Source organism: uncultured Sphingobacterium sp. (assembly GCF_964277905.1).
Lineage (GTDB): Bacteria > Bacteroidota > Bacteroidia > Sphingobacteriales > Sphingobacteriaceae > Sphingobacterium > Sphingobacterium siyangense.
Map to the genome: position 1 here is coordinate 57,672 of NZ_CAXYKD010000048.1, position 57,671 is coordinate 115,342.

Annotated in this window: 32 protein-coding genes (2 of these 32 cut by a window edge); 20 read left to right on the top strand and 12 right to left on the bottom strand. The window is 41.0% G+C overall.

Annotation, left to right across the window (positions count from 1 at the left end):
* Positions 1-172 carry the 5' end (the start) of a DPP IV N-terminal domain-containing protein gene (locus ACHWSC_RS22045; protein ID WP_394678191.1) on the bottom strand. It extends 2,003 nt beyond the left edge of the window, so only the first 172 of its 2,175 coding nucleotides appear in the window; the start codon lies at positions 170-172; the stop codon falls past the left edge of the window.
* A 78-nt stretch (positions 173-250) separates the two neighbouring features.
* Complete coding sequence (locus tag ACHWSC_RS22050; protein ID WP_394678192.1) at positions 251-1,639, bottom strand: aminopeptidase P family protein; 1,389 nt, start codon at positions 1,637-1,639, stop codon at positions 251-253.
* A 505-nt stretch (positions 1,640-2,144) separates the two neighbouring features.
* Here ACHWSC_RS22050 and ACHWSC_RS22055 point away from each other — a divergent pair.
* From ACHWSC_RS22055 to ACHWSC_RS22065, 3 genes are all read left to right on the top strand, one after another.
* Positions 2,145-3,029, top strand: coding sequence for an AraC family transcriptional regulator (locus tag ACHWSC_RS22055; RefSeq protein ID WP_394678193.1), 885 nt, complete (start codon positions 2,145-2,147; stop codon positions 3,027-3,029).
* 575 nt (positions 3,030-3,604) lie between these two features.
* Positions 3,605-6,832, top strand: a complete 3,228-nt coding sequence (locus tag ACHWSC_RS22060) for a SusC/RagA family TonB-linked outer membrane protein (protein ID WP_394678194.1) — start codon at positions 3,605-3,607, stop codon at positions 6,830-6,832.
* 55 nt (positions 6,833-6,887) lie between these two features.
* On the top strand, positions 6,888-8,369 hold the full coding sequence (locus ACHWSC_RS22065; RefSeq protein WP_394678195.1) for a SusD/RagB family nutrient-binding outer membrane lipoprotein: 1,482 nt from the start codon (positions 6,888-6,890) through the stop codon (positions 8,367-8,369).
* A gap of 833 nt (positions 8,370-9,202) precedes the next feature.
* Here ACHWSC_RS22065 and fabF read toward each other — a convergent pair.
* From fabF to ACHWSC_RS22080, 3 genes are all read right to left on the bottom strand, one after another.
* Complete coding sequence (gene fabF / locus ACHWSC_RS22070) at positions 9,203-10,441, bottom strand: beta-ketoacyl-ACP synthase II (protein WP_394678196.1); 1,239 nt, start codon at positions 10,439-10,441, stop codon at positions 9,203-9,205.
* A gap of 62 nt (positions 10,442-10,503) precedes the next feature.
* Entirely contained in the window at positions 10,504-11,097 is a 594-nt protein-coding gene (locus tag ACHWSC_RS22075; RefSeq protein WP_394678197.1) for a TetR/AcrR family transcriptional regulator, read from the bottom strand.
* 84 nt (positions 11,098-11,181) lie between these two features.
* Complete coding sequence (locus tag ACHWSC_RS22080; protein ID WP_201670582.1) at positions 11,182-11,766, bottom strand: metalloregulator ArsR/SmtB family transcription factor; 585 nt, start codon at positions 11,764-11,766, stop codon at positions 11,182-11,184.
* A gap of 229 nt (positions 11,767-11,995) precedes the next feature.
* On the opposite strand from ACHWSC_RS22080, the gene ACHWSC_RS22085 reads away from it, so the two are divergent.
* From ACHWSC_RS22085 to ACHWSC_RS22105, 5 genes are all read left to right on the top strand, one after another.
* Positions 11,996-12,622 carry a superoxide dismutase gene (locus tag ACHWSC_RS22085; protein WP_201670583.1) on the top strand — a complete coding sequence of 209 codons (627 nt, stop codon included), beginning with the start codon at positions 11,996-11,998 and terminating at the stop codon, positions 12,620-12,622.
* Between the two features lies 1 nt (position 12,623).
* Positions 12,624-13,121 (top strand): DUF2480 family protein, encoded by a 498-nt coding sequence (locus ACHWSC_RS22090; RefSeq protein WP_394678198.1) that lies wholly within the window; start codon positions 12,624-12,626, stop codon positions 13,119-13,121.
* Positions 13,121-13,675 (top strand): NADPH-dependent FMN reductase, encoded by a 555-nt coding sequence (locus tag ACHWSC_RS22095; RefSeq protein ID WP_394678199.1) that lies wholly within the window; start codon positions 13,121-13,123, stop codon positions 13,673-13,675. The genes ACHWSC_RS22090 and ACHWSC_RS22095 overlap by 1 nt, the downstream gene beginning before the upstream one ends.
* Positions 13,676-14,029: 354 nt before the next feature.
* A complete protein-coding gene (locus ACHWSC_RS22100; RefSeq protein ID WP_394678200.1) occupies positions 14,030-15,997 on the top strand; it encodes a sensor histidine kinase in 1,968 nt (655 codons plus the stop codon).
* 12 nt (positions 15,998-16,009) lie between these two features.
* Complete coding sequence (locus tag ACHWSC_RS22105; RefSeq protein WP_394678201.1) at positions 16,010-16,636, top strand: response regulator transcription factor; 627 nt, start codon at positions 16,010-16,012, stop codon at positions 16,634-16,636.
* Positions 16,637-16,645: 9 nt separating this feature from the next.
* On the opposite strand, the gene cydB is transcribed toward ACHWSC_RS22105, so the two are convergent.
* Positions 16,646-17,722, bottom strand: a complete 1,077-nt coding sequence (gene cydB, locus ACHWSC_RS22110) for a cytochrome d ubiquinol oxidase subunit II (RefSeq protein WP_182980996.1) — start codon at positions 17,720-17,722, stop codon at positions 16,646-16,648.
* A 6-nt stretch (positions 17,723-17,728) separates the two neighbouring features.
* Entirely contained in the window at positions 17,729-19,066 is a 1,338-nt protein-coding gene (locus ACHWSC_RS22115) for a cytochrome ubiquinol oxidase subunit I (RefSeq protein WP_075991874.1), read from the bottom strand.
* Positions 19,067-19,292: 226 nt separating this feature from the next.
* Here ACHWSC_RS22115 and ACHWSC_RS22120 point away from each other — a divergent pair, with 226 nt between their 5' ends.
* The 4 genes from ACHWSC_RS22120 (at position 19,293) to ACHWSC_RS22135 (ending at position 26,867) form a co-directional block, all read left to right on the top strand.
* Positions 19,293-20,279, top strand: a complete 987-nt coding sequence (locus ACHWSC_RS22120) for a hypothetical protein (protein ID WP_394678202.1) — start codon at positions 19,293-19,295, stop codon at positions 20,277-20,279.
* Between the two features lie 439 nt (positions 20,280-20,718).
* Positions 20,719-23,814, top strand: coding sequence for a SusC/RagA family TonB-linked outer membrane protein (locus ACHWSC_RS22125; RefSeq protein ID WP_394678203.1), 3,096 nt, complete (start codon positions 20,719-20,721; stop codon positions 23,812-23,814).
* A 34-nt stretch (positions 23,815-23,848) separates the two neighbouring features.
* On the top strand, positions 23,849-25,459 hold the full coding sequence (locus ACHWSC_RS22130) for a RagB/SusD family nutrient uptake outer membrane protein (protein WP_394678204.1): 1,611 nt from the start codon (positions 23,849-23,851) through the stop codon (positions 25,457-25,459).
* A gap of 73 nt (positions 25,460-25,532) precedes the next feature.
* Positions 25,533-26,867, top strand: a complete 1,335-nt coding sequence (locus ACHWSC_RS22135) for a sulfatase-like hydrolase/transferase (protein WP_394678205.1) — start codon at positions 25,533-25,535, stop codon at positions 26,865-26,867.
* A gap of 85 nt (positions 26,868-26,952) precedes the next feature.
* Here the strand turns inward: ACHWSC_RS22135 and bglX are convergent, their stop codons facing one another.
* The 5 genes from bglX to ACHWSC_RS22160 all read right to left on the bottom strand — a co-directional run bounded on the left by bglX (position 26,953) and on the right by ACHWSC_RS22160 (position 38,559).
* On the bottom strand, positions 26,953-29,229 hold the full coding sequence (gene bglX, locus ACHWSC_RS22140) for a beta-glucosidase BglX (RefSeq protein ID WP_394678206.1): 2,277 nt from the start codon (positions 29,227-29,229) through the stop codon (positions 26,953-26,955).
* Between the two features lie 164 nt (positions 29,230-29,393).
* Positions 29,394-30,779, bottom strand: a complete 1,386-nt coding sequence (locus ACHWSC_RS22145) for a glucoamylase family protein (protein WP_394678207.1) — start codon at positions 30,777-30,779, stop codon at positions 29,394-29,396.
* Between the two features lie 76 nt (positions 30,780-30,855).
* Complete coding sequence (locus ACHWSC_RS22150; RefSeq protein WP_394678208.1) at positions 30,856-32,286, bottom strand: RagB/SusD family nutrient uptake outer membrane protein; 1,431 nt, start codon at positions 32,284-32,286, stop codon at positions 30,856-30,858.
* A gap of 20 nt (positions 32,287-32,306) precedes the next feature.
* Positions 32,307-35,408 carry a SusC/RagA family TonB-linked outer membrane protein gene (locus ACHWSC_RS22155; RefSeq protein WP_394678209.1) on the bottom strand — a complete coding sequence of 1,034 codons (3,102 nt, stop codon included), beginning with the start codon at positions 35,406-35,408 and terminating at the stop codon, positions 32,307-32,309.
* A gap of 265 nt (positions 35,409-35,673) precedes the next feature.
* A complete protein-coding gene (locus tag ACHWSC_RS22160) occupies positions 35,674-38,559 on the bottom strand; it encodes a triple tyrosine motif-containing protein (protein ID WP_201665010.1) in 2,886 nt (961 codons plus the stop codon).
* 271 nt (positions 38,560-38,830) lie between these two features.
* Here ACHWSC_RS22160 and ACHWSC_RS22165 point away from each other — a divergent pair, with 271 nt between their 5' ends.
* The 8 genes from ACHWSC_RS22165 to ACHWSC_RS22200 all read left to right on the top strand — a co-directional run.
* Positions 38,831-41,920, top strand: coding sequence for a SusC/RagA family TonB-linked outer membrane protein (locus ACHWSC_RS22165; RefSeq protein WP_394678210.1), 3,090 nt, complete (start codon positions 38,831-38,833; stop codon positions 41,918-41,920).
* Between the two features lie 27 nt (positions 41,921-41,947).
* Positions 41,948-43,516 (top strand): RagB/SusD family nutrient uptake outer membrane protein, encoded by a 1,569-nt coding sequence (locus ACHWSC_RS22170; RefSeq protein WP_120334779.1) that lies wholly within the window; start codon positions 41,948-41,950, stop codon positions 43,514-43,516.
* A gap of 25 nt (positions 43,517-43,541) precedes the next feature.
* Positions 43,542-44,987: an alpha-L-fucosidase gene (locus tag ACHWSC_RS22175; protein WP_394678211.1), complete on the top strand. Its 1,446-nt coding sequence runs from the start codon at positions 43,542-43,544 to the stop codon at positions 44,985-44,987.
* A gap of 37 nt (positions 44,988-45,024) precedes the next feature.
* A complete protein-coding gene (locus ACHWSC_RS22180) occupies positions 45,025-47,496 on the top strand; it encodes a glycoside hydrolase family 2 TIM barrel-domain containing protein (protein WP_394678212.1) in 2,472 nt (823 codons plus the stop codon).
* A gap of 6 nt (positions 47,497-47,502) precedes the next feature.
* The gene (locus ACHWSC_RS22185) at positions 47,503-50,073 is read left to right on the top strand and encodes a glycosyl hydrolase family 95 catalytic domain-containing protein (protein WP_394678213.1); all 2,571 of its coding nucleotides are present in this window, start codon (positions 47,503-47,505) and stop codon (positions 50,071-50,073) included.
* 17 nt (positions 50,074-50,090) lie between these two features.
* Positions 50,091-51,278: an alginate lyase family protein gene (locus ACHWSC_RS22190; RefSeq protein WP_394678214.1), complete on the top strand. Its 1,188-nt coding sequence runs from the start codon at positions 50,091-50,093 to the stop codon at positions 51,276-51,278.
* Positions 51,279-51,337: 59 nt separating this feature from the next.
* On the top strand, positions 51,338-54,037 hold the full coding sequence (locus ACHWSC_RS22195) for a glycoside hydrolase family 88 protein (RefSeq protein ID WP_394678215.1): 2,700 nt from the start codon (positions 51,338-51,340) through the stop codon (positions 54,035-54,037).
* A 62-nt stretch (positions 54,038-54,099) separates the two neighbouring features.
* Positions 54,100-57,671, top strand: partial view of a two-component regulator propeller domain-containing protein gene (locus ACHWSC_RS22200; RefSeq protein ID WP_394678216.1) — the 5' portion only. Its footprint extends 604 nt past the window's final position; 3,572 of the gene's 4,176 nt are visible here — the first part of the coding sequence; it begins with the start codon at positions 54,100-54,102; the stop codon falls past the right edge of the window.

Genomic DNA, 57,671 nt, shown 5'->3' on the forward strand with positions numbered 1-57,671 from the left:
AAAGGAAGATGGAGCGCACCCCATTTTTGGGGTTGACCATTTCTATTCCCTTGTCAGAAAATTCATAATATTGATCACCGTGATCAGTCCAGAGTCGCTGCGCAAAAAGGGAAGCTGGAACCTGAAAAATCAGTATTAGAATAATAAAGATCGACTGTTTAATGCTGTTCATTTGTTTATCTTTTTGAGTTGACCCCAAAAGAATTTAAGTTTACTTTTTGGGTTTATCATTATGTGAGTTATTCGTTAATTAATCAATTGGATTGTCTTTGAGTTGATAGATCTCCTGAATCTCGCGTTCAAGGTATTTTCCTAAACGACGGTATCCATCTGTTTCAATAAGATAATTATCTTCAATACGGACCCCGCCGAAATCGAGATGTTTTTTTAAGAAATCATAATTGATAAAGTCCTTGTGTAAATTTTGCTGTTCCCAAAGCTGCGTTAATTCAGGAATAATATAGATGCCGGGTTCAACGGTTAGTACATTGCCAGCCTCCAATTTCTTACCTAGCCGCAGCGATTTGATTCCAAAAGTCTTGGTATCTTTTGGTTCAGCTTCGGTATAGCCTACATATTGTTCACCAAGATCCTCCATATCATGCACATCAAGACCGAGCATATGGCCTAGTCCGCATTGAAAGAAAAGCGCATGCGCGTGATTCATGACCGCATCTTGTGCGTTGCCTTTCATGAAGCCGGTTTGTATAAGTCCGTCTACAAGCGCTTCACAGGCTTTTAAATGTATTTCTTTAAAACGTATTCCGGATGTCAGCAGCTGCTCTGCAGATTTAAACGCATGTAAGACAATCTGGTAGATTTCCTCTTGTAAAGCTGTAAAACGTTTTCCTACGGGAAAGGTTCTGGTCAGGTCCGAAGCATAGCCCATGGCCGTTTCTACGCCCGAATCATTGAGCAGGAGATCACCTTCATGAAGCTGGTGAAATTGCATATGATTGTGCAGAATTTCACCCCGTTTTGTGACTATCGGAGGATAGGAGAAGGACGTTCCCTGATCTTGCGCAAAATGTTGCATGGCATTGCTGATCTGATATTCGTAAAGATCAGGTTTCGTCATTCGCATAGCAATGCGGTGCATATCAACAGCAATATCTACGGCTTTCTCTAATTCGATAATTTCTTCTGCCGATTTGATACTTCTTTGGGCAACGACAGCTTTAATCAAAACCACAGAGGGCTGGAGCTGATTTGCGGAACGGCCGGTTAGCTGCTCAAGTAATAACTTATTATGCGACTGATAAGGAGGAAGGTAGTGAATATCTTCCTGTTTTCCTTTGTTAAGGTAGTCAAAGAGTTGATTGAAAGGTAGGATTTTGCTGATACCCGAAAGGTCAGCCTTTTCAGCTAAAGTCTGCTGTTGGCCCATCCACACAATATCGTCAATGGTCATTTCATCACCAAATAGTATGGTCTCGTTTTTCTCAGTGTCCATTACAGCCGCCAAACGTGGACTTTTGATACCGATATAATATAAAAAGCTGCTGTCTTGTCGAAATGGATAGGTATTGTGCTCAAAATTGATCGGATTTTCAATGCTGCCTAGCAAAAGAATTTTGCCAGTTGTGATCTTTGATAATAGAGTATTTCGGCGATTAAGATATATTTCTTTTTTAAACATAAGTTTGGAAATTAAAGGAAGTACTGTTTTTGTTGTGCTAGAATCATGAATTGTTTGTAATCTGCTTCGGCTTGAAGTAGAATTGTCTACCTAGCGGGTTATTGTCCAATACGAATATCGTAAAATTTATGCATGTCAAAATCATTTATTTAAAGGTCTATCTTTGATAGTGCGTGTTTGCTGTTGTTACAAATGAATATGCTCGCCATTTTGTCTCTAAAAAGGTCAAACAACGAAATTAAATAAAGTTCAGCCTTTCTGTTGAATAATAATTTGCACAATTTATCAAAGTCTAATTGTATTTTAACCCATTTTTTTTAATGCTGATGAATTTTTGATGTAAATTCTCTGTTTTGGTTTGCGTATTTCTTAGGGATTATTAAATATTGTCGGATTCTAAACATATTTTAGTATAGTATTTTTATGTTTTGTTTGCAAGAAGTAATCTTCCATTGTAGTTGTTATATTTATATTACTAAACAGTAAACATAAAACTAAATAAACTATGAAAACGCTTCAATTTAACGTGCCGACAACCCGAGGGCAAAGTTTAACTGTGCAAGAAGATGTTTTGGAAACTTTCTATCCCTATTTTCATCGTCATCAGGAGGCTCAGTTAATGTGGATAAAAAAGGGTAGTGGAATTTTGATTGTTGAAGATACGCTTCATCCCTTTAAGGAAAATGATATATTCTTTTTAGGTGCGAATCAACCGCATGTTTTTAAGTCTGCGTCCCAAGATGGTCTTTCCAATGAATCACGTTCTGTTTCTATCTTTTTTGATCCCAATGGTAAATTGAAATCACTATTTTCTTTGGATGAATTTGAATCGCTGAATCAATTTATCTATAATAACTCTAGAGGATTTAAGGTGCCGGAAACGTATTTTGAGCAGATATCGGAACGGGTTTGTCAATTGAAGTCAGCTGATCAGATGGATAAGTTAATGCACTTTTTCTATTTATTACGAGCATTGGCAAATATTTCACGGGAGGCGAAAGCACTTTGTAACGAACGGGTGGAGGTTGCCTTTGATACGATGCACGGATCAAATCGCATTAATTTCATCTGCAATTATATTAAGGAGCACTTTAAAGACGAAATTACGCTGGAAGATGTTGCTGACCATGCAAATCTTACTCCGCAGGCATTTTGTCGATATTTTAAAAAGCATTGTGGTGTTACTTTTGTGACGTATCTTAACCGGATAAGAGTCAAAGAAGTTTGTAATCAACTAAACGAAGAACACCTAGACAGTGTTTCGTTTATTGCATACAACAGCGGCTTTAATAGTATTACTAATTTTAATCGAGTTTTTAAGCAAATTGTGGGCTGCAATCCAAAGGAATATGTGCAGCAATATAAACAAACACTCTATTCTGTTATTTAGTACAAGAAATTCCAATGGAGAAGTCTAGATTTCTTAATTAATCTCGCTAGCGGCTCGGTTGGCTAGACTTTTAAATATATGAATTCGGAAGTAAAATTCTGCTAAGAATGGAATGCATATGGCTATTCTTGGCAGAATTTTATTCTTTTTTATTTAGAGGTCTTTTTTCTTTCCTATGTGACTAAACTTTTTTAAAAGCTATTTATCTTAAGTTTTTTTGAAATATCTTGTAAAAAATGCAGATAATTCTCTTTTTTTTGGTCTTTATTTTGGTTTTTTAAAGTTTTTTCCAATAAAATTTCCAAAAAATGTAGTAAAATAAATTAGATTAATATGTTTCTGTGATTTTACTTGTAAATCGGTGTATGGGAAGCGGATAGGTGGGTTATTGTTGTGGAAATGGGCTTATGTAAAATTTCTTTTTGTGGAGATTTGGATGTCGATTTCAATTATTTAACACTTAGGGTTAATAATTGGGCAATACTGGTCAAAATTCGGTTAACAATGAAAGGTCTGTACTTATAACTTAGTTGTTATTAAAAGCACTATAAACTAACACATCTGAAACTAAACTTATGAACAGAAAAAGCATTGCTATGCTAGCCGCTACTGTCTTGGTAAGCTCGGCAGTATATGCGCAAACAGTTTTAAAGGGGAAGGTGGTCGACCAAGACGGGAAACCTATCCCGGGAGTTACAATCACACTTAGAGACGGGACGGGTACACAGACCGGACAAAATGGCGAATTTACGATCAACTATAAACAAGCTGGGACCTTGAGTGCTTCAGCTGTTGGCTTTGATCGAAAAGAAGTAAATCTGACTAATCAATCAACCTTACAGATTACACTTTTATCCAATGAAAGAAATCTCGATGAAGTTATCGTTACTGCTATGGGTATTACCAGAGAGAAGAAATCATTAGGCTATGCAGTCCAGGAAGTGAAATCAAAAGAGTTGACGGATGCTGGGCAGCTAAGTGTTACTGGCGCTTTGTCAGGAAAAGTCGCTGGGGTACAGATTAACCAGTTTGGTGGAGCTGTAGGTTCCTCCGCTCGTATTTCAATTCGTGGTAATAGTTCACTGAATCCAGAGCAACAGCCATTAATTGTGGTTGACGGAATTCCTATTTCGAATGATGCGCAGCGTTCAGGCGATAATACATACAACGGGGTTGATTATGGCTCAGGAATCAATGATATTAATCCAGAAGATATTGAAAGTATAGTTACATTGAAAGGTGGATCGGCAGCTTTATACGGAATGAGAGCTGGTAAGGGAGTTATTATGATTACTACCAAGTCTGGTAAGCGGGCTAAGGAAGGGGTTTTACTCTCTTATGATGGAAACTTCTCCTTGGATAGGGCATCTACTGTTCCAAAATATCAAAATTTATATGGTCAAGGAAATAGGGGCGACGAGTATCACTTTAATACATTGGGAAATGGGTTAACTTACCAACAGTATGCTCAGCAAAAATCATTTAGTTATGTGGATGGTGCTGGTGGAGGGGTAAATGATGGTTTCGATGAATCTTGGGGACCTCGATTGGATATCGGTCTACAATTGCCTCAGTTCAATAGTCCAGTTGTGAATAACGTGCGCCAAGCTACTCCATGGATATCACATCCTAATAATGTGAAGGATTTTTTTCAAACAGGATATTCACAAAATCATAATCTTTCTTTAATGGCTAAGACGGACAGATCTTCGACTCGTGCGTCTCTGTCTTTCCGTGATCAAAAAGGAACTGTACCCAACACTGATCAAAAAAGATATACTGTCCAGCTAAATAATGATTACAAAATCAGTGATAAGTTTTCATACGATGTAATGTCTAATTATACCCGTACGCAAAGTGGTAATTTGATATCTCAAGGATATGATGGAGCCAACCCAATGAATGGTTTAATTTGGTTCGGTAGGCAAGTGGATATGAAAGATCTCAAAAATAATTGGGACCAAACAGACGATCAAGGAAATTACACGTTTTATAACTGGAATTCAAATTATCATATGAATCCGTTTTTCTCTATGAATAAAACGTTAAATTCTTTAAAAACAAATCGTTTTTTTGGGAAATCTTCCTTGTATTATCAACCTTATGACTTTTTAAAGTTTGAGGGGCGTGTGGGCTTAGATTATTATTATACAAATATCTTTGAGCGCAATTATTTTAACTTTGATCATCCGTTGGGAAGTTTTAACGAAATCAAAAAAAGCAATACGGAATTTAATGCGGACTTTTTGGTCAATTTCAATAAACAATATGGTGATTTTAATGTATTGGGAACCTTGGGAGCAAATTATCGAGATGCTATATATGATATGAATTCTCTAGGAGCCAATGGACTAACAGTATTAGGAGTTTATACAATAACAAATAAAATTGGGGATGCTGTCACGAGTATGGATCATTCCCATAATCGTTCAAATTCTATCTATGGCCAAGCTTCTATCGGTTGGAAAGAGCAACTTTATGTTGATGTAACTGCCCGTAATGACTGGTCTTCTACAGTCAAGGATGCATTTTTTTATCCTTCTGCAAGTCTAAGCTGGATTCCAACGACGTCATTTTCCGGATTACGTAGTGATGCACTTTCTTTTTGGAAGCTTCGCTTAAATATAGCCCAAGTTGGTAATGGAACTTCTCCCTATCGAATAGGTAATTACTATTATGCACAGTCAAACGCATATAATGGTATTGCTCAAATGTATAAGAGTATGACATATGCAAGTAGTGATTTAAAACCAGAAACAATCAATACTTGGGAAGTTGGAACTGAAATAGGTTTTTTAAAAGATCGTATTCATGCTGATTTTACCTATTATTACAAAAAGGCATTTAACCAAATCTTAGGAGTATCTACCTCTAACGTTGTTGGATTTAGTAATATGGTTTTAAATGCTGGAGAAATTCAAAGTAAAGGTGTCGAAGTTCAGCTTAGAGGAGACATCCTTAAAAGAGAGAATGGTCTTAATTGGACAACAACGATAAACTTTTCGAGAGATCGAAATAAGATTTTAGAATTATATCCTGACTTAAATCTTACGACTTATCAATTAGGGTGGACTTGGGGAGTCGCTAATACAGCAACCGCTGGAGAAGCTTGGGGCGCATTACGAAGTACTGGATATGATCGTGTTGAGGAGGGTGATATGAAAGGGGCAATTAAGGTTAATGAAAGTGGCTTGGTGATGTCTAAACCTAATCAAATTATTGGTAATGTAACACCAGATTATCTAGCAAGTATGCGCAATGATTTCAGATATAAAGACTTTAGTTTTGGTTTTATGCTAGATTTCCGTAAAGGAGGTGATATTTGGTCACAAACAATGAGTCATGCATATACTACAGGGGTAGCTGAAATTACAGCTGCAAATGGAGTTCGTGAGCGCGCTATTGTGGCAGGAAAGGATGTGATGAGTAATGAACGTTTTGCGATGTCGGATGGTAAAGGTGGTTGGATCGCAAATACGATAGAAACTAATGCACAAGACTGGTTTGAATCAGGGGGTATTGCCGAAAGCTATGTATTTGATGGGTCATTCCTCAAATTGCGCGAAGCCTATTTGACTTATACAATTCCTTCACATCTTTACAGCAAAATTAAAGGAATTAAACGGGCAAATGTTTCCTTGATTGGATCGAATTTGGCATTGTTATGGGTTCACAAATCAAATACAATGCGTTTAGATCCTGAAACTAGTGGTGTGTCAAGCGATAGCCGCGGTGTTGGTTTCGAACAGGCTACAGTGCCTTCTTCAAGAAGTATTGGGTTTAAACTAGGATTTTCATTTTAACATACATCACGAATAACCAACAAAAAATGGTTGTTCTGAATAAGATAAAGAAACTATGAAGAGTTTATTGATAAAATTAGGTATACCGGTATTTACATCCATGATTTTATTTTCCGGATGTACGAAAAATTTTGAAGAGATAAATACCGATCCAGATGCATTAGCTAGCGTGCCTCCAAATAATATGTTAATTAACGTTTTACGAAATACTGCTGAATCTTATGGAGGGGATGTGGATGGTTATGGAACGTTTGCGGGTTATATTGTAAAAATACAATATATGGATTTCATGGCGGGTTTGATCCCTACAAATAATACGTATGGCAATCGTTGGTATAATTGTTATTATAATAATACGCAAATTAAAGATATGCTAAAGAGCACGGAGAGCAAAGCAGAAGCCTTTAAAAACGTACGTACAATTGGTCGTATCTGGCAAAATTATATGTGGTTTTTATTGACTGAAGGATGGCGTGATGTTCCCTATTCTGAAGCTTTAAAAGGATTGCCTGAAGAGGGAAGTTTGCTTTTGGCTAAATATGATAAACAAGAAGATATTTATCCTGCGGTATTGGCGGATTTGAAGAAAATTGCAGATGAAATGGCTGCCGGTGTAGGTACAGATGAGGTTGGTGGAAGCGATATTATCTATAACGGTGATATGGACATGTGGAAAAAATTCTGTAATTCTTTGCGATTGAGAATGGCGTTACGTATTTCTGGCGTATCATCCAGTTTAGCAAAATCTACAATAGAAGAGATTGCAGGCAGTCCGACTAAATATCCATTAATCGAGAGTAACGATGAAAATTGTTATGTTAATTTTCCTGGATCTTTACCTTATTTTGAACCTTGGTACAATTCAGGTATCTACGGAAAAAGAATTGACAACTGGGGGCTTTCGGATATTTTTATCGACCATATGTTGTCAACAAAAGATCCGAGAATTGTCGCAATTGCACAAAAAACTAACGATGATACCTATAGAGGATATGAAAACGGTGCAAAATCGGGGCCATCAAATTTTAGATCTGTTTCTTGGATTGGAGAAAAATATATGGGCGATCCAGCAGGCTTTATTCCTTTCTATAAATCCTGTGAAACTTATTATAATTTAGCCGAAGCAGCAATGCTGGGATATAATGTGGGTATCACAGCAAAAGATGCGTATGAAAAAGCTGTAAATCTTTCTATGAAAGAGAATAATGTTTCTCAGACTGATATAGATGCCTACCTAGCCGGTGCTGGAAAATGGAATAATACGAAAGAACGTATTTGGTGGGATGAATGGGTAGCACTTTTTAAGGAGAATTCTGAAGCTTGGAGTTTGTATCGAAGAACTGGTGTGCCTACAACAAATTACCCTTCGTTGAATTCGGTATATGGTTCAGCGCATAATGACCAACCGTGGCGAGCTCCTTATCCTAATAGCGAATATCAAAATAATAAAGTTAATGTGGAAGCGGCAGCCACTAAAGTGAAAGATTTTGTGTGGGGTGAACAAATGTGGTGGGATAAACGGACAGGAAAATTTTAGTTTCATATGTTTATTTTTACGCAGCGAGGCAACTTCGGTTGTCTCGCTGTTTTTTTATAGCCCTTAAATCGCATCAGTAAATCGATATTTTGTTTACTACATTTTGAATTCAGATGTGCGTGTAAGACAGTTAGAATGTCTTCTCTTGTTACCGACCAATAGTGGATCCAGTTCTATACACTGCAGACCTTTTGCGGGTAGCTAACTGTGGGTCAACTCCACGACCAAGCTTAGGAATACCAAAGAGATCTCTAATATGCAAGAATGGGTAGGACTGAAGTAATACAATTTTTTCGAAGCAACTATGGATCAAGTAGGTGCTAACTTGTCTCTTTTAACAGTGCTTGTTCAGTGCTCGTTCAGTGCTTGCTCAGTGATGACTCAGTGTATACTGAATAATCAATGACCAATCACTGTCTAAACATTGATTAAAAATTGTGAATAGTTAAACGTTGGTATACGTAGAGATCTGCTTTAGTGTTTATCTTAATTATTTATAAGCACAGGACCGTGGCAATGGTTAAAAAGGCGTATCTCTTATTCCACAGAATATGCTCTCCAGCTTCTCAAGGCGAGCAAACTCAAATGAATAAATGTGGGATTGATAGTCAACATGGGCTAATTCTAAAATTGGGTTAAAGTAATTTGGGCATTAACAAGGGCGGTGATCAAAAAAAGCAGCTATACAAATAACAGTGAAAAAAAAATAGGCAAAAAAAAAGGTTTTCAAACGGGGAGAATGAAAACCTTAAATAACCAATTATAAACCTAAATTATGATACAACAAAGATAGTGTGTTTATTACACTTTGTCAAGAGTTATTTCAAAAAAAATTAAATCTTTTTGAAAACGATACTCGAATTGTGCCCACCGAAACCAAAAGCATTGCTCATTGCGGTTTGAACAGCTTTTTCTAATGGCTGATTGACGACAATGTGAATTCCCTCGGGAATTTCGGGATCGATATTTTCGATATTAATTGTTGCCGGAATTACATTATTGTTGATGGATTTTATGGCAATGATTGCTTCGATAGCACCGGCTGCCCCAAGTAAATGTCCTGTCATTGATTTTGTAGAACTGACCCATAGATTATTTAGATTTCCAAAAGCTCGTTGTACGGCTTTAAGTTCGGCGATATCTCCAACTGGCGTTGAAGTCGCGTGGAGATTTAAATAGTCGAGCTCATCGGTATTAATTTTAGCCTCCTCCAAAGCCAGAGACATGGCTTTTGCTGCCGCTATCCCTTCTGGATGGGGTGAGGTCATATGGTAAGCATCTGCGGTCATTGAAGCGCCGACAAGCTCTGCGTAAATTTTTGCACCTCTTTGCTTGGCATGTTCGTATTCTTCCAAGATGAGTGCTCCGGCCCCCTCACCCATAACAAAACCATCACGATCCCGGTCAAAGGGTCTGCTTGCAGTCTGGGGGCTATCATGCCGGCTCGACATGGCTTTCATGGCAGAAAAGCCGCCAACTGAAGCCGGGGTAATGGGGGCTTCGGAACCGCCGCTTATAAAGACTTTGGCTTTGCCGAGCCTAATGTAATTAAAAGCGTCCATAAAGGCCGTATTGGATGTGGCGCAAGCCGATACGGTGGTGTAATTGATTCCTTTTAAACCATACTTCATTGAAATCATGCCAGAAGCCATATTGACGATAAGTCTAGGAACAAAGAAGGGGCTGAATCTTGGTTTATAATCTCCTGTTACGTAGCCTTCTACCTCTTTTTCGAAAGTTTCCATACCGCCCTGGCCAACACCCCAGATGACACCGATATCAAATGGATCTATAGCATCGAGATCTAGTCCCGAATCTTCCATTGCTTGCGCTGCACTGTATAAAGCATATTGGGTAAAGAGATCACTCCGTTTAATCTCATTTCTATCTAAGTATTTTTCAGGTTGAAAGTGTTTAATTTCACTTGCAATCTGTGTTCGAAACAACGAAGCATCAAAACGGCTAATAAGCGTTGTGTGGTTTTCGCCCCGCAAAATGTTATCCCAGAATATGTCTATGTTTTCTCCCAGCGGGTTAATTGTTCCCATGCCAGTTATTACAACTCTTTTCATCTCTTTTTATTTTAATATAAACTTATAAATATACCAATTGGTATTTGTTTTTGTAAAAAAAATTAAGCGTTAATCTCCAGATCCACCATTTCCTTCATTTTATCCAATACAATGGCAAGATCTTTTCCTCGGCCGGAAATTTTGGAAAGCAAGATTCCGCCTTCGACCATCGCCATAAAGGTGATGGCATAATTTTCAGCAGAAATATGCTGTTTAAATTCACCGCTGGCAACTCCTTCTTCAAGAATTAGAATTAACCGCTGTCTCCAAAGGTCAAAGGAACGTCTGACTTTGGGGGTTAAAAAAGATAGCGAATCATCGGCCTCCACGGCCGCATTCATCATGGGACAGCCTCCTGAAGCTGCGATATTTTTGAAATTGTCCTTGTAGAAATCTAGAAAAGACAAAAGCTTCTTTAGCGATGTTTTTTGCTGTATAATCTGCTGATTAACAGCTTCTGATATTTTTCTGCTCTGATAGGTATAGACATGGGTAGCTAGGTCATCCTTGTCCTTGAAATTACCGTAGATACTTCCTTTTGTTAAACCTGTCGCTGTCGTGATGTCCGAGAGCGAAGTTGCAAAGTAGCCTTTTTTATTAAAGATGGGCGCAGTCTTTTCAATGATATATTGTCGTGTCTGTTCTGCTTTTGACATGTAATTCCTGTTCTTTTAATGCAAATATAAAAAATACTTTTTGGTATATTAATAATTTCTGCAGGAATGCTTTAGAAATTGGTTTTATTTCGCCTTTGAAATGCGATAGGTACAGCGGGGGGCATTTTCGATGATGTATTCTGTTCTGCAGATACGATATGCCGGACCGATGAGTTGCTGAAAATTATTCAGTTCTGAACGGCAAAATCCCTGACATTCGGTTGCTGCTGCACATATGGGGCAATGATTTTCAATGAGAAGATAATCGTCAGCCTCTTTTTTCCATTCTGCCATATAACCTTCCGCCGTTCTTTTTGCGGCTATAATTTCAAGTTTTTTTTCGATGGATTCAATATCCGATAGTGCGTCAGTATATTTTTGATATACTTTAGACTCCCGATCACTGATAAGTAGATCCAAAGCATTCTCACCAAGCACTTGTTTAATCGACTGCAACAATTGCACTGTAATGTCGGCGTGACTATCTGGAAATCGTGCCATGCCCTGTGGTGACAGACTGTAATAAGTCGAAGGGCGGCCTATACCTTCACTCCGGGCATTGGAGACAATCAGGTTTTGATTCGCGAGGTTCAATAAATGTTTACGGGCCCCTTCTTTTGTTATAGCCAACTCTGTTGCAATCAAAGCTGCAGTGGCTTCTCGGCGCATTTTTAATAACATTAATATTCGATCAGCTGGATTCTTCTGCATTTGACAATAAAAAAGTTGTTTTATATAACATCAGCAAAGGTAGTGTTTTTATTTTTTGTTCTAAAATGTGTTTCAAACACAGGTTTATCCTTTTTGATTTATTTTTATGACTTTAATAAAACAACTAATTAGTTGTTTTATTAAGTTTGATTCTCTAGTTTTGACTTATCATAAAAATAATAAAACTATGCACAAATTTCAATTACCCCAGTTAGGATATGCCTATGCGGCACTTGAACCATATTTTGATCGCGAGACCATGACGATTCATCATCAAAAGCATCATCAAGCTTATGTTGACAATCTAAATAAGGCATTGGAAGGAACAGCAGGCGAAGCTGACGATCTATTGGATATATTAACAAGCGTAAGTAAATATAGCCCAGCAGTCCGCAATAACGGTGGCGGTCACTTTAACCATACGCTATTTTGGGAAATTTTATCGCCGAATCCAAAAACGGTACCCACTGGGAAGTTAGCCGATGAGATAAACGCCGCCTTTGGTTCTTTGGAAGAGCTCAAAGCCAAGATCAAAAATGCGGGTCTTGGGCAATTTGGTTCGGGCTGGTCTTGGCTCTATGTAAAACATTCTGGCGCCTTAGCTATCGTAGCTACTCCCAATCAGGATAATCCGTTGATGGATACACAATCGATCGGCAGAGGTTTCCCTATTTTGGGGGTCGATGTTTGGGAGCATGCGTATTATTTGAAATATCAAAATAAAAGAGCCGATTATTTGGATGCATTTTGGTCGCTTTTGGATTGGTCTGTTGTTGAACAAAAATACGATGCTGTGATTGCAGGCTTGGTTTGATATGTTTATAAATAAAGTTGAGAACACGGGTATATTGGCTTTAGATCTAATTGATTTTAAAACCGATCTTGCTATCCTAAGTTTTGACATCAAAACATTGTTGTATCAGGAAGCAATCGTTAAAGAAAAAGAATTCAGAGAAGCTTTGGCGGCGGTAGACTGGTCTGCTTTTCGAAATAAGGCGGTTGCCATTAGCTGTTCTGTGGACGCAATTATCCCGCCTTGGGTCTATATGGCCCTGGCGGAAAAACTTCATCCTGTTGCAGCGTATTACGATTTTAAGGCGATGGAGGATTTGGAAATAGACTTATGGATGCAGGCTTTGCAAGCGATGGATTTGTCGCATTTTCGGCAGCAAAAAGTTGTCATAAGGGCCCGTCCTAATATTCCGGCGTCACTTTATATGTTAGCGACAGAACGTTTGATTCCTATTGTTCAGACGTTGATGTATGGTGAGGTTGGTATGCCAAAAGTTATTTTTAAAAAAGGGAAAGTATAATGAAAGCATTAATATTCAATGGTGCCTTGGAAAGAAGGCAAGAATCTACATCGGGAAAATTGTCACACTATTTTTCCGGCCAGCTGAACCAAAGGGGGGTTGAAAATACTATTTTTAATTTGGCTGATAGCGGAATACCCTTATTTGATTTGAGTCTCAATCGGGTACCCAATGCTGTTAAGATTATGAATAACTTATTTCTTGAGGCAGATATACATTTTTGGTTGTCTCCGCTTTATCATGGAAGTATTCCCGGTGTCATGAAAAACTGTTTGGATTGGCTTGAAGTCAGCGCTAAAAATAAACCGGCTTACCTGACGGATAAACATATCGGACTGGTTTGTTGGGCCGATGGTGTGCATGCACTACAGGGCATTAATGCAATGGATGCTATCGCGAAGTCGCTCCGCGCCTGGACATTGCCCTTTAGTGTGCCCATCATGAAATCTACGCTTTTTGAGTCCGACGATCCAAATGTGCTGTCTTCGGCTTACCAGTGTAAGCTGGACTTGCTGATCGATATTGCTACGAAAAAGAGTAGTGAATCTCGTTGATAAAAAAGCCTCTCGATAATTCGAGAGGCTTTTTTATCAACGAGAGACGTTTTAGCCTATATTTAAATAGCTTAGCTAAGCCCTATCTGGACAATTAATTTAAAAAAAGTAAAAGAATGTCTTTAGCAATTCATCGCGGAGATATATCTTTGTTTTTTGGACCCGCCATTTGATTACGCGGTTTTCCGACCTATATTTTCTATTGTCGACTTTGAAGAAGCCTAATCGACGGCAAATTTAGACGTAGAGAGAAGTCTTTAACCACCATAAGACTTTCTTGTTACATATTATGAAACCATTGGCTGAAAAGGCCCCATTTAGTTTAATTGTTTAAATGATTAAGATATTGGATTAATGATGTTTCAGTTGAAAGAGTTAACGAAGATAATTGCCTTTTTTATAGTATACTTTACTGTACATGCTGTAGCTGCTCAGAGTTTTTTGCCATTGGATGAAAATAAATATCGATCTGACGCGGAAAAGTTATTGCTATCGACCTCGGAGGACAGTGTGAAAGCAATGCAACATTTTTATTTGGCAGATTACTATAGATTTAGAGATACGACCAAATTTTGGGATCATATGCAACAGGGGGAGCGGCTAGCCAAACCGTTCCGGAGCTTACAGGCGATGGGGGCACTTTATAAAAGCTTTTATTATGGGCAATTTCTGGATAGTAAAAATGCAGGAGTTGAAGCCCAGCGATGTGTAGATCTCCTTGGAAAGGCACAAAAGCCTTTTCAACAGGGGCTTTTGGCCAAAGCTTGGTATAATCTGGGCTTAATTCGATTTCCTAAAAAAGGATTTGCTGATTTTCTGGATATCCTTAACGGGAAATGTTTACCTTATGCGAAAGCACATGATCCCATCATGGAAGGTAGTATAAATACGATGATCGGCATGACGTTTATGTCGTCCAATCAGCTTGCAAAAGCTGATGAATACCATCAATTGGCCATAAAACAGCTCGAGCAGCAACCGCCGAGTGCTGCACTTGTGGTGGCTTATCTCAATACAGTCAGTAATTATTGCTATCAGGTGAAATCCAAAGAAGCAAGAGTACTGTTGGACAAGGTCAAACAGCTCCTGAACGATTATCCGAATTCTTCTCAATTACCCAACTACTATTACAATGAAGCGCTTTATTTTACCACAAAGCAACAGACTGATGAAGCCCTTCGCCTGTTGGATATCGGTTTGGATTGGTCGGTGAAAATGAACAATTGGAAATTATTTCAGATGATGCGGTTCAGAAAGTTTAATGTGTATCTCTTGCAGAAAAAATATGCTGATGCTAAACTGCAGTTGGAGGAAATCGTGAAAAATGGATTATTAACGCGAGATCTTTACAACAGTAAAATTGTGTACAGTCAACTGGCGGGTGTGAATGAGCTAATGGGTAATTATCAGGATGCGCTGAAGATGTCCAATATGGCAAATAAACTATCCGATAGCATTCAGAAGGTCCAATTGCTGGAAAAAATGAATGAGATGGAGACGAAATATAAGACCGTTGAAAAAGAAAAAGAAATTTTGAATCTACGCGCAGAAAAGGACCGTAACCAATTTCGGATTTTTCTCGTTTTGGGTATTGCCGTTTTGCTTTTTTGTATTGTGCTTTTTGTTGCTTTTTTCTATCGAAAACAACGGAAGCTCAATACACAGATTCAGCTCAACCACGAAATTGTGTTGGACAAATTGGCAAAGGAAAAACAGCTGCAAATTTCGGAATCTATGCTCAAGGGGGAGCAGCAGGAGCGTCAGCGTATAGCCCAAGATCTGCATGATAGCATAGGTGGTATGTTGACAGGTTTGAAATTTAAGATTGCTGGCGATGTAGCAAAGGGTACACTCTTGACTGATGAAGTGCCGCAGAAGTTGAACGACATCTTAGGCGAAGTAAGGCGGATATCCCATAATCTAATGCCTGAATCGTTGCGTCAGTTTGGATTGATAGCAGCATTGGAGCAATTGTGTCTGGCAATGAAAAATAGTCATGTTTCGATCCAATTTGAAAACTATGAACCTGAATTGAATGTGGATTTTCAAAAAGGATTGGCCATATATCGAATTGTTCAAGAGGCTATTTCAAATGCATTAAAGTATGCAAACGCAGATGCGATTATCGTTCAGGTAAGTAAATCGGACGAAATACTGCATATTCTCGTTGAAGATAATGGCAAAGGTTTTGATTCCGCTGTGTTAAATTATGGATTGGGTTTAAATAATATGGTCAATAGGGTTAAATGGATCAATGGATCAATTGATATTCAGAGTAAGCTTGGATCCGGAACTCAAATCGAAATTGGTGTAACTGTTTAAATAGGCTGAGTCATGAAGATAATTGCAGTGTTAGACGATCATCCTTTATTGTTGGAAGGTGTCGCCTCTTTTCTCAATAATCAGGATGGGTATCTCGTATATCCCTTTTTGGAAGAGATTGCGTTAATTGAATTTTTAAAGCTCACGAAAACGGATCTCATACTTATGGATATGCAACTGTTGAAGACAAATGGAGTGGATGTCTGTACACAGGTGAGAAAACTGTTTCCTATGATTCCTATTGTTGCATTGAGTAATTTGGCCGATGGCAACCTTATTGTTCAGTTTATGCAGGCAGGTGGAAATGGCTATATATTAAAGGATGTTAGCAACGAAGAATTCCTGGGCTGTGTACAGCTCGGACTGGACGGTAAAGAAGCAATTTGTGATCGGGCAAAAGAACTTTATCGCGGTGCAATTTCTACGATCAGCAGTCTACCCAGGCTTACACAGCGTGAAAAAGAGATTTTGACGTTGATCTCCAATGGACTTACTACAAACCAGATTGCCGAGCGTTTATTTTTAAGTCCAGTTACCGTGGAGACGCATCGGCGCAATCTCCTAACTAAATTTAAAGTTAAAAATATGATTGAACTTGTACAGCTTGCGATGAAACATAAGTTGTTGGGACTCGAATAGAGACCGCTCTTAGTGTTCACCGTAACCGACGTCATCAAGCTTACCTTTGAAGACCCTAAACTGGATAATAAAATATGCAACCACCAGAATTGCTGCAAACATAAACCAGCCTAAACCTACTGAAAGACCATATTCATGTGCAGCAGCATTTTGAATCGTCAAGGAAGGATTTACGTCATTCGTTGAAGGCAATAATATAGGGAACATGGAAGCAACGGTCGTGGCAAAGCTCCCCAGTATAAACAGAGATGAAAATAGGAAGCCAATACCATCTTTCTTAAAGGTTTTGATCCAAAATTGTCCAAGTAATCCAACGGCAGCAATCAAAGGAAATATCCACAGCCAATAATGATTTTGAAGATTGTTTAAGGAGATGGGTTTCACATAATGCCATACATAGGCCGATAGTAGGACGAGAATAAGCAAGACAAAGTTGAGTTTAAAAACAATATTCTTTAATCTAGTATTTAGTGTGCTGGATGTTTTCAGAATGACCCAGCCTGCACCGTGGATTGTTAATGTAACGACGGCAACTAAACCTAATATGATGGTGAACCAGTCTATAATGCCTTGATGTTGGGCTAATGGGTCAAATGTCGGATTCCAAAGCGCTAAAAAGAAATAATGTGGCTCTTGGGTCGATACACCATTTTCTACCATACCTAGGTTTACTCCGCGAACGACATTGCCTAGGGCAGCGCCAAAGAAAAGTGCCAGCAACAGGCTTGCTAGACCAAAAGCTTTATCCCATAAAGCTTCCCAAAGACGATGGTGAACCTGACCTCTGAGTTCAAGACTTATCGCTCTAAAAATAAGCAGCCATAATACAAGCATGAGCGGCAAGTAAAATCCACTGAAAGAGGAGGCATAAAGTGTTGGGAAAGCAAAGAATAGGACACCGCCGGAAGCGATGAGCCAGACTTCATTGGCATCCCAAAACGGTCCAATCGCGTTAGTAACAGCTTTTTTCTCCTGTTCGGTTTTAGCAAAGAATAGATGGACGATTCCCGCCCCAAAATCGTACCCATCGAGTACGATATAAATTCCCAGCATGAAAGTTAATACGATAAACCAGAATATTTCCATAGCTAATTAGGTTAATGCAACTGTCGTTTCAGGACCTTTTCTAATGATCTTCAAGACTAGCATCAGAAATAACAAACCCAAAAGAATGTATAAACCGACGAAGCCGAGAAAGGTAAATAATGTATTTCCAGAAGATACGGTAGGGGATACACCGTCTACCATACGCATGAGATTATAAACTAGCCAAGGTTGTCGTCCCAGTTCCGCCGTATACCAGCCTGCAGTATTCGCGATGTAGGGGAAAGGAATCATAAACATAATGATCCATAACAACCATTTCGTTTGATACAACCTGTTCCGCCAAAGCAGTAGCGCTCCAAGGACCATAATGCCAATGAATATGGTACCCAGACCTACCATGATGTGGTAACTATAATACAGTCCGGGCACGTTGGTTGGATGTAAGGACTGGTCAAATTCATTTAATCCTTTAATTTCTGCATCCCAACGCTGGTAGGTCAGGAAGCTCAATACATTCGGTACGGCTATCTTATTGTCCAATTTTTTGTTTTCCATGTCCGGTTGACCGATCAGAATAATCTCTGATCCGCCTTTCTCAGTTTTGAAAATTCCCTCCATGCCAGCAAAGGCTGCGGGCTGATATTTGACTACGTTTTTGGCTGCAAGGTCTCCTGTAGGAAACGCCAGCATAACGGAGGAAATAGCGCCAAAAATAACGCCGCTTTTAACGAATATCTTTCCAAACTTACTATGCCTGTCACTTAACAGATAGAAGGCTCCAATAGAAGCAACGAAAAACGAGCTGGTCACCAATGAAGCGGCTTGATTATGTAGATAAGATGGCCATAACCATGGATTACTGAATAATGCACTAAAATTGTTCAGTACAAATTTGCCATTTTCAAGAATCTCATACCCAACAGGATGCTGCATCCAGGAATGCGTGGCGATAATCAGGAAACCACTGGCCCAAGATCCAATAAAGACCATGAGTCCGGATAAAAAATGGAGCTTATGCCCCAGCAACTTTTCTCCAAAAAGAAACATCCCCAGAAAGGAAGATTCCAGGAAAAAGGAAAACATACCTTCCATGGCTAAGGTCTGTCCGATAATACCCCCCGTAAGTTCAGAAAATTTGGCCCAGTTGGTACCAAACTGAAATTCCATGGGAATGCCTGTTACAACGCCCATGGTGAAATTAAGCGCAAAGATTTTCATCCAAAACTTGGAAGCATGGTTGTAGTCTTCATTTTTTGTTTGCAGAAATTTCCATTTGAAATAGACGATCATTAAGGATAAACCCATGGTCAATTGAGGGAATAAATAATGGAATGTAATTGTAAATGCGAACTGAAGTCGATTATAGAGAATCATATCTTCCATGTAGCCGAAGTTTTGGTTAAAAGACAGTTAAATATAGCCATTTTATTTGCGTATATATCCATGAAACTGTTTTATTTTTTGATAAAATAGCTGGTTTTTTATTGTTTTCTGTCCTAAGTGTAAAATCTGAAAATCAACACAAGGCATCCACCGCTGTAATCTCTTTTTTATCTTATCTTCGTCCGAATTTAAGATAACGGCGGAAGGGTAGAAGAGCATTAGGGAAATGAAGAAAGTGCTAATTTTGATGGGTGTTTTATTGATACCCATACTTTTTATTATACTGAATAATACGGGCCGGGGAACAGTCGCTAAAGATAATATTGTGTTTCGGGATAAATTATCTGATTACAATTTATTCAAGGGCAAAATTGCTGATCTTGTTCCAAATGACCAGGGGGTCTCTTATGAATTAGCTTCGGCCCTATTTACAGACTATACCGATAAAAAGCGTGTCATCTTTCTTCCTAAGGGACGAAAAATGATCGCCGCAGACGATGGTTTGCCCAGCTTCCCCGATGGTACCATCATTGCCAAAACTTTTTTTTATCCTCCGAGAGATGCGGTAGGGGACTCGAGACAGCGGCTGCTTGAAACGCGGCTTTTGATTCATAAAGACGGACAGTGGAACGCAGCTACCTATCAATGGAATGCGGCCCAAGAGGAAGCTTTTCTGTTGATGGACAGTGCTTCCGTGCATGTCTCCTTTTTGGACAACAAAGGTGTTGAGCGACAAACAAATTATATTATTCCTTCCCGAAAGGATTGTATGGCATGCCATCGACAAGGAAATCATTTGCTCCCGATAGGTCCGAAGATCAGAAATCTAAACCGGATAATCGTTCACGATGGTGACAGTATCCAGCAATTGGTCCGGTTGACTCAGATGGAGGCACTCGATCTGAAATCGTTCAAAGTTTCCAATAGTTTGCCCGGTTATGAGGATATTGGTCAATCGACTGCAAATCGTGCCCGAGCTTATCTCGAGATCAATTGCGCCCATTGTCACAACCCTAAAGGAACGGCTTATATGACCATGCTGGATCTGAGGTATGAAAGCCCGTTGAATGAAACTGGGATTTGGTTAAAACAAGCTAAGATTATTGGACGGATGTCTACATTGGGAGAGATGCATATGCCTCAAAAGGGGACTACTGTACTTCATGATGAAGGAATACTGCTGATTAAAACCTATTTAGAAACACTACAATAGAATCTTCTTGCTTATCCCTAATCGACAATCTTTTAAGCCTGCCAGCTCGCTTTTATAGCCCCGCTGCATATCCTATTTATTTCTTTTAATAAAATCTATAGAATTAGTAGATTATGTTAAAATTACTTCTATATTTGTGAGAAGATAACAGGTCGCGAATGAAAACATGTATTACTTTTCAGCGTGGCGAATTAACACATTATTATGGAACATATCAATATTAGTAAAAGCACATTTTTCGTAAGTATTACTGCAAAGTCTTTGAAGGCTAAATCCCCTGATGTAAGAAAGATGCGAATGTGCCATATAGGATAATTTCCCTTATCTTTTCTCAAACTGACAGCAGGGGAGGCGCTCGCTTCCCCCCATGTCTTCAAAATAAAAACAAGTTTTCGATTGGCGTTGGCACTTGTTCGTATTCACCATTAACACTTTATCTATGAAAAATCTTAGGGTACTCCGGTATTCTACCTTGTCGCTATGTTTACTATTATCTGGCGTTGGGCATCAGGTATATGCGCAAACAGATGTCAGACCGATTATCAATGCATCCTTATCGGGATATGTATATGATAGCCAGCTTAAACAACCTCTTGAAGGCGTAACCATTCAACTCGAAGCCGTAACTCACGTTGTTACAACAGATCAAAAAGGTTTTTTTCAAATTGTAACGGGACAGAAATTACCCTTTTCGATTACACTCTCGCGCATTGGTTACAAAAAAAAGACCGTGTTAGTTTCCGAATCTCCCACGAAAATTGAATTGGATCCAGTTACACAGGACCTTGATGAGGTGGTCGTTGTTGGCTATGGAACGCAGAAAAAAATCTCGTTGACCAATTCAATTGCCAGTATTGATGGTGATAAACTGACGAAAAGACCGATTTCTAATACCCAGCAAGCTTTACAGGGCCTATTGCCGGGGGTAACTGTGCAAGACCTTGGTGGAAAACCAGGACAATCAGCTGCCAATATTCGAATCAGAGGACTGACTACATTTAATACCAATTCGAGCAGCACCAGTGGATATGATCTCAGCAAGAATAATGCTTTGGTCATCGTGGATGGAATTGAACAACCCTGGTCCAAGTTAAACCCCAATGATATTGCCTCAATTTCAGTCCTGAAGGATGCTGCTTCCACGGCGATATATGGATCACGCGCGACCAACGGCGTAATTATTGTAACCACCAAAAGTGCAAAATCTGGACATGTTGTGATTGATTATAATGGCTATTACGCTTTACAGAAATCAATTAATAAGCCCAAGCAGATGGATGCCGTATCCTACCTCCAATTGCAACAGGATGCCTACCGTAATGCGGGACTGGCGGTACCAGCGCGATTTAGTGACGAATCAATTACGGCTTACCAAACGGCAACTGATCGTGAAAAATATCCTTTACCGAATACATGGTTTGACACGCTGTTGAAAACAGCTCCTCAACAAGATCATGCCTTGTCATTCGCTGGTGGAAATGAGATCCTGCGTTCTAGATTGGCCGTTCGTTATAACAAGCAGGATGGTATTATTGAGCATTATGGTGCTGAATTGGCGGATATCCGGCTAAACAACGATTACAAAGCAACCTCTTGGCTTAATTTTACGGGAAGTATAAACTATCGATATAGCAAAGCCGCCGAGCCCGGACGTGATCCGATCAATAACTTTCTCCATGGCTCGATGTGGGTGGTGCCTAAATATGATGATGGTACCTACGGATTAAGTACGCAAGGAAATAATCCTTTAATGTTGATTGAAAAAAGTGGTTTTAAAAAGGTAAATGAAAACTACCTAAGCTCCATCGTTAAAACAGACGTTCAATTAGTGAAAAATTTGTTGTTTACTTCCCAATTTGGTGTTAGGGTAAACTTCAACAACAGCAAAACCTTTTTGAACGCTTTTGACAATAAAGACCGAAATACAGGGATAGTAAAGAGCTTTCCGATCAATTCGTTAACCGAAATTCGTGATAATAGCAGCGAGTATACATGGAACAACCTGTTGACCTATCAGTTGACGACTGGGCCAAATCATATCAAGGCATTAGCTGGGTATTCACAGATTCACAATTACCAAAATTATCTTACGGCCTATCGCGAACGATTCTACAACAATGACATTACCTCTATTGGACAGGGGGCTGACGACGCTACAAAAAATAATAGCGGCTATGATGTGCAGTATGGCTTGCGTTCTTTTTTTGGTCGGGTAAACTACGATTGGAAGGGCAAGTACCTGCTTGAAGTGAATGGCCGCTATGATGGTTCATCCCGTTTTACGGGAGACAAACAATACGGTTTTTTCCCTTCTGCATCAGCAGGATGGCTACTATCCAAGGAAGAGTTTTGGAAACCCATAGGCAATTGGTTGAACGAATTCAAGTTGCGTGCTTCCTGGGGAAAGACGGGAAACCAATCTGTCGACTTGTATAGTTATTATTCGGCCTTAGTTGCAGCAGGATATGATTTTGGGGGTAAATCTGTACAGGGTTATCGGCTGGACAGTTATGCCAATCAGCAATTGGGTTGGGAGTCTACGACACAGTATGACTTGGGTTTGGATGCTGCTTTCCTAAACAATCGCTTGACGTTTACCTTGGATTATTATAACAAGGTTACCGACGATATTTTACTGAATCTGGATATTCCTGCCGTTTTGGGATTAAAACCTTCGCCCCAAAATGCTGGTACGGTACTGAATCGTGGCTGGGAATTCAGTGCAAATTATCAGCAAAGACCAAGCGCTCCTGGGGCTTTTGCGTACCAATTAAATGCAAACTTTAGTATCAACCATAATGAAGTAACAGATCTAAAAGGTACAGGACCCTATATCGCAGGGTCGGATATTGACCCAAGGTATATCATTGCCAAAGGGCTCCCGATCAATACCCTTTGGGGATATAAGACCGACGGTATCTTTCAGTCTGCGGAGGAAATTAAAGCTTATGGTGCTACGTATGCCACCAATACGAAGCCCGGAGATGTGAAATATGTGGATTTGAATGGCGACGGTATTATCAATGCAAATGACATGGCCGCCATCGGGAATTCCTTTCCCAAATATACGTTCGGAATTAATGGGAGTTTCAGTTTTAAAAATTTTGATCTTGATCTCCTTTTTCAAGGAGCAGCGAAAGTTGATACGCGATTGTCCGGTGCATTGGCGGAGATGGGAAATCAGGAAGGATTTACACATGAAATATTTACAGGCAATTATTGGACACCAACACATACCGATGCACGCTTTCCGCGTGTGGTTAAATATGATTTGCGCAATGTCGCAACGTCGGACCGTTTAGTGGTCGATGGTTCTTATCTGCGTTTGAAAAATATACAGGTTGGGTATACAATACCCCTAAATGCAGTTGGAAAGACAGCAATCAACAAACTACGGGTATACCTATCCGCGACAAATTTATGGACAATTTCAAAATTGAACGAATGGAATTTGGATCCCGAAGCGGAATCTGGACGGGCAGTATATTATCCGCAAACTGGACTTTATACACTGGGTGTAAATTTGACCCTGTAGTGTGATTGTTACTATACTATTTAATTGAGGACTCATGAATTTTTACAAATATCTATATCAAAAAGGAAACTGGATTTTCAGTTTCGGACTGTTTTCGCTTATGCTGATGGGCTGTGATAAGAATCTGCTGGATGCCGTACCAACTGATCGTCTGTCGGAGAATATATTTTGGAAGAGCCAAGCCGATGCGGAGCTTGCTGTAAATGCGCTCTACAATGATCTTGATGGAGCAGAAATCTTCTATTCGGATGCATTGACGGACATAGCGCATGTCAATCAGCCTTTCGCTGTGGATGCGTATATCGAGCTTGGTACTTATGACGCTTCAAGCTCCCGATTGTACAATACCTGGAGTAACGCCTATAAAGGAATCGGGGCGGCCAATTATTTTTTGGCGAATGTTGGTAAGATCGAGGGCAGCCGGGATGAAACCCTAATCGCCAGATTTATCGGCGAAGCTCGTGTGTTAAGAGCCTATCAATATATCAAATTGGCCTATTTATTTGGTGGGGTACCTTTGGTAAAAGCGCCGCTGACTTTGGAAGAAGGAAGGGCTGTGCAACGCGCTGACCTTAAAGAAATTTACGATTTTATTGACACCGAATTGGAACTGGCTGCGGCAAGTTTGCCTGAAAGCTACTCCAGTAACGATGTGGGGCGCATAACCCGTTGGGCCGCATTGGGCCTGAAAGCACGGTCAGATTTATATGCAGGGCGATTTGAAGCAGCAGCAAAAGCCGCAAAAACGATTATCGATAGCAAACGATTCGAGCTTTACCCCTTGTATGCAAATCTGTTTACGTATGCGGCTGAAAATAACAAAGAGGTGCTGTTGGATAAGCAATTTCTGGAAAATATATACACACAAAGTGTTTTTAACCTCTTAGCCCCCTATAGCCAGCAAAATGGGCAGAGTACCTATGTGCCTACCAAAGCCTTGATAGATAGTTACGAGACTTCCAGTGGGTTGATAATTACGGATGCCCATAGTGGTTATGATCCCAAAAATCCCTATAAAAATCGCGACCCGCGGCTTGCTTTATCAATTTTTTTGGATGGCGATCCGCTTCCAAATGGAGCTATTTTTCATCCGGCACCCAATAGTGGGACTGCTGATGCTGTGGGGAGTACCTATATTGCTTCCACAACAGGTTTCAATATAAAGAAGTATATCGATAAAAAAGATTTGGCAAACCCCTCAAAAAGTGGGTTGAATATCATGCTATTGCGTTATGCCGAGATATTATTGACCTATGCGGAGGCAAAGATTGAGCTCGGCGAAATTGATGGTAGTGTTTACGATGCCATCAACCAAATTAGAAATTCACGAACTGACGTAAAACTTCCAATAATAAGTAATCAAGTAAATCAGGAACAACTTCGCCAGTTGGTTCGTCGCGAGCGTACGGTTGAACTGGCATTTGAGGGATTGCATCTCGCGGATATAAGACGATGGAAAACTGCTGAAAAGGTTGTTCCTGGTAAAGTGTATGGCATCACCTATCAAAATAACAACGGAGAGGCAGTTGTCGTTGAAGCGGCCTCCGAAAGCCGTGTTTTTGATGCGAAAAAGCATTATCTCTGGCCTATTCCACAACGGGAAATTAACCTCAATCCGAATCTAAAACAGAATCCAAATTGGTAAAAATTGTTATCTTGTGGCACGATTCCAATTAACTCATACAAATATGATGCGATACACTAAACTTATGACCTTTATGGCTTTATTTTTACTGGTGGCTTTTGCCAAAGCCCAGCAAAAAAAGCCTAATATTATCTTGATTCTGACCGATGATCTTGGTTATAGCGACATTGGTTGTTATGGAAGTCCGAATATCTCAACCCCTTTTTTGGACTCGATTGCCAGTAAGGGCGTGAGAGCAACAAACTTTATGGTTTCTACGCCCTCCTGTACACCGTCAAGAGCGTCTTTATTAACCGGAAGATATGCTTCCCGTTATAATCTTCCCGCACCGATTGGTCCTGGATCCAATTTAGGCTTACCTGACGATGAGGAAACGATTGCCGAATTATTAAAAAAGGTAGGCTATAGAACTGCGTTAATCGGGAAGTGGCATTTAGGGGATAAACAGACTTACCATCATCCTAATCAGCAAGGCTTCGATTCTTTCTATGGCATGCTGTATAGCCACGACTACCGCGATCCCTATGTAAAGACAGACTCTATCATTAAGATCTTCAGGAATCGGAAACCCGAAGTCGTTGCGCCCGATGATTCGGACCTGAGCTCACTTTATCACAAAGAAACAGTGAAGTTTATAGAAGACCAAGATAAAGATCATCCGTTCTTTTTATACTATGCGCACAATTTTCCGCATCTTCCTTTGGCATTTGCCAATAAAAAGAACCGATTTGCAGATCAGCAAAATGCAGGCCCACTTGGTGCGGTGATGCAGGAGTTGGATCATAATTTTTCGGAGCTCTGGAAAGCGGTTGAGCGAAAAGGCCTCGCTGATAATACCATTTTGATTTTTTCAAGTGATAATGGCCCTTGGATATCTTATCCATCGCGGATGTCTGACGATCATGCCACAAAAAATTGGCATGTGGGTACCGCAGGTGTCTTCAAAGGTTCGAAAGCCGAAACAACAGAAGGTGGTGTCCGCGTACCTTTCATTGTATATGGCAAAGGCTATGCCCAAGAAGGAAAAGTTATTCGGCAGGCAATAAGCAACTTGGATGTGTTGCCTACTATCGCCAAATGGACTGGTGCATCATTACCGAAGAAATCCATTGATGGCCAAGCTATCGATTCTTTGTTGAATGGGAAATCGGAAGATTTAAAAACAGCACACAGACCAATATTTTTGGTGAATTATGGACATGTTGAGGCTGTTCGGTCAGGCGACTGGAAGTATCGACGGATAGCAGGTGGTGTCAATCAGATTTCGGGCAAACCTTATGATGCTATTGAAGAATTACATAACATTGCCTGGGATCCGAGTGAAAGAACCAATATTTTAAAGGATTATCCAGAAAAAGCGGCGGAATTGCGCATATTGTTTGAAAGCTTTGATGGGAATATGAAATAGGTACACATAACGACAGTTTAACATAAACAAGGCGGCCCTTAAGAAATAAGGGCCGCCTTGTTTATGTTATACAGATGCAATAGATTTAAAGCAATTCAAATTCTTTTTCTTTTACATCGCGACTGTTCGAACCAATATAGACTTTGAAATTCCCTGGTTCGGCAAGATAATTGAGGTTGTTGTCGAAAAATTTAAGATCGTCTACTTTGATGTTAAAGTTGACGGTTTTTTGTTCTCCTTTTTTGAGGAATATTTTTTGAAACCCTTTTAATTCTTTTACGGGACGAGTGACAGAGCCAACTAAGTCCTGGATATAGAGTTGCACCGTTTCTTCCGCATCATAATTTCCGGTATTACTGATGTCGATACTTGCTTGAAGAGTGCCTTTTTCATCGATTGTGTTGCGGTTAAGACGGATGTCGCTATAGGTAAAAGATGTATAACTTAATCCATAACCAAAAGGGTAGAGCGGGGAATTGCTTACATCCAGGTAATTTGATTTGAATTTTTCAAAATCACCCGAGTTTCCATAAGGTCTGCCGGTATTTTTGTGCGCATAATAGATCGGAATCTGACCAACATTGCGTGGGAAGGTGGCTGTAATCTTTCCTGAAGGAACGACATCCCCAAATAAAACATCGGCTACTGCTTTTCCTGTTTCCGTTCCACCAAACCAAACGTTTAATATTGCTGGCACGTGAGCATCTTCCCAGGTGAGCGTTAGCGGCCTACCTGTAAACAATACCAGTACAACTGGTTTTCCTGTTGCTAATAGTGCTTTTAACAGATTTTGTTGATTTTTTGGAATATCCAGTTCTGAGCGACTGGAGCTTTCACCTGACATTTCAGACGCTTCACCAAGTGCGGCCACAACGACGTCGGATTGTTGGGCAACTTTCAGGGCATCAGCAATGATCTCTTCTTCTTTTCGGGAATCGCGTGCTATGGTACGGCCGAACATGGTTGCGTGGTTTTGGTAAATAGGATCCTCCAACAGATTACTTCCGAGATGGGTGAGTATATTTACTTTATTGCCTAACACGGCCTTCATTCCCTCAACTAAAGAGGCCGTTTTGTCCAATTCGGCACTGACACTCCAGGTTCCGGGCATATTTGGACCTGAATTGGCCAATGGGCCAATGACAGCAACTGTTCCTGTTTTTTTTAATGGAAGCACTTGGTTTTCGTTTTTCAACAAAACAAATGACTTTGCTGCAATTTCTCTGGCTTTGGCATGATTGGCAGCCGATCCGATCACAGTTTTTGCACGTTTTTCGTCACAATAACGGTAGGGATCGTCAAATAAGCCTAATTTATACTTGGCTTCCAAAACAAAACGGCAAGCCCTGTCAATATCGGCAATCTTGACTTTTCCAGCATCCAAAGATTTTTTTAGCGTCGTCAGAAATCCTTCACCGACCATATCCATATCAACGCCAGCATTCAGGCTTAATGCAGAAACCTGCTGGAGGTTACCGAGGCCGTGTGCCGCTAATTCGTTTACCGCAGTGTAATCGGTTACGACCAATCCTTTAAAGCCCCATTGCTTCCGTAAGACATCAGTCATTAACCATTTGTTTGCCGAGGCAGGGACTCCATTGATATCATTAAAAGACGTCATAATACTTCCCGCTCCAGCATCTAATGCCGCTTTGTAAGGCGGTAAATATTCATTGTACATGCGGTGGAGGCTCATATCTGTGCTATTGTAGTCACGGCCACCTTCAGCGGCACCATATAAGGCAAAATGTTTAACACAGGCCATCATGGTGTTGTGTGCTGCCAGGTTATCACCTTGGAAGCCATGGACGATGGCTTCGGCAACCCGAGAGCTAAGATAGGTATCTTCACCTGCACCTTCGGAAATACGGCCCCAGCGTGGATCGCGCGAGATATCTACCATGGGCGAAAATGCCCAATTAATTCCATCGGCGGTCGCTTCTTCGGCTGCTATACGTGCAGATTGTTGAATCAGGTTCATGTCCCAGGTAGCGGCAAGACCTAAAGGAATTGGGAACACCGTACGATACCCGTGAATAACATCCATCCCAAAGATGATGGGTATTTTTAACCGGGATTGCTTGATCGCTATTTCCTGTGTTTTGCGGATTTTCGCTGGTGTACTCATGCTGAAAATCCCACCGATTTGACCATTTTTAATTTTCGCTTCTACACCGGTGGATACTGTGGTTCCGGTCGTCGCTTCACCACCGGTTACCAAATTAAGTTGTCCAATCTTTTCCTCGACAGTCATTTTAGCCATAAGCTGATCAATGAACGTGTCCATTTTCTGATTGGATTGAGCCGGACTTGTATGCCAGGCGATCAATGCAAGAAGGAAAGTACCTACTACTTTTTTCATCGTATTATTTTTTTGTGCGCATGGATTTTGCTTCCCTCGCTACATGGTAAGTTTATGTAAAGCGCTCAAGATGATTCTTGAAGCACTTTTATGGGATGTCCTGTTGTTTTCGTGGAAGGAACCATTCTCAACGTGTGACGGATTGAAAATGATTCCACAGACCACTATTTTAAATAAGGACTTGTAAAACCGAGTTTCTTTAGTCCTTGTTGAATTTCTGGGGCCTGCATAAATAGCTCCCAGATTTTACCTGTTCTATAGTTTTCGATCATGACAATAATAGGCCCCTGATCGATGGCTAGATAACGTTGTGGATACCAATTTGCCGTTTCACTGTAGGCGTCATAGTAACCATATTTACCCCAGACTTTATTGCCGAGTTGTTTATCTAGGTATTGCGCAAACTGGATGCTTTCATGTGGGGTGTAGGGCATGGAAGATAAAGCTGCTGTAGGCGAGATCACCCCAGGGTCGTTGTCTGGATGATGTGCATCGTAACCGTTGATGGAATAGCTGGCGGTCCAGCCCCAGCCTTTATCCGAACCGTAACCTTTATAGCCTTTTGGATTTAGGTCTGCATAAGCCAAATTTATCTTGGCATGGTTGCTTGTCGCTTCCCAATAATCTGCATATTGGTCTTTTAATCCTTTGGGACTCAATCCTAAATAGGAGTAATGTTCCCAGAATAACGGGCCCACTTCACCTTCTTTGGCATTGTGCTTCAGCACGAGCGGAATATCGTATTTTTTAGCGGGGCTTTTAATGGCTCCAGATCTTGCCCAACCCTCATGATACACTTGGGGTGCAATAGGGTAGGTCGGTGAGGATGCTGCTAAAATATAGGTAATCAGACATTCGTCGTATCCTCTGACGGGATGATTTTGCTGGAAGTTAAATTTAGGACTCCAATGCCAATAAATAACATTTTGCCCATTTGTGTAATGATTCCAATTGATTTCTTTCCATAATTTATCTGCTTTTTGGGCAACCTGTTGAGCAGAATCACCTTTATCTTTTAGATATTCCCGAATGGCGATTAGGCCTTGGGCTAAGAATGCAGTTTCAACGATGTCGCCGCCATTATCTTTTTCACTGAAGGGTTTCGCTGTACCCAGTTCTCCATCGTACCAGTGCGCCCAGGCTCCTTTAAACCGTTCTATTTTGCCTAGATAATCCATGATGTGATCCAGCTTTTGAACGCCTTGTTCCTGACTGATAAACCCGCGTTCCATGGCGACAATCATACCCATGAGTCCGAAGCCACTACCACCTATGGTCACGATATTACGATCATTTTGGGTATAAACACCATCCATATGGATGCGTTCTCTGGCGAGACCAGAAGTAGGTTCGGCACCCTCCCAAAAATATTGAAATGTATGTTGCTGAATATTGGTCAATAGCGAATCTTCATTGATCTTGCTTCCGCTGGTTGAATCAATCTTAGAGGGACTCTCTGGACTGCTATTAGTAGCATTTTGGCACGAACTGCTGAGAATAAGCGCCAAAGCGATACCGCTAAGTGCTGGATATGCTATTCGTTTTCTCATGGATATGTTGTTTAATTCTTGAAAAAATGTTCAAACGACCATAGGTCGTTTGAACGGAGTTATTTTGTATAAATGATTACCAACCGGTATTTTGAGGCATTTCTGGCGTTTGGATACGTTGATTCTCCGGAATTGGAAAAAGCATCATTTTATCCTGGAACGTTTTTCCATTGGCTGCCATGGCAGTTTTTCCCTGTTTTGTACGAATTAAATCAAACCAGCGGTCGTGCTCAAAAGCTAATTCGAGGCGTCTTTCTTTCCAGATCAACTGGCGGAGCTGTGCTTGGTCGGTTGTCGTTACATTGGCCAATTTTACACGTGTCCGTACCATATTCAATGCGTTTAGCGCTTCGCTGCTATTGCCAGCCTCATTAGCTGCTTCGGCCAGGATAAGATAAATTTCACCCAGACGGAGGTAACGTACGTTTTTATCGCCATCAGCGGCACCTCCATTTGCAGAGGAATACGCTTTTTCATTGTACATTGGATTTTCTACACCATTGTCAATAAGACGGCCATCATACAGGGTTTCGCCTCTGAAAATAATCGTGGCATCGCGACGGATATTGTCTTTTTCGGCATTGAAGGCATCCAATAAGTTTTGACTTGGGATATTAAAACCCCAGCCTAAGTTGACCGCTCCTCCACGAGGTGCCTGTACTTGACTATATTGTTGGATACCATGTGCGATAGAGGTACCCCTTGCTTGAAATTCAAATAATGATTCGGGGCCATTTTCCCCCGCTAAACGCCAAATTGTTGCGTAATCCGGTTCGAGACTGTATCCTCCAGATGTGATGACAGTTTTCGCCATATCAGCAGCTTGTTGCCATTTGCTTTGATACAAATAAACTTTTGACATTAATCCTTGTGCAGCACCTTTGGTTGCTCTACCTAAGTCTTTTGCAGCATAAGCAGATTTGACTGGAAGATTGTCGATAGCAAATTGTAAATCAGCTTCAATATAAGCGTAAACCTCAGCTGCGGGTTCTCTTTTTATTAAATCACGTTCTTGAATAGGAACATCGCCCCATCCACGCACAAGATAGAAGTAGTTCAATGCACGTAGAAAACGGGCTTCGGCAATCAATCTGTTTTTATAAGCTTCGTCTGTCAAACCAAATTTTTCTGTGTATGCAATAGCTTGCGTAGCCCGCCCAATGGATTTATACCAACGTGTCCACATGGAAAGAAAGGAACCTGTTGTTGAAGTGTAAGTCAACTCGTCTAAACTTAGTTTATCACCACCGGCATCTGTAGCTGAACTACCTTTATCCGCATTATCGGAAAGCATGTCCGTGATACCAATGTAAGAGAAAGAATAATCCCAGTCAGTAAACATTCCATATACACCATTAACAAATTGCTCGGGTGTGTAGATTTCTTCACTGTCTTCGGCTTCAACATATTCTTTAGAAGGTACATCTAAGAAGTTGTTGTCTTTGCAGCCTTGCAATGCAATGCCCCCACTAAGAAGAATTGCTATATAAAGTTTGTTAATTTTCATTGTCTTCAAAACTAAGGTGATTAAAATTGCATGTTAAGTCCAAATAAGAAATTACGTGTCGTTGGATAAGCCGAAAGCTCAATACCAGAAGTTAAATTTGGACTACCGTCGCCTGCAAGTTCAGGTGAGAAACCACTATAATTCGTAAATATAAATGGATTCTGAGCAGTAACATATAATCTTAGTTTAGATCTCGAGCTATATAAGTTGTTGAAAGTGTATCCTACGGTGATATTATTGATACGGAAATAAGCGCCCGATTCAAGGAAATAACTCGAAGCCCAATATGCTCTTTCTGCACCAGGATGCTCATTGGTTGAACCTGCGCCAGTCCAGCGATTTTCAAAAGTTGACAACGCGATATTCTCACCGGCATTGGAACGAACACTATTTAAACCATTGTAAACCTTATTGCCTGCAACACCATATCCGGAGACATTAAAATCAATAGCTTTGTAATTAACACCAACATTGATACCATATGTTGAAGTCGGTAAAAATGATCCAAAGAAAACCTTGTCGCGGGAATCGATGACACCATCTTCATTTTGATCCTTGTACTTCAGGTAGCCAGGTTTTGCAGCGCCAAACGATGGGTAATTTTTTACATCTTCGGCGTCTTGGAAGACACCATTTGCTTCAAACATCCACCAGCCATAGATCGGTTGTCCGACACGGAGTTGTTTGGTAATCTCACCATTATTTAAACTACCTCCAGTAGCACGGTCATAGGCAGGAACCACTTCTGTTACTTTGTTTTTGTTGTAGGCATAATTGACGCCGACGGTATAACTGAATTCAGGATTAATACTTTTGTTCCAATTTAAAGCTACTTCAACTCCTTGATTTAGCACTTTAGCGCCATGCGCATAGAAATTTTTCTCTGAAGGAGAAGTGTAAGTTGGCGTTACATCAAGAATAGTATTGGTATTCAGCTTATGATAGTAGTCAATGGATCCTGAAAGCTGATTGTTTAGAAACGCAAAGTCTACGCCAGCGCCTGTTTCTCTGGTTACTTCCCAGGTTAGATTCACGGCAGGAGTGCCATAAGCACTACCATACACCATATTCTGTTCAGGACCGAAAACGTAGTTGTAATTTGAACTTTCTGGACTTGTTAAAATTGTGGATACATTTAACGGGATATCTTGGTTACCTAATTTACCCCAGTTTCCGCGCACTTTCAATAAATTAATCCAGCTGGCATCTTTCATAAAGCTTTCATTGGTTACCGTCCAGCCTAATCCCACCGATGGGAATGTACCCCAGTATTTTCCTGTATTACGGAAAACACTTGATCCATCTCTACGCAATGTTGCCGTTAAATAATATTTGCTATCGTAATTGTACTGTAATCGTCCGAAATAAGAAGCTAAGGCCCTCGGAGTATAAGACGTTTGCAGCGCAACAATACCATAATTGGTTGTTCCTTTTGCAAGATTAATATTCCAGTATTGCTCTTGTTCAGGCACATTATAACCCGTTTGGCTGTTCATGCTGTTAATGTCGTATTTCTCACGTGACATCCCCACAACCGCCTCAAAATGATGCTTGTCAAAATTCTTGTTGAAGGTCAAGAAATTCTCGATAGACCAGCGGAATTGTTCCAGATTTTCATATTTCAGACTATTGTCTACATAGTCAAGGGCTTTTGGATTGTTTTCCTTTAATTTGATGAAATCAGATTCATTCAATAACGTATTTGCATTTAACCATTGATCTTTTACATTATTAAAAATCCGTTGTTTCGAATAAAATTTATTCCCGCCAATACGCGAATTGATTTTCAGATAATCGGTTATTTTGAATTCTCCTTCAAAACTTCCCTGTAGGCGGAGCGTATTTGTTCTTTCATTTTGACGTAAAACCTCATACACTGGATTTCCAATGGAATTTAAGTTTCCGATAGCTTGCCCAGGAGCTGCCTCAATACCGGCAACACCAGTTGTTGTATTTACACGACCTAAACCGTAACGGCCATTATCAAACATCACGGGAGCCAGCGGTGACTGACGATAAGCCGTGGTGAAAGCACTATAGGGCTTGGGCGTTGCGTTTGTTAATGTAAGATTTAAATTTTGACTGAACTTTAGGCGATTGTTTAAAAATTTATATACGTTGTTATTGCGTATGGTATTTCTTACAAATTTGGAGCCATCAAGAATACCATTTTCGGTATAATTGTTTGCGGATACGAAGTAATCAACTTTCTCAGTTCCGCCAGAAATATTAACGGAATTATTAAATACAGAACCTGTACGTAATAATTCGTCATACCAATCTGTATTATATTTTTGATTCTCTGCTAAACGGTACGATCCATTGGTCGAGGTTAGGTATTCATTGGCAAATGTTCTAAACTGGTCAGCGTTTGCCATTTTCACACGATTGAGGACATTTTTTATGCCTGCAAAGCTTTCATAATTGATGTTTGTCGTCCCCGTTTTACCTTTCTTCGTGGTCACGATAATAACACCATTTGCAGCCCGAAGACCGTAAATAGATGCAGAGGATGCATCCTTCAAAACATCCATAGATTCAATATCTGATGGGTTGATATTATTAATATCTGTTTGTGCAATTCCGTCGACAATATAGAGCGGATTCCGTCCTGATAATGCCGTTCCTAAGCCCCGGATAATTACATTGGGTGAGGAACCGGGTGCTTCATTTGCAATAATATTGATACCTGCAGCTTTACCTTGGATGGATTGCATCGCCGACATGGCAGGTTGCTTTGTGATATCGGATGATTTCAAGGAGCTGATCGATCCTGTCAGATCGGCTTTCTTTTGCGTACCGTAACCGATCACCACAACCTCTTCCAGTGCTTGGTTTTGATTTTCTAAGAATACATTGAGTTGCGTTTGATTGCCAATGTAGACGGTTTGCGTGCGATAACCTAAAAAGTTAAAGACCAATGAGTCGGTAGGAGAGGCGTTGATTTGAAATTTCCCCGTTGCGTCGGTTTTTGTAGCTACTGCTTTCCCTTTGATACTGATGGTGACGCCTGGCATGGAGATCATGCTTGAGCCATCTTTGACCACTCCTTGTATGGAAGTTTGTCCATAGGCAACAGATACGACCATGGATGTCAAAAATAATGCGGATAGATTCCTCATATCGTTAATTTTTGGTGTTTGTTTAAAATACGTTGGTTATTTCCCTGGAGCAAATATGTTGATGTAGTACAACTTTGCCAAAATTTAACATTTTCACATCACTACTACATGAAATTTCAGCTTGCTCAGCTTACCTTTTTTTGTATTTTATGTTTTTGATAGTCAGTTTTTTAGACTGTATTTTTAAACGAAATAACACGAGCTTTAGTGTGTTTTATACACTAAAGCTCGTGTGTGGTAATGATGTAGTGTTTGTGATGGGAATTTAACGTTCCATCAGGAATTCAGAGAGGTTTTTGTCTGTGGGAATGCCCAACTTTTTACGTAATCGATAGCGTCTAATCTCGACACCGCGTGTACTAATGTTAAGCAATGAGGCGATTTCCTTACTCGACATATTGAGCCTTAAGTAGGCGCATAGTTTAAGATCATTGGGGACAAGATCAGGAAACTCTTGTTTCAATTTCTTGAAAAAATTCTCATGTGATTCGTTAAAGCTTCTTTCAAAAATATGCCAGTCACGATCGTCATTATGGGCATCATCAATGAGCTTGTTTATTTTTTTCAATTCATCCGAACTCAGTTTGTTGCCATCAGCATCTTTAAGCTGTTTAAGCTCGTCGTGTAAATTGTTCAACATTTCATTTTTGTAAACGATATTGAGTGCTGCATTGGCCAGTTCTTTATTTTTTAATTGAAGCTGATCTTCTAATTGCTGGTTTTTAAGTTTGATCCAGTCCTTTTCTTTTTGCTCGGTTTCGCGTTCCAAAGCAATCTTTTTCTCTTCCAACCATTTTCGCCGTATTTGAAACTGACGCTTGCGCTCCTGCTGAAGGCTAAATATATAAGCTAAATAGATGAGCGTTATCAGCACCAGTGTATAAAATACCTTTGCCCACCAGGAGAGGTACCATGGATACCGAATAGTAAAGGAAAAAGTTTGAATTTCCGAAACCAAGCCCATATTGTCCTTCGCCCTAATTTTAATTTGAAATTTTCCATAAGGTAGATTCGTGAAATCTTGATAGGCAGTTTCACTCCATTCGGACCAATTGTCCGAGTAACCTTCGAGATAATATTGGTATTGAATCGGTGATGACGAATAATATGGACTTGAAAAGCTAATTCTCAGATTGTTGTCAGATGATGATAGTTTGAACGCTGAATCTGGAATAATAACCTGTCCTGTTGTCAAGTTGATGAGTTGTGCTATTTGTGGAAGTGGCAACCTATATTTTTGTGATTTATCGGAATGACGATAGATCGCAAATCCATCATCTAAACCGATGAGATAGTATTGGTTTTCAATAGGGAGGATGTTTTCATAGTTATTCATCATTCGATCCTGTAAGGGACTGAGCAGATTGGAGTCAATATGAAGTTTGCCCTTACTGTCAAAATCTACTTTAGCAATTTTTGTCTTCTGAATAAACCAGTAGCTGTTTGTATTGATCGGTATGACCTTATTTGAATTTTTATAGGTGCCTAATGCTGTGTTTAATTCATCGGCATAGCTGAATCTTTTTACAATATTGTCGAATTGGAGAAATCCGCTGTCCGTCGCAAATACAAGATTATTTTCTAATGTGTAAATCCCCGTAAATTGCCTCTTTGAAGCGATACTGTCCTGTTTGGAGGAAAATAAAATATTTGCCTGTTGGAAATTCGCATCAAATCCGAGTAGTTGTATCTGTCCCCAATCGCCAATCCAAAAGGTATGGTTATCTTTTTGCGCCAAAAATCGAACGGGTTCTTTAACGCCCGCGAATTGCTGGACGAACTGAAGGTGTATACCATCGAAGCTAAATTTCGATAGGCCCGTATAGTTTCCTTGAAGAATATTTTTTGTTCCAAAAATAGGCTTGAATATCCATCCGCCAGTGATCTGTGAAATCTTCTCAAGTCGCCCATTAACCAATTTGAAGGTTCCGTCATTATGTCCACAGATAAGTTCATCGCCAAATATGGCTAAGGTCCATACCTGACCGTTTGAATTGGGAATCTGAGAAAAATTTAACGAATTATAATTGTTTAATCCTTTCCATTCGCTTGAGAATAATCCCTTATTGGTTCCAAGATAGATTTTTCCCTGATAGATAATCGATGTATAAACCGTACCAATTTTTCCAACAAAATCAGTATAAAATGATAACGGGGAGTTGATTTCAATGCGGTCTATACCATTATCAAGTCCCACCCAGATATTCTTCTGATTGTCCTTCACAATACTGAGTACGGTATTGTTTTGGAGACCATTGTTTTTATTGATATGCTGAATGACCTGACCATTTTTATTGATGACAATAACACCGTTTTGGATGGTGCCAAAAGCGTATTGTCCGTCATAGAGGTATAAGCCATTGTTGATTTGTGATTGGCTCAAGAGCTGGTTTGCCGGAACAGGCCAGGGTAGGATGGAACCATCGGCTTTCATCAGGTAAAGGCCGTTTCGCGAAGTGGCAATAAGCGAGGTCGTTGCGTCGAAAGGTAAGATGGCAAGTACATTTTTATCTTTCAAGACATCTTTTCCTTTTACAGGGATAAGTTTATCCTGTTTAAATTCATGCAGACCACTTGGCAGCTGTTCGAAAAATAACTTGTTATCGAGCTGATGCGGAAATAAAAAGGGTTCACCTTTGGCGGTTAGCTGCCGTATACGATTGTTTTCCCAAATATAAGATTTGGAAAATGTATGAAAAAATACCCGTTGGTCCTCAACAATGATTTTCCAGATTTCTTCGTTTGGAAAATAGGTCTTGTCCTGCACAAGTTTAGAGAGACTATGATAGGTCAAGTTTCCGAAAGGTTTGGAAGTCCAATAGCCAAATTCACCTCTTCCGCCTGTATAAATTTTTCCGTCTTTACCAATCGCAACACTTCGGACTGTTGAATGATTTGGCAGCGGAAAGATACGCCAGTATTGTCCGTCAAATTGTAACAGCCCCTCGGTATTTGCACTATAAATGCGACCATCTTTATCGACTGCCAAAGACCAGTTCTGATTTCCAGCCTTGTATTGGTCTTTTTTATATTGTTTTACAAAAGGTGTTCCTGTAGGTATGATTGTCTGGCAATAGCCAGGGTGCATTAAAAAAAATAAAATGCTGCAAAACCAAAAGATATAGATGTTACTATATTTTTTTGTTATCATCGACTCCCTCACTTTAAACTGATTTTGGGGACAATATATCGATTTTATCGCAGAATTGATAATCTCCCTCGGCGTACGGAGTTCTGGGAGCTCCGACAGATCGCCTTCTTATTTTGGAGCTGAACCGATGGAACCATTTAATCGTGTTGAAAATCAGGAATGAAGCTATTTATTCCACCTATTTGAACAAAAAATACTCCTTTTGCTGTGAACGATTTTTGATATTTGAGTTCATTTACTTCGTTAAATAACCAAATAAACCAAAACAACTATGATAACACCGATAACCAAAACGGTAGGGAAGGGGTTACTTTTATTTTCGTTGATGAGCATGTCTGCACCAGTGGTGCTTGCCCAATCGCAAATAAAGATCTCCGGAAAAGTAAGCTCCTCAACAGGCGAGCCTCTTGCGGGGGTTACAGTACAGATAAAGGGGGTGAAAAACGGCACTGTAACCGATGGGGCCGGCAATTATCAGATTCTTGCGCGAGATATTGATGTCCTGATATTTTCGCTGGTAGGCAAAGAGAAGGCTGAAGTCCAGGTCAATAAGAAAGATCACATTAATCTCGTTCTCCAGGAGTCCAGTAGCCTGATTGATGAAGTGGTTGTCGTAGGCTATGGTACCCAGAAAAAAAGTAATTTAACCGGTGCTGTTGCTGCTGTCGATGGAAAGGTGCTTAACAAACGTATCGCTACAAATCCAACGCAGTTACTTCAAGGTCGCATGCCCGGCCTTCGTGTTACCCAAGGATCAGGAGAAGCGGGGAATGAAAATGTGAATCTCCAGGTACGTGGATTGGGTTCCTATGGTGCCTCTTCCGCTCCACTGGTTATCGTAGATGGTATCCCCGGGAGTTTGGAAAATTTAAATCCTCAAGCAATCGAGAATATCACTGTATTAAAAGATGCTGCATCGGCTGCTATCTATGGGGCAAGAGCAGCAAATGGAGTTATTCTCGTAACGACAAAACAGGGTAAAGCTGGAAAAACACAACTGAGCTACGATTATAATGTTGGAGTTACCAAAGCCTCAGCTCTTCCAGACCTCGTGTATAATTCCGTTGATTATATGACCCTGTATAATCAGGCAAATAAAAACTCTGGTGTCACAAATCCAAATGCTTCTTTTAGCCAGGAGATGATTGATGCCTACAAAAATGCAACAGATAAAAAATTATATCCCGATTTTAACTGGTTGGATGCTGTCTTTAGAACAGTCCCGGTGCAGACGCACAATTTAAGCTTAAGTGGTGGTGCCGGAGGAACAAATTACAACGTCATACTGGGCTACGTCAATCAGCCTGATATTATGATCGGGACTTCTTTTAAAAAGTATAATCTACAGCTTAACCTAGGCTCTAAAATCAATGATCGGATAAGTTTTGGTTCAAGCATCACCTTGAATTATGGCGATCGGAAATACCCTAGAAACGGTAGTGAAGATCAGTTTTTGTCTACCATTAGTCAATCACCACTTTATGGACCTGTATTACCAGATGGTAGTGGTCGTTATACGTCCAGGGCATATCCTTTTCAGTCCCCAAATAAAAACCCTGTTGCAGTTGCTGAAAATGCATTTACAAGACTGAACAATTATTTTATGCAAGGCAATATTTTTTTAAATGTGAAAATATTGGATGGGCTGGATTGGAAGACTAGCGGCGGATTGACGTATGGCTTTACAAAAAACTATACAAACAAACCTGTGATTAATCAATACATGTGGTTCGCCAAACCTGATGACCTACCCGCCAGACAGCTTGATGTGGGTGGTCAAGGGCTAGAAGTAACGGACGACAACAATGTGTACCCGGTGGGCTATACACAATTGACTTACGATAAGTCTTTTGGAAATCATAACATGAAAGTACTGGCAGGAACCCAGGCAGAATATAATAAAACACAAAAATTGTTCGGAAGTAGGTTGCAATTTCCCAACAATGATTTGCTTGAGCTTGATGGTGGCGGAGCTGGCCAACAGTCTAATAGCGGTGTAACCAATGAGTGGTCATTGAGGTCTTACTATGGTCGATTAAACTACGACTACAAAGGTAAGTATCTACTGGAAGGTAATGCGCGTTACGACGCCTCTTCACGTTTTCCTGAAAATAGAAAATGGGCATTTTTCCCTTCATTATCCGGAGGTTGGAAAGTTTCAGACGAGACGTTTTATGGTCCTAAATTGAAAGAAGTTGTTAATGAACTAAAATTAAGAGCCTCTATTGGAACACTGGGTAATCAGAATATTGGTAACTATCCTTATCAGATTGTTTATAATTCTTCTTTTGCTTATCCTTTTGATGAAACACTCCAACAGGGGGCTCGCCAGGTAGCCATGGCTAATGACAGGATCAAATGGGAGAGTACCAAAGTCCTGGATTTCGGTGTGGACTTCGGGCTATGGAACAACAAATTGACCGCTTCTTTCGATTGGTATAACAAAGTAACATCAGATATTTTATCCGCATCTACGGCTTTCCCTTCTTATATTGGGCTGACTGCACCGACCGTAAACTATGGTGAATTGCGTAACAGAGGTATAGAACTCGGTCTTCAGTACCGAGATAAAATTGGAGAGGTATCGCTGACACTCAATGGAAATATTCAGGCTAATCGCAATAAGGTGATGAAATATGGAGCCGAACGTATCTCGGGCAATACCATTATCCGGGAAGGTTTACCTTATGGTAGTTTTTATCTTTTGGAGAACACGGGTATATTCCGTTCGAAGGAAGAGGTGGAAGCCTCTCCGGTGCAACAGATTCCGGCGCAACCGGGTTATCTGAAATTTGCCGATGTAAATGGCGATAAAGTTGTGGACAATAATGATCGTATTGTCGTGCCGGGCGCTTATCCAGATTTCGATTACTCCTTTAATGCGACGGCTGTTTGGAAGAATTTTGATTTTACAGCCTTTTTCTTCGGTTCTCAGGGACAAAAAATATTTGTAAGTGAGTGGGGAATAGTTCCTTTCAGGCAAGGTGGTACGTTCACCCGCGACTGGATGGACGCTTGGACTCCAGAAAACCCCAATGCATCGCTTCCAATAGTTGGTGCTGAAAATACCCCTGCCGCAAATAACGTACGGACTGCATCGACTTTCTTTTTAAAAGATGGATCGTTCCTGCGTCTTAAAAATATTCAGATAGGCTATTCTATTCCACAGAGCACCTTGTCCAAAGCTGGTATTTCTGGCCTTCGCATCTATTTTGCGGCGGATAACCTGGTCACATTCTCCAAGTTCCCCGGTTTAGATCCCGAACGTGGCGTTTCATCAAGCGGTGGTGCAACATCAGGGCGTTATGTGACTCATCCTCAGAATAAAGTATTCGCATTTGGAGCGAGCATCACATTCTAATCTAGTGGTAACTAAAAAAAATTAAAGATGAAAAATAGCATAAAAAAAACATATCTATACCTAAGCTTAGCTGCCCTAGCTTCACTAGGTAGTTGTACAAAAGATTTTTTAAATAAAAACCCAACGGATAAAATTTCGGAATCAACCTTTTGGAAAACGCAGACTGATGCTGATTTGGCACTATCGGGCTGTTATGAATTTCTTTGCCGGGGATACAATTCGACCTCTTCATCCAATGCACGCGGTGGTTGGGGTGGAGCAAGTATGTTTTGGGATGGGCTTTCAGACGATGCCTTTGTGTCCAGTACCTCCAATAACTTCAATATTATTTCGCGATCCGGAATCTCCTCGACAACCGGCGGAATGCAATCTGAGGGGTATGAGATTTCGTATCAGGCCATTGCTGCATGTAATAAATTGATTGCCAATATTGACCGCATTACAAGCATGAGCCAGCAGGATCGTGACCGATATAAAGCAGAGGCTCGTTTTATCCGCGCCCATTACTACTTTTTGTTGACCAATCTGTACGGTGATGTGCCATTGACTTTAGAACCCCTAGGTATGGACGATGCGAGTATTCGGCTGGGTAGAACACCTAAAACCAACGTTATCGAAGCGATTTTAGCAGATTTAGATTACGCGAGTGAAAAACTGCCAAATACAGGATATAAGGGACATGCGGTGAGAGGAGCTGCATTAGGCTACAAAACAAAGGTGTTATTGACTTCAAAAAAATGGGCCGAGGCAGCTGCAACAGCGAAGATTGTTATGGATGAAAACAAGTTTTCGATCTATCAGGGTGGTTACCGTGATCTGTTCCGAAAACCTGGACAAAATAACAATCCCGAAATCATGTTCTCTGCTCGATTTTTACCGCCCAATATGTATAGTCCAGCAGATATGATGTATTCTTATCTGAAGACAATACAACCGTTGGGGTATCTGGTGGATTCTTATTATGCCATCGATGGAAAGGATATTAAAGAATCGACAGTTTACGATGCTAAAAATCCTTACGAAAATAGAGATCCACGGTTGAAATCTACAATCATGTACCGCGGTGTATGGCGAGGTACCACAGCATCTTCTGCTTTTGATCCGGTTGCCGAAGGGGTTTTGGGTGGTTTTTTACCGAGAAAATATATCAACGAATCGAAATGGCCGACAAGTTACGCGACACAAAGTGATCAGGATTGGGTATTCTTACGTTATGCAGATATTTTATTGATGTACGCAGAAGCGAAAAATGAAAGTGCCGGGCCTGATCAGACGGCCGTAGACGCATTGAATAAGGTAAGATCCAGGGCTGATGTGAAAATGCCGCTCGTACAGTTTAGCGGTTCCTTGACAAAAAATGAATTCCGCGATATTATCCGTCATGAACGGAGGATTGAATTGGCTTTGGAAGGTCAACGTTATTTTGACTTGAAACGCTGGGGGATGATCAAAGAGGTGATGGATAAAACCAAGGATCCAGATGGAGCTTCACGGTTATTTATGGCCAGAGATACCTTATGGCCAGTGCCTCAATCTGAGGTAGATATGGCCAAAAGTTTAGGTAATGACAATTTTAAACAAACACCAGGTTTCTAAATGAAGAACTGTGAAAAATTAAGGTATGAAAGCTATATATAAAATGTTGCTGGCACTTATCCTCATCATGGGAATGAGTAAGGGATTATTGTATGCGCAAGTAAATCGCTTGCCCGATAGTGTACGCATGAAATGGTGGGAGGAAGCCCGGTTTGGCATGTTTATCCATTGGGGAGTGTATGCACAGTTTGGCGGCGTTTATAAGGGGCACGAACAGGCACGTGGTGGAGCAGAATGGATTATGAACCGCTCTAAAATTCCGGTTGATGAATATCAGGCGATGGCAAAGCAATTTAACCCCACGCAGTATAATGCAGACGAATGGGTACGCATGGCGAAAGATGCTGGGATGAAATATTTGATTATCACGGCCAAACACCACGATGGTTTTGCGCTCTTTGAAACAAAAGCGAGTAAGTGGAATATGGTGGACGCTACGCCCTACGGTAAAGATGTTTTGAAACCTTTGGCCGAAGCTTGCCGAAAATATGGCCTGAAACTTGGCTTTTATTACTCACAGGCGCAGGATTGGAATAACCCTGGTGGATCGGCTGCTCGTAAATTAATGCGAGAAGGCTGGCCTAATCCAGATTCAACCCGTATAGATGATTACACACTAGCACATCATGGCCATTGGGATCCCAAACAAGAAACAGCGAGTTTTAGTGACTATATTAAAAATGTATCTGTACCTCAGGTCAAAGAATTGTTGAATAACTATGGGGATATTGCTGTGTTATGGTGGGATACACCAACCAACATGACCGACGAAGCCGCAAATATGCTTCAGGAGCAATTGGCATTACAACCCAATATTATCACAAATGATCGATTGAAACGGCCTAATTTCACCGGCGATACCAAAACGCCGGAGCAAAAAATTCCAGATTGGAGTGAACTCGAAGGCAAACATTGGGAAACTTGTATGACCATGAATGGCACCTGGGGCTACCGCACATCGGATCATAAATGGAAGTCTGCCGAAACCTTGATCCGCAATCTCGTTGATATTGCTTCCAAAGGTGGAAATTATTTGTTGAACGTTGGTCCAAAACCCGATGGATCCTTTCCACAGGAGAGTATAGAACGTTTGGCTGTAATTGGCAAATGGATGAAAGCCAATAGTGAAGCAGTCTACGCGACCAAGAGTAGTCCTTTACAGCCATTTGAATGGGGGAGATGTACCATGAAGGAAGATGTAAAGCGGACTTATTTGTATGTCTCTGTATTTGACTGGCCAAAAAATGGCATAGTTGAACTTTCGATTGAAAATAAAGTTTTAAAAGCTAGTCTTTTAGCCAATAATCAAGTGTTAAAGGTAAAATCGAATGCCAATGGTATTCAGATTGTCGTGCCTGAGCAGGCCATTGATGCTGTTGCTACAGTGATTAAGATCGAAGTGGCTGGAAAATTTAAGCGCGAAAAAGGGCCCGGAGCAAAGAACATGAAAACTGGAGCTTTGGACGAGTAAGGCCGATAAGATGAAAAGCAGATACTAAAATAGCATAATGAAGAAAAGTAGATTGAATAAAATAGTTGCGTTGTTGTTGACTTTTGGAGTTGCTCAGCTCCACGCTCAGGAAGTTAAGCGGATTGATCAAGGCTGGGATTTCTTAAAGAGCGATCTGGGGGGAATCTGGGAAGCTGTAAGACCGGTGGGAGCCGGTAATCCCGAGTCTGTTCCACTTTGGCAGCAGATAAATCTGCCGCACTGTTATAATGCGCTGGACGCTGTTGATCCAGCTATCAATTATTATCAAGGGCCAAGTTGGTACAGAAAATCGCTGGAGATCGATAACCCCTATTTAAATGGTCACACCCTTCTTCATTTTGAAGGAGTCGGACAAAAGACAGCTGTTTATATCCATACAATTAAAGTTGGGGAGCACGTTGGCGGATACGACGAATGGACTGTGGACATTACAGATGCCGTTGAAAAGTTTAAAAAAACAGCTGCTTTTAAAAAACAGTTTAAGGGCAAAATACCGCTTTCAATTCGTGTGGATAATTCACGTGATCTCGAAATGATCCCTTCTGATCTGTCTGATTTTAACGTCTATGGAGGTATTTACAGACATCTAAACCTGAAATATGTTCCGCAGACAGCTTTGGAGCGTGTGTTTGTTGAGGCGTCAGTAGGGGCCGATGGTAAGCAGGGAGTGGTCAACGTCCGCGGACGGCTGATGCCATTTTCGGCTCAGACAAATTTTGAAGTCGAAACGCAGCTCTATGACCCCGCTGGAAAAATCGTGCAAACCCAGCAACCACAGGTAAATAGGGGGACGTTGAATCTTGAATTTGGACAATTCCTGGTCAAGAAGCCACAGCTTTGGAGTCCTGATCAACCGGCTTTATACCGTTTAGTTACGACAATCAAAAGCAATGGACAAGTGTTTAAAGAAGAGAGTGTCTTTGGCTTTAGACATGTAGCGTTTAAAGAAAAAGGTCCTTTTCTGCTGAACGGGAAAAGGCTTTTGCTTCGTGGTACCCATCGTCATGAAGACCATGCCGGCGTTGCTGCAGCAATGACTGACGATCAGATTCTACAAGAGATGACCCTGATGAAAGAGATGGGCGTAAACTTTATACGCTTGGGACATTATCAGCAGAGTCGTAAAGTGCTTGAGGCCTGTGATAGTCTGGGTATTTTGGTTTGGGAAGAGATTCCATGGTGCAGAGGTGGATTAGGTGGTGAGGTCTACCAACTTCAGGGAAAACGGATGTTAACCAATATGATTGAACAGCATTATAATCATCCATCGGTCATTATCTGGGGGCTTGGTAATGAAAATGATTGGCCTGGTGATTTTACGGAGTTTGATCAGGCGAAGATAAGGGCTTATATGAGTGAACTCAATGATTTAGCTCATCAATTGGACCCGAGCCGGAAAACAGCGATACGACGTTGTGATTTCTGTAAAGATATTGTTGATGTTTATTCGCCTTCTATTTGGGCGGGTTGGTATAGAGGTGTTTATACCGACTATAAAACAGCGTCCGAAGAAGAAATGAAAAAGGTAAAACATTTCCTTCATGTGGAGTGGGGCGGGGATAGTCATGCAAGACGACATGCAGAAGACCCTGACCGCGCTTTAGCTAAAATCAAAGGTGATGGCACAACAGATGAACGGGCAGGCGATGCGTCGCTCATTGGTGGTGCAGCACGGGTTTCTAAAGATGGCGATTGGAGTGAAAGCTACATCTGTAATCTCATCGATTGGCACTTAAAGGAACAAGAAACAATGCCTTGGCTCACGGGGACAGCCTATTGGCCATTTAAAGACTTTTCAACTCCGGTACGGCCAGACAATCCTGTGCCTTATGTCAATCAGAAAGGTGTTGTCGAACGGGATTTTACCAAAAAAGAATCGTACTACGTATTCCAGTCGTATTGGACAGCGAAGCCAATGCTGCATATTTATGGCCATACTTGGCCGATCCGTTGGGGTGAAAAAGAGGAGTCGAAAATGATAAAGGTGTATTCCAATGCCAGTGAGGTTGAGCTTTTTGTCAATGGCGAAAGTCAAGGATTAAAGAAAAGGAATAGCCAAGATTTTCCAGCGGCAGGTTTGCGCTGGATGGTGAAACTGAACGAAGGGAACAATCAGATTAAAGCTGTTGCAAAAAACGGACGGGAAATTCTAGTGGATGAAATTGAACAGCAGTATCAGACAAAAAAGTGGGGTAAACCTGCCAAATTACTTGTCGAACAGATTGCTGCGGAAGGCGAAGTGATCACTGTGCAAGCTCAAATTGTGGACGATACCAATACCCCCTGTCTCGATGCAAAGGATTGGATCTATTTTGGTTCAACCGGCGATGGTCAGTTGATCGTCGATCAAGGCACTTCTACGGGGTCGAAAAAAGTACAGGCCTACAATGGTCGTGCATTGATTAAACTTCGACTGCCTTCGGGGAGAGCAGTGGTATCGGGCCGGATGGAAGGATCAAAGAGTACCTTGTTAACGATAGAAAAATAACAGAAGATGTTAAAAGCAACGAATCATTTGAATTTCTTTTTACTGCTTGGCCTCCTGGGGACGATTGCTCCATGCCGTGCACAAAGCAATTCGCCGCAGCTGAAGCTTTGGTATAATCAGCCGGCCACACTGTGGGAAGAAGCACTGCCACTTGGAAATGGCACAACAGGAGCGATGGTCTTTGGAGGGCTAAGTAAAGATAGGTTTCAAATTAACGATAATACGCTGTGGTCGGGTGAACCCGATGCGGGCAATAATCCAAACGGCCCGCAGGTTTTACCCCAGGTGCGCCAAGCCATCTTTGCTGGAAAATATGAAGACGCAGCAGTTCTTTGGAAGAAAATGCAAGGACCTTATTCTGCTCGGTATCTACCCATGGGCGATTTATGGTTGGATTTTCATCAGGACGAAAAAAAGGTCAAAGACTATAAACGGGAGCTGGATCTTGAACGAGCGATTAATCAGGTGAGCTATTCGTATCAAGGTGTTCGATACCAAAGGGAAAGTTTTGTCAGCTTTCCGGATAAAGCATTGGTGGTTCGATTGAAAGCGGACAAGAAAAAATCAATTACCTTGGATCTTTCCTTGACCAGTAAGCTCCGATATAGCGTTTCGATCCAAGGGGATAATCAACTGACCCTTCAGGGAAAGGCGCCGAGTTTTGTCGCCAATAGGGATTATGAACCCCAACAGGTGCTGTACGATAGTGTTGGCGGAAAAGGGATGACCTTTGCGATGCAGGTCAGTGTAAAAACTACCGGTGGTGTGGTAAAAAAAGAGCTGGATAAGCTTAAAATTATAGGCGCTGATGAGGTGATTTTATTTTTGACAGAAGCGACAAGCTTTAACGGTTTTGATAAGTCTCCGAGTCAGGAAGGTAAAGATGCCACGCTGCTCGCAAAAAACCGCATGAATACGGTCTCCAAAAAGAATTTTCAGATCTTACTTGCAAACCATCAAAGGGATTATCAAACGCTATTCAATCGTGTAGCCTTTGCGCTGACCGGTACTTCTGCACATGATAAATTACCTACAGACCAGCGTGTCATGCAGTTTTCCAAAGGACCGGCCGATTTGGGACTTCTGACGCTGTATTATCATTTTGGACGGTATTTGTTGATTGCCAGTTCCAGAGAAGGAGGAAGGCCTGCAAATTTACAGGGGATCTGGAATGTTCATGTGCAGCCACCGTGGGGAAGTAATTACACGACCAATATCAATACAGAAATGAATTATTGGCTTGCGGAAAATACCAATCTTGCGGAATGTCATCAGCCTTTGTTTGATTTTATGGATGAGCTGGCTATCAACGGGGCTAAAACAGCATCGGTAAATTATCATATCGATAAGGGCTGGGTTGTGCATCATAATTCCGATCTATGGGCTAAAACTTCCCCTCCGGGCGGATATGATTGGGATCCCAAAGGAATGCCACGCTGGTCGGCATGGCCTATGGCAGGTGCCTGGTTGAGCACACATCTATGGGAACACTATCGTTTTACGGGTGACAAAACTTTCTTGAAGGAGAAGGCCTACCCATTGATGAAAGGGGCAGCCCAATTTATGCTGCAATGGTTGATTGCTGATCCTGGAAGTAAATATCTCGTGACCAATCCTTCCACTTCACCTGAAAATACAATTAAAATAGCAGGTAAAGAATATCAATTGACCATGGCCTCTACCATGGATATGGCGATCATTCGTGAGCTTTTTACCGCTGTTATTCGTTCATGTACGATATTGGGTGTTGATCCTGAATTTAAATCGGCTCTAGAAGAAGCGAAGGAAAAGCTTTATCCCTATCAGGTGGGCCAATATGGACAATTACAAGAGTGGTTTAAAGATTGGGATGATCCAAAAGATCAGCATCGGCATATTTCCCACTTATTTGGTTTATACCCGGGCAATCAGATCAGCCTTGCGGAAAACAAGGCTTTGGCTGCGGCCGCCAAGCGTTCATTGCTTTTAAGGGGAGATGTCAGTACCGGCTGGTCGATGGCCTGGAAGACAAATTGGTGGGCGAGGCTTCAGGATGGAAATCATGCCTATAAAATCCTCAAGGATGCCTTAAATTTTATCGATCCTAAATTGGATCGTGCTCAGATGAGTGGCGGTGGAGCCTATCCGAATTTATTTGACGCACACCCACCTTTTCAAATTGACGGTAATTTTGGTGCTACGGCCGGAATGACTGAAATGTTGCTGCAAAGTCACGATGGTGCTGTTCATTTATTGCCGGCTTTACCTGATGAATGGTCTGCTGGGACGATTAAAGGAATTAAGGCCAGGGGGAACTTTACCGTAGACATTGCCTGGAAAAATAACGTATTGACCGAAGCAATGATCGTATCCAATATTGGAGGTGTTTGCCGTTTGCGTACACCTTTACCCGTTAAAGTTGTCGGCATCGAATCAAATCAGGCAGCTGTCACAGACAACACGCTATTATATAAACCGGAACAACTACCGTATACGATCGCTGATCCGTCCAAATTGCCGTCGTTAGCAGCTACGAAAACATTCGAAGTTCAATTTGGGACCATAAAAGGTAAACGGTATCGTATTGTTCCGCTATAAATCAAAATCCAGGAAAAATGAAATCTAAATCAATTGTTCGCATTATGGGCTGTCTTCTTGGGGTCGCAATTTCCCCCTTATTTTTGAAGGCAGAAATTAAGAAAGGTGTTTTTGAGCAGGAGATCATCCAGACACTGCGTCCTGTTATCCTAAAGCAGTCCAAATGGGCGATGAAGCAGAAACCATTGACTGTGACAGCATATAGCGCGGTCCGGAGTGCCGGGGGTATTCATGATTTTTATTCTGAAGGCGATTATTGGTGGCCCGATCCCAAAGATCCAGCTGCGCCCTATATCCAACGGGATGGGATGACTAATCCAGCCAATTTCGTTGAACATCGTAAAGCAATGATCCGCTTCAGCCGAATCGTGGGGGCACTGGCCTCAGCCTATCGTTTGAATCCGGATAAAAAATATGTACAGCAGGCACTTCGTCATTTAAAGGCTTGGTTTGTTGATGCAGAAACGATGATGAATCCGAATCTTCTTTATGCACAGGCTATAAAAGGGCGTTTTACAGGGCGAGGAATAGGCATTATTGATACCATTCATCTGATGGAAGTTGCACAGGGCGTAAAGATATTTGAAAATGACCCCAATTTTCCACAGGCAGCCAAGGATGCCATACATCGCTGGTTTGCGGCTTATTTACGCTGGCTTACAACGCATCAATATGGTATGGATGAAATGAATGCCGCCAACAACCATGGTACATGTTGGGTGATGCAGGTAGCCGCATTTTCGAGTTTAGTGCAAGACACTGTATTACTCAATACATGTGCAGATCGTTATGCGCATGTGCTGCTGCCGAATCAAATGGAAGCTAATGGAAGCTTCCCGAGAGAATTACAGCGGACAAAACCTTATGGATACGCGTTGTTTAATCTGGATGCGATGACCATGATCTGCCAGATTTTGTCCAAGACCAATACCTCCCTTTGGCAGTATTCATTGTCTGATGGGCGGACCATAAAAACGGGGATTGATTTTATGGCCCCCTATATTGCAGCTAAAGAAAAATGGCCTTATCAGAAAGATGTCATGTATTGGGATCAATGGCCAATTGCACATCCGGCACTTGTGTTTTCGGCGGTGGCTTTCCAGAATAAAGACTATCTGCAGCTTTGGGAAAAGCTTGATCATGCACCCGAACAAGAAGAGGTTATTCGAAATTTACCCATTCGCAACCCAATTATATGGCTTTGATTTTCCTAGCCCCCTTATAAAATAACTTAACCATTTCACCTTAAAAACCTACAGATAACATGAATGTTAATGCTACGTCTTTGCGAAGATATGCCCTCTTTTTGCGCTTTCGAAATTTAAAATGGCCATCCGTGGCCAAAGCACTATTTTTGACCGGAATTTTATGCGCTTTTCAACATGTTGAGGCACAGAGTACAAAGCAGCTGCAAAAAGCTTGGGGGCTTGCAGATCAACAAGCTCAGCTACTTTATAAAGAATTGCAGCTCTTGAAAAAAAGTGATTCATCCTTGGTATCGCCACGTACGCTTTCCTCAGATAACGAACTGGTTGCCGTGAAAAGGGGGGACTGGACCAGTGGTTTTTTTCCTGGCGTCCTGTGGTATCTCTACGAAAAATCGGGAAAACAAAAATGGAGGGATCTTGCTTCAGAAACGACAAGGTCGATCGAAGCGGAGCAATTTAATGGAAAGACCCATGACATGGGCTTTAAGGTCTACTGTAGTGTAGGAAACGGTTATCGGTTAACCGCAAATCCACAATACCGGGAGGTGCTTGTTCAGGCAGCCAAAACGCTGGCAACCCGCTTCAATCCGACAGTCGGCTGTATACGTTCGTGGGATCACAATAGTCATCGCTGGGATTTTCCGGTCATCATCGATAATATGCTCAATCTAGAATTGCTGTTTGAAGCAACCAAACTCACTGGAGATTCTACTTATTATCATATTGCGGTGAGCCACGCCAATACAACGCTAAAAAATCATTTTAGGCCAGATTACAGCACCTATCATGTAATAGACTACAATCCGAAAACAGGAGCTGTGCAGCATAAAAACACCCATCAGGGCTTAAGTGATGAATCGACATGGTCGCGGGGAGAGGCCTGGGCACTGTATGGCTATACGATGTGTTACAGAGAAACAGGAGATCCGAAATATCTGCAGCAAGCCGAAAAAGTTGCGCATTGGCTGTTTGCACATCCCAATATGCCGAAAGACCTGATCCCTTATTGGGATTTCGATGCGCCTCATATTCCAAATGAACCAAGGGATGTGTCGGCAGCGACAGTCATAGCGTCGGGGCTGTTGGAATTAAGCACGTATAGCAACCAAGGGAAAGATTATCGTGCAAAAGCGCAGACCATATTGGCGAACCTGATAGACAATTACATGTCGCCGCCAAATAAAAGTAAAGGTTTTATATTATTACACAGTACAGGATCGAAACCTTCCAATACTGAAGTGGATAAACCTTTGAGTTATGCCGATTATTACTTTTTGGAAGCACTGCATCGGCAAGAAGATCTACAGTCCGGAAAAGTTCAATCGGATCTGGTCCGGAAAAATCCAGCGGGACAACTGATCTATTTTCCAGATGCACGGGGAAACGTAATCCCCGACTTTAGCCATGTGGGCTACCATCAAGGTGATCAAAAGCTGCCCAATGTTCCTGTTGTGATTACTGTAAAACCCAGCGTAAATGGCGATGATCAACAAATTATACAGCAGGCTATCGATGCTGTATCTGCAAAACCACTTGATAAAAACGGTTATAGAGGCGCTATTTTGCTGAAAAAAGGCCTGTACAATATACCTGGAAGCCTGGAAATTCATGCCAGCGGTGTCGTGTTGAGAGGGGAGGGCGATGCTATAGGACAAACCCTGCTTAAAGCCACAGGTCCGCACCAACGGAGCTTATTGAAGATTTCAGGTACAGGTAGTTATTCAGTGGACCAGGCTAGAAAACAGTTTGTTAAGAATGGATATGGACCTGTAGGGGCCAAATATGTCCTAATCGATCATGCGAAGGAAAGGAAAGTGGGCGAGCAGGTACTGCTCTCGTATGAGATGAACGACGCCTGGATCGAAGCGCTTCGAATGAACCAAATTGAAAAAAGAGAAGGGACGAAACAATGGACCGCGCGGGAATATAAGCTAAATTTTGAACGTACTATTTTGGCCATTAAAGGTGACTCTGTCTTTTTTGATAATCCCTTGGTGATGGCGATTGATCCGAGATATGGAAAAGTGGCTGTCATTCCTTACACCTTTGACGGACGTATAAGTGAAGTTGGAATCGAAAATATACGTTTCGAATCCGATTTTGTAAATGATGAAGACGAAAACCACGGCTGGATTGCAATTGATATGGATAAAATAGCGAATGGTTGGGTGCGCAATATCACCGCGCGTTATTTTGGCTATGCAGCGGTGAGCCTTGGCGCTTTTGCCAAACAGATTACAGTAATGAAGTCGCGGTGTCTGGATGGAAAATCTCAAATTACAGGTGGCCGAAGGTATTCATTCAATAATGACGGTCAGCTTAATTTATTTAAAGAACTTTATACCACGGAAGGACGCCATGATTACGTAACAGGGGCTAGGACCCTCGGTCCAAACGTTTTTAGCCTTTCTAGCGCGGAGCGAACACATGCGGATATCGGTCCACATCATCGATGGGCTGTTGGAACCTTATACGATCAAATCGTAACGGATGGTGAAATTAATGTTCAAGACCGGGGTAACTGGGGAAGTGGACATGGTTGGGCCGGGGTGACACAAGTTTTATGGAATTGTACGGTCAAAAGTGCCGCAGTACAACAGCCCTGGGCTTCCGGACAAAATTTTGCCATAGGAATAAAGGGAGAAAAAGTAGCTGGAAGATTGAAAAATAGAAATGCTGGTTACTGGGAAAATCAAAACAGAATAATGTTGATAGGCTCACTTTATGAGCAACAATTAAAAGATCGATTAAAGTGATTCTTGTTCGTATTTATTCAATGGAATGATTATTTTTATCATCCATTTCAATTATATACCTTATGATGCCATTACGTGTTTTTATGCGCTGTTTTTGCTGTGCGTTAGCTTTAATTTCTGTTTTGCATGCGCAGGAAAAAAACTATCGTTTTTTACACTTGGATGTCAACGAAGGTTTGTCTCAAGGCAGCGTTTTCGCTATAGCCCAAGATCATTTGGGTTTTATGTGGATCGGTACCCGTGATGGCTTAAATAAATACGACGCCCGAAAGTTTACGATTTATCGCAGTAATCCGCAAGATAGCCTTTCCTTAGAGCACAACTTTATTCAAGCGATTACGGAAGATAACAAAAGGCGGCTTTGGATAGGGACAATGACAGGTCTGAATTTATACAATCGAGAATCAGACAATTTTATCCGTATACCATTACCTACGGTAGAGAGTAGCAGTGGGAAAATGGATGTCAACGTTCACCAGATTTTTCAGGATTCCAACGGTAAGATTTGGATTGCGACAAATATAGGCTTGTACAAGATTAAAGAGGGCCGGCATCCCGAAGCGGAATTGGTCTTCAATGAGATTACCGTTGAAAGAAGCCAGGGAAAAGAATACTATCGTAATTTTCGAACCATGTATGAGGATCGCAGAAAGCGATTATGGTTTTGTACCGATGATGCCATTGTACTCATGCAAGCCGCATCGAAAGATGGAAATAGCTTAAAGGTGCTACGGACTTACTTTAAAGAGAAATCGGTAGATAATAAGGTTAACCAACGGTTTCAGGCGGTTTTGGAGGTTAGCCCAGGTATATTTTGGGTAGGTACAAAATATAATGGTATTCGGATTATCAATGAGAATACAGACCAAATATCCTCGTTAACCGAAGAGGGAAATCATACAGGTTTGGCCAATCAAGATGTGCGCTCCTTAAAAAAAACAGATGATGGAAAGATTTGGATTGGAACATTCAATGGCCTATATGTTTATCAAAACGGAAAATTGCTTTTTATCCAGGCAGACGATGGAAATCCCAATAGCTTAAGCAATAATTCCATTCGCCCTATATTTCAAGATAAGCGGGGGTCTATTTGGATTGGAACCTATTTTGGAGGGGTTAATATTTATGATAAGGATATTCCTAATTTTCAGAATTTCACCCATCAATCTAAACGCAATAGCTTAAGTTACAATGTGGTGAGTGCATTTGTTGAAAATGCTATGGGAGAACTGGTGATTGGAACTGAGGGTGGAGGATTAAATTATTTTAATCGGCGTACGAATTCTTTTTTTAGTGAACGTCACGATAAAAATAACCTGAATGGCCTAAGTCATAATAATGTGAAGTCTATCTGTTTGGATAAGGAAGGGAATTTATGGGTAGGTACTTATGATGGTGGGTTGAATTTAAGACGAAAGGGGCAGCAAGGCTATGAACATTTTCGTTTCGATCCCAATGTAAGTAATGGCCTGGCAAATAATAATGTGTATGCGATCTTAGAGGATCGCAATGGCGATATTTGGATTGGCACTTTTGGCGGAGGGCTACAGGTACTTCGTAAAAACCAGAAAGTAGGAACTTTCCAGACATTTAACGTTGCAAGAAAGCAGTTGAGTTCCAATATGGTGCGTGCTTTACTAGAGGATTCAAAAGGTAATCTATGGATTGGTACTTCAAATGGTTTAAATCTAAAATTAGCAGGGACCGATAAATTTGTTTCCTTTCTGAATGATAAGAAGGATTCCCTTTCAATTAGCGGAAATGATATTGTGAGCATCCATGAAGATCGGAAAGGACATATTTGGATCGGTACGTATATGGGCGGGCTGAATCGTTATCTTCCAGAGAAGAAAGCGTTCAAAAGGTTTAATGAGCGAAACGGATTACCGATCAACAATGTTTTTGCTATTCTAAGTGATCTGAAAAACAAATTGTGGTTGAGCACAAATACAGGAATTTCTTGTTTCGATCCCCTATCTGGTCATGTACGAACCTATACGAAGATCGATGGTCTTCCTGGTAACGAGTATATTCAAAATGCAGCAGCAATGTTGCGGGACGGAAAACTTGCCTTTGGAAGCTTCTCGGGCTTCACCCTATTTAATCCGGATAGTTTAAGTGTCAATAATTACATTCCCCCCATTCAGTTTACGGAGTTGAAATTATTCAATAAAACAGTTCTCCCGGGCCTCGATGGTGTTATTCCTAAAGATATATCCATGATGGATGAATTAATTCTTGATCACAATCAAAATGTTTTTAGTTTGGAATTCAGTGTATTGAATTATGTTCATCCGGAGAAAAATCAATATGCTTATTATCTAAAAGGCTTTGACCAAGACTGGAATTATGTGAGCAATCCCGTGGCTACTTATACTAATTTAGACCCCGGTACTTACGAGCTTTGGGTAAAAGGGGCCAACAACGACGGGGTATGGAACGAAAAAGCAACGGTCTTGAAGATTAAAGTGCTGCCAGCGCCATGGAGGACATGGTGGGCTTATAGCGGCTATTTTCTTCTTTTTGCTGCGGCCAGTTTTTTGGTTATCCGATTTTTCCACGGTAGAAACAAATTGAAACAAGACCTTTTGATTCGGAAAATAGATTCGGAAAAACAGGAGGAGCTTCATGAAGCAAAACTGAATTTCTTTACCAATATCTCCCATGAATTCCGTACGCCATTGTCATTAATTATTGGACCGTTAAATCAATTAAAAGACGATCGCTCGCTTTCAGCATATGCACAGAAGCACCTCGGTTATGCAACAAGAAATGCGGATCGCTTGATGAATCTGGTTAATCAGCTGCTTGATTTCAGAAAACATGAAGGCGGAAAGATGAAATTGTTTTGCCAAAAGGTTCATGTTGCTACGTATTTGGAAAACATTCGCCAGAATTTTCACTTTATTGCCGAGAAAAATAACATTCAGTTTTTCCTGGATAATAAGGTAAGCCCTGATTATGTTGGAGGTTTTGATCCGGAGCAATTTGAAAAAGTCCTTGTCAATTTGATTTATAATGCGTTTAAATTTACGGACAAGGGGGGTAAAATAAAGATACAGGTTGAGCTAGAAGGGGAAGGCGAGTTGGAGAAATTGCTTGTTTCCGTTTGGGATTCTGGGCGTGGAATCCCAGCCAAAGATATACCTTTTGTATTCGAACAATTTTATCAGGCCAATGCAAAAGGCCTGTCGGCTACCAATGGCGGAATAGGTTTGGCACTTTGTCGTTCGATCATACATCTGCACGGCGGAAAACTCACTGTTGAAAGTAATATGGCACATGAGCCGGCAGACTTCAATACAGTATTTCGGATCAGCCTGCCACAAGGGAATGTCCGCATCGAAGAACTCATGGTTTTAGACGGTACTGTAGCGACGGTATGCTCAGACCCTACAGATGCCGATATGCCACATGTGGATGCTATAAAAACAGAAATAGAGCCTTCTGTATCGGATGAAGATAAGCCAATCATACTTGTTGCCGAGGACAATGTGGAGCTTCGTTGTTTTCTATGTGAAAACTTAAGAAAAAAATATATTGTTTTAGAAGCTAATGATGGTATTGAGGCGCTGGAATTGGTGCAAGCAAGACAGCCCGATATTATCATTTCAGATGTAACGATGCCCAACTG

Excerpts from the sequence above, each read along its gene's own strand:
- ACHWSC_RS22050 (WP_394678192.1), bottom strand. The coding sequence starts at position 1,639 with ATGTTTAAAAAAGAAATATATCTTAATCGCCGAAATACTCTATTATCA.
- ACHWSC_RS22055 (WP_394678193.1), top strand. The coding sequence starts at position 2,145 with ATGAAAACGCTTCAATTTAACGTGCCGACAACCCGAGGGCAAAGTTTA.
- ACHWSC_RS22060 (WP_394678194.1), top strand. The coding sequence starts at position 3,605 with ATGAACAGAAAAAGCATTGCTATGCTAGCCGCTACTGTCTTGGTAAGC.
- ACHWSC_RS22065 (WP_394678195.1), top strand. The coding sequence starts at position 6,888 with ATGAAGAGTTTATTGATAAAATTAGGTATACCGGTATTTACATCCATG.
- fabF (WP_394678196.1), bottom strand. The coding sequence starts at position 10,441 with ATGAAAAGAGTTGTAATAACTGGCATGGGAACAATTAACCCGCTGGGA.
- ACHWSC_RS22075 (WP_394678197.1), bottom strand. The coding sequence starts at position 11,097 with ATGTCAAAAGCAGAACAGACACGACAATATATCATTGAAAAGACTGCG.
- ACHWSC_RS22080 (WP_201670582.1), bottom strand. The coding sequence starts at position 11,766 with ATGCGCCGAGAAGCCACTGCAGCTTTGATTGCAACAGAGTTGGCTATA.
- ACHWSC_RS22085 (WP_201670583.1), top strand. The coding sequence starts at position 11,996 with ATGCACAAATTTCAATTACCCCAGTTAGGATATGCCTATGCGGCACTT.
- ACHWSC_RS22090 (WP_394678198.1), top strand. The coding sequence starts at position 12,624 with ATGTTTATAAATAAAGTTGAGAACACGGGTATATTGGCTTTAGATCTA.
- ACHWSC_RS22095 (WP_394678199.1), top strand. The coding sequence starts at position 13,121 with ATGAAAGCATTAATATTCAATGGTGCCTTGGAAAGAAGGCAAGAATCT.
- ACHWSC_RS22100 (WP_394678200.1), top strand. The coding sequence starts at position 14,030 with ATGATGTTTCAGTTGAAAGAGTTAACGAAGATAATTGCCTTTTTTATA.
- ACHWSC_RS22105 (WP_394678201.1), top strand. The coding sequence starts at position 16,010 with ATGAAGATAATTGCAGTGTTAGACGATCATCCTTTATTGTTGGAAGGT.
- cydB (WP_182980996.1), bottom strand. The coding sequence starts at position 17,722 with ATGGAAATATTCTGGTTTATCGTATTAACTTTCATGCTGGGAATTTAT.
- ACHWSC_RS22115 (WP_075991874.1), bottom strand. The coding sequence starts at position 19,066 with ATGGAAGATATGATTCTCTATAATCGACTTCAGTTCGCATTTACAATT.
- ACHWSC_RS22120 (WP_394678202.1), top strand. The coding sequence starts at position 19,293 with ATGAAGAAAGTGCTAATTTTGATGGGTGTTTTATTGATACCCATACTT.
- ACHWSC_RS22125 (WP_394678203.1), top strand. The coding sequence starts at position 20,719 with ATGAAAAATCTTAGGGTACTCCGGTATTCTACCTTGTCGCTATGTTTA.
- ACHWSC_RS22130 (WP_394678204.1), top strand. The coding sequence starts at position 23,849 with ATGAATTTTTACAAATATCTATATCAAAAAGGAAACTGGATTTTCAGT.
- ACHWSC_RS22135 (WP_394678205.1), top strand. The coding sequence starts at position 25,533 with ATGGCTTTATTTTTACTGGTGGCTTTTGCCAAAGCCCAGCAAAAAAAG.
- bglX (WP_394678206.1), bottom strand. The coding sequence starts at position 29,229 with ATGAAAAAAGTAGTAGGTACTTTCCTTCTTGCATTGATCGCCTGGCAT.
- ACHWSC_RS22145 (WP_394678207.1), bottom strand. The coding sequence starts at position 30,779 with ATGAGAAAACGAATAGCATATCCAGCACTTAGCGGTATCGCTTTGGCG.
- ACHWSC_RS22150 (WP_394678208.1), bottom strand. The coding sequence starts at position 32,286 with ATGAAAATTAACAAACTTTATATAGCAATTCTTCTTAGTGGGGGCATT.
- ACHWSC_RS22155 (WP_394678209.1), bottom strand. The coding sequence starts at position 35,408 with ATGAGGAATCTATCCGCATTATTTTTGACATCCATGGTCGTATCTGTT.
- ACHWSC_RS22160 (WP_201665010.1), bottom strand. The coding sequence starts at position 38,559 with ATGATAACAAAAAAATATAGTAACATCTATATCTTTTGGTTTTGCAGC.
- ACHWSC_RS22165 (WP_394678210.1), top strand. The coding sequence starts at position 38,831 with ATGATAACACCGATAACCAAAACGGTAGGGAAGGGGTTACTTTTATTT.
- ACHWSC_RS22170 (WP_120334779.1), top strand. The coding sequence starts at position 41,948 with ATGAAAAATAGCATAAAAAAAACATATCTATACCTAAGCTTAGCTGCC.
- ACHWSC_RS22175 (WP_394678211.1), top strand. The coding sequence starts at position 43,542 with ATGAAAGCTATATATAAAATGTTGCTGGCACTTATCCTCATCATGGGA.
- ACHWSC_RS22180 (WP_394678212.1), top strand. The coding sequence starts at position 45,025 with ATGAAGAAAAGTAGATTGAATAAAATAGTTGCGTTGTTGTTGACTTTT.
- ACHWSC_RS22185 (WP_394678213.1), top strand. The coding sequence starts at position 47,503 with ATGTTAAAAGCAACGAATCATTTGAATTTCTTTTTACTGCTTGGCCTC.
- ACHWSC_RS22190 (WP_394678214.1), top strand. The coding sequence starts at position 50,091 with ATGAAATCTAAATCAATTGTTCGCATTATGGGCTGTCTTCTTGGGGTC.
- ACHWSC_RS22195 (WP_394678215.1), top strand. The coding sequence starts at position 51,338 with ATGAATGTTAATGCTACGTCTTTGCGAAGATATGCCCTCTTTTTGCGC.